Source organism: Ensifer sp. MJa1, from assembly GCF_037026475.1.
Classification (GTDB): domain Bacteria; phylum Pseudomonadota; class Alphaproteobacteria; order Rhizobiales; family Rhizobiaceae; genus Ensifer.
Map to the genome: position 1 here is coordinate 111214 of NZ_JAKUMO010000011.1, position 57470 is coordinate 168683.

Below are 57470 nucleotides of genomic sequence, written 5' to 3' on the forward strand. Positions count from 1 at the left end.
CTTTTCGATGTTCATGTTGAAATCATGCACGACCTGAACCGGGCCGAAGGACTTCTTGATGCTGGTGAGTGACAGAAAACTCATTGGTGCGGTCCTCAGGCCTTAGGAGGCGCGCTTTTCTGGAAGCGCGAGACGAGCTGGATGAGGCCGAGGCAGCCCCAGGTGATGCCGAATGCGATAACGGCGAGAGCCGCCGGCTCATAGGCGCGGTTGGCGCCCAAGAGCTGCATGTAGGGGCCGAAGGCCGGTCGGTTCAGAAGCGCCGCCATGGTGAACTCGCCGATGACGATGGCAAACGTCAGGAAGGCGCCCGAAAGCACCGCGACCAGCACGTTCGGCAAGATGATCTTGGCAAGGATCGTCGTCCAGCCGGCGCCAAGGCTCTGGGCCGCTTCGGTGAGCGTGCCGACGTCGATGGTGCGAAGGCCAGTGTCGACGGCGCGGTACATGTAGGGAAGCGCAAGCGTCGCATAGCCGAACATCAGGAGGATGTTGGTGCCGGTCAGCGAGCCCGTCAGCGGCAGCCAGCTCGAGGTGTTGTAGAGCCGGATATAGCCGAAGACGATGACGATCGCCGGGATGACCAGCGGCAGCAGCGTGATGAACTCGATAACGGGGCGCAGCCGCGGCAGCTTGAGGCGGACCCAGTAGGCGGTCGGAACAACCAGCAGTACGCCGAAGACGATGGTGAACAGCGCCTGCAGCACCGAATAGGTGAAGGTCTCCTGGAAGCGCGGGTCGGCAAAGACCTTCTGATAGGCGTCGAAGGAATATTCGCCGCGGCGCATCTTCAAGGAGAAGTTGGTCATGCCGATGAGCGGCAGGGTGAAATAGAGGAGGCCGAACAGGAGAGCCCCCCAGGCCCAGATCTTCTTCATTTCAGCCACCTTTCGCTGCGGCCCCGCAGCCAGATGTAGATCGCATTGGCGATGCCGGTAACGACGATCATGCCGAAGGCAAGCGCATAGCCGAGATGCGGATTACCAAGCACGTCGCCGCGGATCTGGGCAAAGAGCAGGATCGGCACGATCGACAGCGACGAGCCGGTGAGTGCGATCGCGGTTGCAACCGCGCCGAAGGCATTGGCAAAGAGCAGTGCGAGCGTGCCGAGGAGCGAGGGAAGCAGGATCGGGAAGGCGACCATGCGCCAGTATTGCAGGCCCGTGGCGCCGAGGATTTCCGCCGCCTCGCGCCATTCGCGCTTCAGCCCGTCGAGCGCCGGCGTGATGATCAGGATCATCAGCGGGATCTGGAAGAACAGATAGGTGATCGTCAGCCCCCAGAAGGACAGGAGGTTGAAGCCGAGCATCCTCAAGTCGAAGCCGAAGTTCGAGCGCAGGAAGACGGTGACGATGCCGACGGGGCCAAGCGTCGCGAGGAAGGCGAAGGCGAGCGGCACGCCGGCAAAGTTGGAGGCAACGCCCGAGAAGGTCAAAAGCGGCCCGCGGATGCCCTTCGGCAGTCCGCCGAAGACGATGGCAGAGGCCATGGCAAAGCCGATCAGGCAGCCGAGAAGTGCGGAGGCGATGCTGATCTTGATCGAGATCCAATAGGCGGCAAGGATCGAGGGCGTGAACAGGCCGCGGATATTCTCGAATGTGAAGCTGCCTTCCGGCGTCTGAAAGGCGCCGATGACGATCTTCATCGTCGGCAGGATCAGGAACAGCGTCACGAAGGCGGCAAAGGGTAGGATACCCAGCCAGTGAAGCGGTAGGCGACGCGCAGGCGGGCTGGCGTCGGGTTTCGCAGATGACATTCCGTTCGCCCCCGTGAAGCCGCGTAATCGATGCGGGCGTAATTGATGGTCTAAAGAATTGAATTTCTTGCAAATAACGTATGCGCCCCGACCGGAAAACCGGCCGGGGCGACAGGACTGTGGAAAGACTTACTGGACGTTCGCGCCGACGACGGCATCCCAGCCGCCGGTGACGGCAGCCTTGTTGGCGTCGACTTCTTCGAGCGTCGGGAAGTAGGCCTTTTCATAGGCTGCTGCCGGCGGCAGGGCGTCGATCAACTCCTGCGGAACCTTGCCGGCCTTGACCATGGCGTTGAAGCGAGCCGGGTGGCAGAAGCCCTTGAGCCAGCCGAGCTGACCTTCGTCGGAATAGAGGTGCTCCATCCAGAGCTTCGCTGCGTTCGGGTGCGGCGCATAGGCCGAGATGCCCTGAACATAGACGCCGGCGAGAACGCCGCTGGCCGGAACGACGACTTCGGTCGGCGGGTTGCCGGCAAGCGTCTTGGCCCAGCCGAGAGCGTTGTAGTCCCAGGCGACGATGATCGGGGTCGAGCCCTGGGCAAGCGTGCCGGACTTGCCGATGACCGGAACGAAGTTGCCGGCCTTGTTCAGTTCGGCGAAGTAGCCGAGGCCGGTCTCACCGGCTTCCTTGCCTGCCTTTGCGCCCTTGGCAAGACCAGCGGCGAGAACGCCGAGGATTGCCTGGTTCGAAGCGCGCGGATCGCCGGCAAGAGCGACCTGGCCGGTATATTCCGGCTTCAGCAGGTCAGCCCAGTCCTTCGGAGATTCCTTGACGAGGTCCTTGTTCACAAGGAACGACATGACGCCGTAATAGTCGCCGTACCAGTAGCCTTCAGCATCCTTGACGGTGTCCGGGATCTCGTCCCAGGTGGAAACCTTGTAGGGCTGCAGCAGGCCTTCGGCCTTCATCTGCGGGCCGAAGGCGAGACCGACGTCGACGACGTCAGGAGCCTGCGGGCCCTTGTTGTCCTTGTTGGCCTTCACGGCCTCGACTTCGTCGGCCGAGCCGGCATCCGGGTTCAGTTCGTTGACCTGGATTTCCGGATACTTGGCCTTGAAGGAAGCGATGACGTCGCCATAACCGCACCAGTCGTGGGGAAGGGCGATCGTGGTCAGCATGCCTTCCTTCTTGGCGGCTTCGATGAGCTCGGCGCTCGGCTCGGCGGCAGCAATTGCCGTCGTCGCCAGGAAGATGGCGGTGGAGAGCGAAAGCAGGCGTTGGGTTTTTGAAATCACTGGTGTTCTCCTTATGGGTTTAGTCAAATTCGTGGGGTTTCAGTCGATTTCGGCGAAGCTGTTAAAGAGATGCGATGAAAGTAATGTGACAGCGTTTTTGCTGTTCGCGCCGCGTATGTCGTTGGAAGAACATTTCTTTTTGTCACACGCGATTTACCTGTCGCATACCTGCATAAGATTCCGTGAACGTGTCGGCGACCTCTCCCTAAACCGGTTTGCGAAAGATGCGGGTGGAATCGAAAAGGCCCTCTAGCGTCTTCATCCGGTCGCGGGTTTCGTCCCAGTTCGAACTCTGGACGGCCTCGATGAGCGCTTCGATCAGAAACAGGATGACAACCGAACTGTCCCAGGCTGACGGCACTTCGATCTGTGAGCGGAACACCCGGGAGGCGGACTTGGCGACCGGCGACGTCCAGCGGTCGGTGAACAGCACGATTTCGACGCCGCGCTCGCGGGCCGATTTGGCGAGCGTCACCATTTCCTGCTCGTAGCGGCGGATGTCGAAGAGAATCAGCACGTCGCCCTGGCGCATGTCGAGCACGTAGTGCGGCCAGGCACTGGCATTGGAGGCGATTTCGATGACCCCCGGCCGGATAACCTGAAGGTGGGTGAAGAGATAGTCGGCCAGCGACCGGGTGATGCGGCCGCCGAGCAGATAGACGCTGCGCTTGCGGTCAGCGATGAGGGCGGCGGCCTCGTCGAACTCCTGCGGCTCGATCTGGGTCAGCGTCTCGCGCAGATTGCTGGTGATCGCATCGGCAAAACGGTTGAGCGTATGAGTGCCCGGCGCGTTGGCGGCCCAGCGGTCGTGCTTGGTGATCGGGTTCGAGATCGTCGCTTCCAGTTCCTGGTGCAGGCGCGCCTGGAAATCCGGAAAGCCGCGGAAGCCGAGCTTTTGCACCATGCGCGCGACGGTCGGGGTCGAAACGCCGGCGTTCTCGGCGACCGTGGTGATCGAACCGAGTCCTGAAACGGGATAATTGTCGAGAAGTGTCTCCGCCAATTGCTTCTCCGCGCGGGTCAGCGCGGTGAATTGGGCAGTGATCACGTCCGACACCGTCATGGATGTCGCCTTGCTGCTCAAATTATCTCCCCTGAACCGATCTAAAGCCGGTTTGTGACAGATTAAACATCGCTGTCACAATTGGAGTCAATCGCAATTTTGAAGAGATCGTTTCAGATTTCGATTGACACTCGCCAATCTCTGAAGAATTCTTTTCATTAACGAACGTCTAACGGGGCAAGAGGGGATGCCGGTGTTGACGCGACTTTTGACCGAAGCAGATGGCGATCCGGTTGCGATCGAAAACGCCGCAGGCAAGGGCGATGTCGTGCTCGTCTGCGAGCACGCCTCGCGCAGGGTTCCCGAGCGGCTTGGTACGCTCGGTCTTACCGATCAAGCGCTCGAAAGCCATATCGCCTGGGATCCGGGGGCGCTGGCGGTTGCCGGGCTGCTTGCCGCCAAACTCGATGCCGCGCTGATCTATCAGCGCTTCTCCCGCCTTGCCTACGATTGCAACCGACCGCCCGAAGCCGACGCGGCCATGCCCGTGGTCAGCGAGGTCTATGAAATACCGGGAAACCGGACGATGTCGGCCGACGAGCGCCAGGCGCGCATCGACGAGATCTACAAGCCGTTTCACGATGCGGTCGCCCGTTTCGTCTCGGAGCGCAAGGCCGGAGGACGGCCGCCGATCCTGGTGACGATGCATAGCTTCACGCCGGTCTATTTCGGCAATCCGCGGGCGGTTGAGGTCGGCGTGCTGCATGACGCCGACAGCCGGCTTGCCGACCAGATGCTGCTTGCCGCGACGAAAGGGCAGGTCGCCTACGATATCCGCCGCAACGAGCCCTATGGGCCGGCTGACGGCGTTACCCATAGCCTGATCGAATATGGCGTCCACAACGGGCTGCCGAATGTGATGATCGAGATCCGCAACGATCTCATTCGCAATGACATCGGCCAAAGGGTCATGGCCGATTACCTGGAAGGGCTGCTGCGCAAAGGCGTCGCGGCCGTTTCAGCACAATAAAAGACCCTGGGGAGCGGCCTGGCCGCGGTCCTGTTCCGGGCAGCCGGGGCGGGTGGTTGATGGGACCCGGTCGCAATGGGGCGGTCTGGTCTGAAAAAATCAGGGGAAGAAAAATGCAAGACTACAGTGATATCGACAAAAAGCAGGACATGAGTGTCTTGCACTCGATGGGCTACGCCCAGGAGCTCGAGCGGCGCATGAGCCAGTTCTCGAACTTCGCGGTGTCGTTCTCGATCATCTGCATTCTTTCGGGCGGCATCAATTCGCTCGCCCAGGCGACCGCAGGCGCGGGGGGCGCGGCGATCGGCATCGGCTGGCCGCTCGGCTGCTTCATTTCCTTCGTCTTTGCCGTCGCCATGGCCCAGATCAGCTCTGCCTATCCGACGGCCGGCGGCCTCTATCACTGGGGTTCGATCCTCGGCAACCGCTTCACCGGCTGGCTGACGGCCTGGTTCAATCTGCTCGGTCTCGTCACCGTTCTCGGCGCCATCAACATCGGTACCTACTACTTCTTCATGGGTTCCTTCGGCACGCCCTATTTCGGTCTTGCCGACACGATCGGAACGCGTATCGGCTTCCTGGTGATCATCACCGGCGCCCAGGCGCTCGTGAACCACATGGGCATCGGGCTGACCGCCAAGCTCACGGACTTTTCCGGCTACCTGATCTTCGCAACGGCAATCCTGCTCGCACTCGTATGCCTTACCGCTGCCGACAGCTACGACATCGCACGCCTCTTCACCTTCTCCAACTATTCCGGTGAAGCCGGCGGCAACGTCTGGCCCGAGACTTCGGGCACCTGGGTGTTCCTGCTCGGTCTGCTCCTGCCGATCTACACGATCACCGGCTACGACGCCTCGGCGCACACTTCGGAAGAAACGGTGAAAGCCGCCCATTCCGTGCCGCGCGGCATGGTCTCGTCGGTGCTGTGGTCGGCGCTCTTCGGCTACATCATGCTGTGCTCGTTCGTGCTGATGATCCCGAACATGGACGAAGCCGCCAAGCAGGGCTGGAACGTGTTCTTCTGGGCGATGGACGCGCAGGTGCACCCTGTCATCAAGGATATCCTCTATCTCGCCATCTTCGTCAGCCAGTGGCTGTGCGGCCTGGCGACGGTGACCTCGGTGTCGCGCATGATCTTCGCATTCTCGCGTGACGGCGGCCTGCCGGCGTCCAAGGCGCTGGCCAAGGTGAGCCCGACCTACCGCACGCCGGTTGCCGCGATCTGGACCGGTTCGATCCTCTCCGTGCTGTTCGTCTGGGGCTCGTCGCTGGTCTCGATCGGCGAAACGCCGGTCTACACCATCGTCGTCTCGTGCACCGTCATCTTCCTGTTCTTCTCCTTCGCGATCCCGATCACGCTTGGTCTGTTCGCCTGGGGAACCTCGAAGTGGGACAAGATGGGTCCGTGGAACCTCGGCGAAAGCATGTTCAAGCTCTTCGCAGTGCTTTCGATCGCCGCCATGGTGCTGATCTTCATCCTCGGCGTTCAGCCGCCGAACGACTGGGCGCTCTACATCACCGTCGGCTTCCTGGTGCTGACGGCGCTGATCTGGTTCGGCCTTGAAAGACGCCGTTTCCGTGGCCCGCCGATCGGCGACGAAGTGGCACGCCGCCAGGCCGAAATCGCCGCTGCCGAAAAGGCGGTCGGCCAGATCTAACCAACACCGAAAAAGGCGGGAGCGCGACCGCGACTTCCGCCTTTTCTTTTGCCGGAACCTCTCCGGTTACCTGAACGGAACACGCACGCGGCCCAATAAATCGTGACCCAAGGGAACGGCCGCGTGACCAAACATGGGATGGACGTTGATGAGCTATACGTTTGACGAGTTGAAAGAAGACGTCGCCGCCGGGCGCATCGATACGGTGCTTGCCTGCCAGGTCGACATGCAGGGCCGGTTGATGGGCAAGCGCTTCCACGCGCAGTTCTTCGTCGATGGCGCCTGGAAGGAAACGCATAGCTGCAACTACCTGCTTGCGACCGACATGGAGATGGAAACCGTTCCAGGTTACAAGGCGACGAGCTGGGAAAAGGGCTACGGCGACTATACGATGAAGCCGGATCTCTCGACGCTTCGCCGCATCCCCTGGCTCGAAGGCACGGCACTCGTGCTTTGCGACATGCTCGACCACCACACCCACGAGGAAGTGCCGCATTCGCCGCGCGCGATCCTGAAGAAGCAGGTGGCGCGGCTCGAGAAGATGGGGCTCAAGGCCTATATGGCGAGCGAGCTCGAATTCTTCCTGTTCGACCAGTCCTATGACGACGCCCGCCAGTCCGGCTACCGCGACCTGCAGCTCGTCAGCGGCTACAACGAGGACTACCACATCTTCCAGACGACCAAGGAAGAGGACGTGATGCGGGCAATCCGCAACGGTCTCCAGGGCGCCGATATCCCGGTCGAAAATTCCAAGGGCGAGGCGTCTGCCGGCCAGGAAGAAATCAACGTGCGCTATGCCGATGCGCTGACGATGGCCGACCGGCATGCGATCATCAAGAACGGCTGCAAGGAAATCGCCTGGTCGCGCGGCAAGGCCATCACCTTCCTTGCCAAGTGGAACTATTCGGCCGCCGGTTCCTCCTCGCATATCCACCAGTCGCTCTGGAGCGCCGACGGCAAGTCGTCGAAGTTCTACGATGAAAGCGGCAAATACGGCATGTCGGAGATGATGCGCCACTATGTGGCGGGTCTGCTCACCCATGCGAGCGAGATCACCTATTTCCTTGCGCCCTACATCAACTCCTACAAGCGCTTCATGGCTGGCACCTTCGCGCCGACCAAGGCTGTGTGGAGCAAGGACAACCGCACGGCCGGCTATCGCCTCTGCGGCGAAGAGACCAAGGCGATCCGCATCGAATGCCGCGTCGGCGGCTCCGATCTCAATCCCTATCTCGCCTTTGCCGCTTTGATCGCCGCTGGCATTTCCGGTATCGAGAACAAGATGGAGCTGGAAGCGCCCTTCGTCGGCGACGCCTATGGCGGCAAGGACGTGCGCGAGATCCCGCGCACGCTGCGCGACGCCACGGCGGCGCTGAGTGAATCCAAGATGCTGCGCGAAGCCTTTGGCGACGAGGTCATCGAGCACTATGCAAGGGCCGGACGCTGGGAACAGGAAGAATACGACCGCCGCGTCACTGACTGGGAAGTCGCGCGCGGCTTTGAAAGAGCGTAAGGAGGGCGCGGGATTTGCCCCTCACCCTAACCCTCTGCCCGCCTGCGGGGAGAGGGGACCTACTCTGCGAATCGAGCTTGGTTGGGAGAAACGGCGCGGCATGTTTCCTTCGCCCCGCTTGCGGGGAGAAGGTGGCCGTAGGCCGGATGAGGGGCGGCTGCAGCACCGAACGAGAATTCCCATGGAACAAACAGGAAGACGATCATGAGCATGATCAAGTGCATTTCGCCCGTAAACGGCGAGGTCTACGCAGAACGCCCGGCCATGCCGCTGGAACTTGCCAAACAGGTGGTTTCGCGCGCCCGCCAGGCGCAGAAGGCCTGGGCGCGCCGGCCGCTCGACGAACGCGTCAATCTGGTGCTTGCCGGTGTCGCGCGTCTCAACGAGATGGTCGACGAGGTGGTACCGGAGATCGCCTGGCAGATGGGCCGGCCGGTGCGCTACGGCGGCGAGTTCAAGGGCTTCAACGAGCGCTCGAACTATGTCGCCTCGATCGCTGCCGATGCGCTGAAGCCGCTGGTGATCGAGGAGAGCGACCGCTTCGAGCGCCGCATCGCCCGCGAACCGCATGGCGTCGTCTTCGTCGTCGCCCCGTGGAACTATCCCTACATGACCGCGATCAACACGGTCGCACCGGCGCTGATGGCCGGCAACACCGTCATCATCAAGCATGCGAGCCAGACGATCCTCGTCGGCGAGCGCATGGTGCGGGCCTTCGTCGAGGCGGGCGTTCCCGCCGACGTTTTCCAGAACATCTTCCTTGACCATGAGACGACGGCAGCACTGATCGCCGCCAAGAGCTTCGACTTCGTCAACTTCACCGGTTCGGTCGAAGGCGGACGCTCGATCGAGCGGGCTGCCGCCGGCACCTTCACCGGGCTTGGCCTCGAACTCGGCGGCAAGGATCCGGGCTACGTCATGGAAGACGCCGACCTCGACGCGGCCGTCGACACGCTGATGGACGGCGCCACCTACAATTCCGGCCAGTGCTGCTGCGGCATCGAGCGCATCTACGTACACGAGTCGCTCTATGACGCCTTCGTCGAGAAGTCGGTCGCCTGGGTCTCCAACTACAAGCTCGGCAACCCGCTCGATCCGGAAACGACGCTTGGGCCGATGGCCAACAAGCGCTTTGCCGCGACCGTGCGCGAACAGATCGCCGACGCTGTTGCCAAGGGTGCCAAGGCGTTGGTCGATCCGAAGCTGTTTCCGCAGGATGACGGCGGCGCCTATCTCGCACCGCAGATCCTTGTGAATGTCGACCACTCCATGACCTTCATGCGCGAAGAGACCTTCGGTCCGGCCGTCGGCATCATGAAGGTGAAGAGCGATAGCCAGGCGATCGAACTGATGAACGACAGCCAGTATGGCCTGACCGCGTCGCTGTGGACCAGGGATGCCGAGCGCGCGGCGCGCATCGGCGCCGACATCGAGACCGGTACGGTCTTCATGAACCGCGCCGACTATCTCGATCCGGCACTCTGCTGGACCGGCGTCAAGGAAACCGGCCGCGGCGGCTCGCTGTCGGTCATCGGCTTCCAGAACCTTACCCGTCCGAAATCCTACCATCTGAAGAAAGTCACAGCATGACCATCACCGCCAACTGGAGCTATCCGACCGCCATCAAGTTCGGTGCCGGCCGGATCAAGGAGCTTGCCGACCATTGCAAGGCGGCGGGCATGAAGAAGCCGCTTCTGGTTACCGACCGGGGCCTCGCGCCGATGGCGATCACGCAGAACGCGCTCGACATTCTTTCAGCCGCCGGTCTCGGCCGGGCGATCTTTGCCGACGTCGATCCGAACCCGAACGACGTCAACCTCGAGGCCGGTGTGAAGGCCTTCAAGGACGGCGGCCATGACGGCGTCGTCGCCTTCGGCGGCGGCTCGGGTCTCGACCTCGGCAAGTGCGTCGCCTTCATGGCCGGGCAGAGCCGCCCGGTCTGGGACTTCGAGGACATCGGCGACTGGTGGACGCGTGCGAGCGTCGAGGGCATCGCCCCGATCGTCGCCGTGCCGACGACCGCCGGCACCGGCTCGGAAGTCGGCCGCGCCAGCGTCATCACCAATTCGGCCAGCCACGTGAAGAAGGTGATCTTCCATCCGAAGTTCCTGCCGGCAGTGACGATCTGCGACCCGGAACTGACGGTTGGCATGCCCAAGGTGATCACCGCCGGCACCGGCATGGACGCCTTTGCCCATTGCCTGGAAGCCTATTCCTCGTCCTTCTACCACCCGATGTCGGCTGGCATCGCGCTCGAGGGCATGCGGCTGGTGAAAGAGTATCTGCCGCGCGCCTACAAGGACGGTGCCGACATCGAGGCGCGTGCCAACATGATGAGTGCGGCCGCCATGGGGGCCGTCGCCTTCCAGAAGGGGCTCGGCGCCATCCACTCGCTGTCGCACCCTGTTGGAGCGATCTACAACACCCATCACGGCATGACCAACGCGGTGGTGATGCCGCCGGTGCTGCGCTTCAACCGCCCGGCGATCGAAGAGAAGATTGCGCGCGCGGCCGCCTATCTCGGCATTTCCGGCGGCTTTGACGGCTTCTACGACTACGTGCTGAAGCTGCGCGAGGAACTCGGCGTTCCGGACAAGCTGTCGGCGCTCGGCGTCGGCACCGACCGGATCGACGAGATGTCGGAAATGGCAATCGTCGACCCGACCGCCGGTGGCAACCCGGTCGAGCTGACGCTCGATGCTGCGGAAAAACTCTTCCGCGAGTGCATCTGACACCGCACCGCCGGCGCTTGCGGCTCGCCGCGAGCGCCGGCTCCCCCGATCGGCCACCATGATTTGAGCCGGTGCGCGGTCTCACGCAGGAGCGCGACACGGCCGAAAGCTGCATCGCTTTCCTCGCCCCTCCCTTGGATTAGAGGGTTGAAAACACTACTTGCCATTGCAGGCGACTTGTCACCTAATTGTCACGATTTGGTTCCGCGCGGCGCGATCTTTACGCTTCGTTTACCGCAATCTGAAACGGTTTCATTAGCGTGTTCGTATGTAGCCGGCCGCCGGGTTTTGCGGTCGTGACGAGTAGGGTTCTCCGATGTCGACTATTTCCCTCGCGAATGCGAAGGGGGGAGCGGGCAAAACGACGGCAGCCTTGCTGCTGGCCTGCGAGTTCGCCCGCCGGGGCGAAAGAACTGCCGTTCTCGATTGCGACCAGCTTGCCTGCATGACCGACTGGTTCCGTCACGGCCGCAACGACGGCAATCTCTCCCTGGTATCAGGCGTGGCGACCAGCACGCTCAGCGATCATCTCAGGCGCCTGCGCGGCCAGGTCGATCATGTGGTCATCGACCTGTCGGGGGCCGCCGATGTGCTGGTCGCGCTGGCGATCGGCCTCTCCGACCTGACGCTGATCCCGGTACAGGGCTGCGTCATGGACGCGCGCGGCGCCATCCAGGTCTTGGAACTGATCCGCTACATCGAAAGCAATGCGCGCGCCAACATCAACCATGCCGTGCTGCTCACGCGCGTCAACCCGATCGTGACGACCAGGGCGATGCGCAAGGTCAAGCTGCTCTTGGCCGAGAGCCGCATTCGGCTCGTCGACACACCGCTCGTGGAGCGCACCGCTTTCCGTGAGCTTTTTGAACAGGGCGATACGCTCTATTCCCTCCACGCCAACAGGGTCAGCAACCTTGAAAAGGCACAGGCCAATGCCCGCGAGTTCGCCGAGGACGTGCTGAGGCTGCTCGATCCGCCGGGCGAGGCGGCGCGGCACGGGCCGTTTTCGTCCATGTGCTATCGCGAGCAGCGCAAGGCGGATCCGGTTCTCGTGCGGGCGTAAGCCCCGATTTGCCATTTTTCCCCATGCAGAATGGCTGGCGCGGCGATGTCCGGCGGCCCGACTGTCAGGTTTGACGTTCCGGCGTTTCCAATTCGTTAACCATGTTCTGAAAGGTTTCGTTAAGAAGCGAACCACCGGCCGTGGCCGTCCGGGTTCAGCGCGGAACATGCACAGAATGAGGAATATCATGGCGGTCATCACTTTCGCCAATGCAAAGGGCGGCGCGGGCAAGACGACGGCGGCGCTGATCCTGTCGACCGAACTGGCGCGGCAGGGGCATCGCGTCGTGGTTCTCGATGCCGATCCGCAGCGCTGGATCACGAGTTGGGCGGAAGTCTCCGGCACGATCGCCAACCTCTCGGTCATTTCGCACATCACGCCGGCGTCGCTCGAATGTCATATCCGCGAGATGAAGGACGAGGTGGACTACATCGTCATCGATCTCGCGGGCGCCAAGGACCAGATCGTCGCCCTGGCGCTGGCACTTTCCGACCAGGTGCTGATCCCGGTGCAGGGCTGTGCGATGGACGCGAAGGGCGCCGCGCAGATTCTTGAACTCATTCGTCAGATCCAGGACCGCTCGGGCCTGCGCATCAACCACTCGGTGGTGCTCACCCGGGTCAATTCGCTGGTCACCACCCGCGCACTGCAGACAATCAAGACGATGCTCGCAGAACGCGGCGTCTCGGTGCTCGACACGCCGATCGTCGAGCGCGCGGCCTATCGCGAGATCTTCGAATGCGGCGGCACGCTGCAGTCGATGGATCCGGTCCGCGTCAGCAATCTCGACAAGGCCTCAGAGAACGCCGCTGCCCTCGCCAACGAAGTGCAGGCGCTGATGCCGGCGAAGGCCCGCCGCTCCTGGGCTGCGCGCATGCCGTCCTGGGCGTCGCGCCGCGCGGCTTGAGCCACCGGGGCCAAGAGCTTCAAACACCATTGTTCCGGGCGGAAAGCCGCTTCGCGCCTTTCCTGGAATTGCTTTGGCTTCATCTGAGTTGACGCAATTCCGGGCGGAAAGCCGCTTCGCACCTTTCCTGGAATTGCTTTTGGCCCACCGGAATTGACGTTTGTCAGTTCCGGTTGAATCACGTTTCCGTATTCGCGAAATAGCTGTCGCCTGTAAGGCTTCCTTTACCACGACCCCCTAACAGTGACCCCGGATACAGTTTGCCTGCAGCGAAGGTCGCAGCCGGGCAGCCGGCCGCCATGATTGCGGCCATGATCGCCGCGATTGTCTTTGCAGCCGATCCTGTTTCCATGCTCCACGACAGCGCCGCGCGTCTTTTCAGGCGGCAATCGGTCGCTGTATCACTTTGAACTGCAACATGTTTTGTCCTCAGAGCACACGGGGTCCGACATGCAGCAGAGCATGCAGGGAAGTTCGCGCATGAAAACGGAACACACCGCCGCCGGCACGCAAGACGTTGCCGGTCGTCTGAATTTCATGGCGCTCGATGACGCCGCCAGAACGAGCCTGAAGGCGCTGAAGCCGATCCTCGAGAAGGAGTTGAAGCCGGCACTCGACAAGTTCTACGGCAAGGTGAAGACGACGCCGGAGACCAAGCGCTTCTTCTCTTCCGACGCGCATATCGACCGCGCCAAGGGCGCGCAGGTCGGCCATTGGGCGAACATCGCCGACGCCAACTTCAATGAAGACTACAGCGCCAAGGTGCGCACCATCGGCCAGGTCCACGCCCGTATCGGGCTTGAGCCGCGCTGGTACATCGGCGGCTATGCGCTGATCGCCGAGCACCTGATCACCGAAATCGTCAAAGCCCATTGGCGCAAGGCCGGGTTGTTCTCGCGCCAGGGTACCTCGGCCGATGATCTGGCCGCGATGCTATCGAGCCTGATCAAGGGCGTCTTCCTCGACATGGACCTGTCGATCTCCGTCTACATGGATGCCTCCGACGTCACCAAGCAGCGCGCTGTGCAGGAAGAGGTGCTGGCAGCCGAGCGGGCGCTGATCAGCAAGACCTTCGGCGCTGCCTTGAAGAAGATAGCCGACGGCGACCTGACCGCGCGCATCGGCGCCGATCTGCCCGTCGCCTATCAGGAGCTCGGCGAGAACTTCAACCACGCGATCGGCGAGCTTTCGCGCGCCATCGGCGGCATCGAGGCCGGAGCCAGCCAGATCCACACCAGCGCCAAGGAGATTGCCGCTGCGGCCGATGATCTCGCCCGGCGCACGGAGCGGCAGGCGGCCAACCTCGAAGAGACGGCGGCGGCGGTCGAGCAGGTGACGCGCACGGTCAAGCAAACGGCCGAAGGCGCCAATCAGGCGAACTCGACGGTCATTGCGGCGCGTGCGAACGCTGAGCAGAGCGGCGAGATCGTCAGTCACGCGATCGAGGTGATGCAGGAGATCCAGACGTCGTCGGCAAGCATTGCCCGCATCGTCGACGTGATCGACGAGATCGCCTTCCAGACCAATCTTCTGGCGCTCAACGCCGGCATCGAGGCAGCACGCGCCGGCGAGGCGGGCAGGGGCTTTGCCGTTGTTGCCTCCGAAGTGCGAGCGCTCGCCCAGCGCTGCGCCGAGGCGGCCAAGGACATTCAGGACCTGATCGCCAAGTCGCGCGGCCAGGTGGACGATGGCGTGAACTCGGTCAACCAGGTGGCCCAGTCGCTGCAGCAGATCGTCGCCCAGGTCGTCGAAGTGAGCTCCGTCTTCGGCGCCATCCGCGCCAGCACCGCCGAACAGGCAACCGGCCTGCAGGAGGTCAACACCGCGATCACCCAGATGGACCAGATCACCCAGCAGAATGCCGCGATGGTCGAGCAGGCCAATGCCGCCAGCCAGGCGCTGACGGGCGAAGCCGAGACGATCGCGATGCGGCTCAGGGCGTTCCGGACTTCAGGGCAGGTGCAGGTGAGTGCCGGTTCGGGCTACCGCGTGGCGGCGTAAGATCGCGCCAGAGTTTAAGAGATGACGCCTCGGGTCAGATAAATCCGGGGCGTTTTGCTTTGTTGGTCAAGCGCGCCGCAATGACTCTGCCTTGACATGGACAATGGGGATAACGCGGAAAGGCAGTCTACGTGACATGTATCGATGTGACGTTTGCCACCTGAAGGTAATACTTTGTGGACATCGATATGGAGCGGAACGTGGCAAAGTTGACCAAGGAAGACGTATCCGAGCGCCTTGAGGCTGCGCTCGCAATACTCGGCGACGAGATCTGCGAGGATGGGCAGTCCAATCAAAAGATCAACTGGGCAAGGAGCTTGCTAAGGCGGGCAATCCAAGATCCAGTGGTGCAGGTCAATAAGGTTGCCAACGATATCGTGGTCAGATGAAGCCGTTCTCATCCGGCGTCGCGCTGCGGGGAGCAGTCCCCGAATGGCCGCGACTGCTCCTACCGGGTGACAGAGAAAATCGCAATAAAGTTCGGGGATCGGTGTGACCGATCCAACGCCTTCAGGAAACAGTCAAAACCGCCGGTCGATGAAGTGCTTGGCCTGTGCCCCTGCATGGTAGAATGCGGACTTCACGCTGCGCCAGGTGTCCGGGGTAACCGGCGTTTCGGTAAGCGGAATGGCCGAGGTCTCGCCGGTGACGTGGTTGGCGAGAGCGCGGCCGAAGACGGTGCCCGGCGCGATGCCGCGGCCGTTGTAGCCGCTGACGGAGACGACGTCAGGGGCGAGCGTGTGCATCACCGGCAGGTTGTTGGTGGTCATGCCGATGCGGCCGTCCCACCAGTATTCGAAGCGGAAATCACTGACGAAGGGGAAGAGCTTGCGTACGGAGCGGGCGGCAAAGGCACGGTGCGTACCTTCGGCGATCGCGTCGAGCCGGCCGATCGAGCCGAAGATCAGCCGGTTCTGCTGGTCCATGCGGAACGAGGTCATGACGAGGCCGGTGTCCCAGGTGCCCTGGCGCTCCGGCAGGATGCGGCTTGCAATCGCGTCCGGCAGCGGATTGGTGGCGAACTGGAAGTAGGGCAGGATCGTCAGTTCCTGCGTGTGGGCCTGCCACGGGCTCTCGGCAAACAGGCCGCCATAGGCATTGGTGGCGAGGATCACCTTCCTGGCGCGGACGACGTTGTTGCCGGCCTTCAAGACCCAGGTGTCGCCCTGGCGTTCGGCGCCGGTCAGTGGTGTATCGGTATAGATTTCAGCGCCAGCGGCAAGTGCTGCGCGTGCCAGTCCGCGGGCATAGGCGAGCGGCTGGATGGTACCGGCGCGACGGTCAAGCAGCGCACCGGAAAAACCTTCGGCGCCGGTCAGCGCGTGTGCGCGCTCTGCCGAAAGCGCCTCGACCGGCGCACCGCGCTTCTGCCACTGTGCTTCACGATCCCTAATTTCGGCGACACCTTCGCTGCCGACAGCCATGTGCAGCGTGCCGTTGCGCACGGCTTCGCAGGCTATCCCGTGTTTGTCGACGAGTGCATAGACCTGCGACGGGCCTTCACCGAGTTCGGTGAGCAGGCGATTGCCGGCGACGGCACCGAGGGTCGAAATCAGGTCGTCGGGCTTTACCCACATGCCGGCGTTGACGAGGCCGACATTGCGGCCCGAGCCGCCAAAGCCGATCATCCTGGCTTCGATGACCGTTGCTTTCACGCCTTTTTCGGCGAGGTGAAGGGCCGCCGAGAGGCCGGTGAAACCGCCACCGATGATCGCGACATCAGTCGTCAGGTCGCGATCAAGCGGCCTTGTTTCGGGTGCGGCCGGTGCTGTCGCATGCCAGAGGTTGGGCAGGGTGCGCTCCGTCGCCATCGCGGCAAATCCTTCAAGTGTGGCCGGACGTCGGCCATTGTCATCGAGATATCCGGTGATAGCCGATTGGCCGGAAAATTCTCATGACAATGTTTCATGAAGTCATGATGCAAGCCGCAGGCAGGGGAGCCGAGGAGGTGGGCGCGCGCCCTTGAAAAAGAACCGCAGCTGGGTCGTCGGCAGCTGCGGTCTTGTAAAGTCATAGATCTGAAAAGTCTTTGCCGGCGGTCGTCGGGCCGGCGTAAGATTTATTAAAGATGCCTGTCGTGGATGGTCAATCAGGCACCCTCATCATCTATGCCCTTTGGCCAAAGTCACTCACCCAATTGGGGGAGGCGGCGCAAAAAAAGTGAACTCCGGTCGCCAGTTGGCGGAACCGGCGCCCAAATTTGCTCAATCGACGAATTCGACCGTCACGCCGGGGCTTACCATCTTGGCGAGCTCGGTCGCATCCCAGTTGGTGAGGCGCACGCAGCCGTGGCTCTGGGTCTTGCCGATCTTGGACGGATCCGGCGTCCCGTGAATACCATAGGTGGGCTTGGAAAGCGCAATCCAGACCGTGCCGACCGGACCGTTCGGACCCGGCTGCAGGGTGAGGATCTTGTCGTTGTTGCCCTGCTTGAAGTTGATCTTCGGATTGTAGGTATAGCCCGGATTAAGCGCGATGCGCTCGACATTGACGGTGCCTGAGGGCGACGGCGTGTCGGAGGAGCCGATGGTTGCCGGAAAGGCGGCGATCAGCTTGCCGGCATCGTCATAGGCAAGCACCTGCTTGCGTGCCTTGTCGGCGAGGATGCGTGCCACCTTGCCGGTCTTGTTGGCGCCGGGGTTGATCACCTTGATGATGGTGCCGGGAATGGTGAAGTCGACGCCCGGGTTCAGCTCGCGCAGATAGGCCTCGTCCATATGGAACTTCTCGCCGAGCATTTCGGTCGTCGAGGTAAAGGACATATGCGGCAGCATCGCCTTGTGGGCGTAATCGTCGGGGATCGAGGCGACATAGGGGCCAGCCGCATCGGCGGCCGTGATCGTATAGCTGGTGATCGGCATGCCGCCACTCATGCGCAGCCGCTCGAGAATGTCTTCGGTATTGTTGGGGTCGAGCGTCTCGCCTGTCGATTGTTGCCAGGCTTCGATCGCCTTGGTGACGTTCGAGCCCATCTTGCCGTCGATGACGCCGGGCGAGAAACCTTCGCGGTCGAGGAAGACCTGCAGCGCGGTGATTTCGGCGCGCGACTTGCTTTTCACCGACATGGCCGGCGGCATGGACTGGCGCATGGGGTCGCTGTCGCGCGGATCGATCGCCGCCTCTTCGGTGCCGTCGATCAGGCCCGGCAGGCTGTTGGGCAGCTCGTTGCCTTCCGTCGACGGCGGCACGACGTCGCGGTAATCAGGCACGGAGCCGGTAACGTCGCCGGGCTCGGAATAGCCGTAACCACGCTCGGTTTCCCGGTAGCGCCGGTTGGAATAGATGTCGACATCGCCCTGGCGGCGATAGCCGCCCTGGCCACCCTGGCGGCCGCGATTGGGCACCACGGTTGCGACCACATTGCCCCAGTTGTCGATCAGCAGCGTGCGACCGCGGCTGTCGCGCATGGTCTGCACTTCATCTGAACCTGGCATATAGTCGAGGATCTCGCCGTCAGGCGTCACCAGCATGACATCGTCGCCGTAGCGGTCGTAGCCTCGGTAATCCTGAGCGGATGCCGCCGTCAGATCCACGGCAAGAAAGCCGGCTGCGGCGAGGAGCGAGAGGCCAATGCGGGTCGCTGACGTCACGAGAGAACCTGTTTTCATAATAATGGATGTGGGGCGGTACATTTGGATTTCGACGTTAATGTGAAAAAAATGAATTCATCATGAACAAGCGGTTAAATTCCATCTAAGCGCAGCAGGAACGGGCTTCAACCGATGAATTGCGTCTTTCCTCAGCTATCATCTCTTTGTGATTGCAGTGATTCTCGACCTTTTTGAGGAGCGGCTGGATGTTGAAGACGCTTGAGAAGCCCGAGCACGGCGGAGAGAATCACGTGCTGTTCGACCGCCTTTCGGCGCTCGACATTGCCGCCTACGTCGTCGACGGCGTCGACCTGTCGCCGGGTGCCGCCATTCCCTCCGACGGCGATGTCAGGATCGACCGGGCGCTTGCCGGCTTTCTCTTTACCTGCGGGCCGGAGCATATCCGCCATCCGGAACCAATCGAGGGTGGCCCGGAGGGGGCGCGCTATCCGTTGCATGGGTCTTTTGCCGGAACCGCCGTCAGCCACACCGAGATGGCAAGCGGCGGCAGCGAATGCACGGCGACGATCGAGGTTACGCTTGCCGACGGCGGGCAGGCGCGGGTCGAGCGAAAATGGCGGATCGATGCCGAACGGAAGGAAGTCGTGCTTGAAGATCGGGTCGTCAACGCCGGCGCTTCCGCCTTTCCGCCAATGATGATGTATCACGTCAATATCGCCGGCCGGCTGCTTGGGCCGGACACCCGTATCGTCAGCGCTTCGATCGACGGTGGGGAGAGCGGCTGGCGTTTCGGCGATGGAGAGAGCGCGCACTTCTGCCTTCCGGCGGCGGTTGGCCCTGATGGCTGGTCGGATGTTTCGCTGGCTGCGCTCGCCGGTCTTTACGGGCGCGGCCTCAAGGTGCGCTTCCGTGCCGACACGCTGCCCTTCCTGCAGATGTGGCGCTGCCAGCGCGGCGAGGCGGATGTGATAAGCATCGAGCCCGTGTCGCACCGGATCGCCAAGCGGCCGGTGCTTCAGGCGGCCGGTGAACTGGTGCCGCTTCAGCCGGGCGAGGCGAAGAGCTACGCGATCGCCTTTGGGGTCGCCTGAGGCGCGGCTTTTGAATTGACGGGAGATGAGGCTGCGCCTACATCAGGGGCCACCACATTTCCTTGAGGAAGACGACCATGGACATCCGCCAGATCAACGACGAATACTCGGTCTCCGGCCAGATCAGCGTCGAGGATCTCGACCAGATCAAGGCACTCGGTTTCAAGTCCATCGTCTGCCACCGCCCGGATTTCGAGGCGCCGGACCAGCCGACCTTCGATTCCATTGCCGCGCGCGCCGAGGAACTGGGCATCGAGACCAAGCATATTCCCGTCGGCCCGATGGGTGTCACCGCCGACGCGGTCACGAGCATGGTCGACGCGCTCGACGAGTTCCAGCGGCCGATGCTCGGCTATTGCCGCTCCGGCGCCCGCTCGACGGCGGTTTACCAGCAGACCCAGCATATTCGCGGCTAAGCCAGCCCCGTTCCTGAAAAAAAGCGCTCGGCCACATTCGTTCCACCAACGCGCAGGATCGGCATGGCCGAGGCGCATCTCATCACACGTGAGCAATGGGCGGATGAGCCCGACGGCTGGAAGGGCGAGTTCGAGGGTGGCGCCTTGGGCGCTGGCCTGTCGGTGATCTTCGTTTCCACCGACGAGATCGGCTATGGCCCGAAGCTGCACCGCCATCCCTATCCCGAGACCTTCATCGTGCGCGTCGGCCGCGCCCGCTTCACCGTCGGCGATCGCACCATCGATGCCGAAGCCGGCCAGATGGTCGTGGCGCCGGCCAATGTGCCGCACAAGTTCGAGAACCTCGGGCCGGGGCGGCTGGAGACGACCGACCTGCACGAGGCGGGTGCGTTTTCGACGGAGTGGCTGGAAGAGTAGGGCGACCGCGGCACTTCACAGCGGTCGTTGACGATTAGCGGCGGCAGAGGCTTTTCCCGCGCCGCCGTGATTGAACTCTTGCGAAAAAACCCGGCTCAGCCCGCCCTGATCTCGCTCAAGGTGCGCGTCGGCGTGATCGCCTCCGGGTCGAGCTTGATCTCGATGATCGCCGGCTTGCCGCTGGCGCGGGCCCTGAGGAACGCCTCGGCGAACTCTTCCGTCCGCTCCACCGTCTCGCCGTGGCCGCCATAGGCGCGGGCAAGGGCGGCGAAATCCGGATTGGTCAGATCGGTGGCGCTGACGCGTCCGGGATATTCGCGCTCCTGGTGCATGCGGATCGTGCCGTAGATGCCGTTGTTGACGACAACGGTGATGATCGGAAGGCGGTAGCGCACGGCGGTTGCAAATTCCTGGCCGTGCATCAGGAAACAGCCATCGCCGGCAAAGCAGATGACTTCGCGATCCGGGTGCAACTGCTTGGCGGCAACGGCCGCCGGCAGGCCATAGCCCATGGAGCCGGAGGCGGGGGCGGCTTGCGTCGCAAAGCGGCGGAAGCGGTGGAAGCGATGCACCCAGGTGGCGTAGTTTCCGGCGCCGTTGGTGAAGATCGTATCCTCCGGCACGTTCGCCTCGATCCAGTTCATGATCGGGCCCATCTTTACGGCTCCCGGCCCGGTCTCGGGCGGCGTCGACCATTTGAGATAGGCGGCGTGCATGGATTCGGTTCGCGCCGCCCAGGCCGGTTCTCCCTGGGGTGGCAGGCTCTCAAGCGCGGCGACGAAATCGCGCGGGCTCGCGGCAATCGCGAGGTCCGGCCGGTAGACGCGCCCGAGCTCGGATGTGTCGGGGTGCACATGCACCAGCGTCTGGCGGGGATAGGGGCTGTCCATCAGCGTGTAGCCGGAGGAGGGCATTTCGGAGAAGCGGCCACCGAGAAGCAGCACGAGATCGGCCTCCTTGATCTCCTTTGCCAGAGCGGGATTGATGCCGATGCCGACATCGCCGGCGTAATTCGGGTGCAGATGGTCAAACAGCATCTGGCGGCGGAAGGAGCAGCCGACCGGCAGCTTCCAGCGCTCGGCGAAGCGCTGGAACTCCGCGACACTGTCAGCCGTCCAGCGGGTGCCGCCGAGAATGGCGATTGGTCTCTTGGCGTTTTCGAGCATCTCGCCGAACTGCCTGACCTGCGCCGGGCCCGGATGCCCCTCGACCGGCTGGTAGGGCCTGGCGGCGGGCGCCTCCGTTTTGCGGGTCAGCATGTCCTCGGGCAGCGTCAGCACCACCGGGCCGGGACGACCGGATGTGGCGACGGCAAAGGCGCGGGTGACGAACTCCGGGATGCGGGCCGGATCGTCGATCTCTCCCACCCATTTGGCGACTTCGGTAAAGGCGCGACGGTACTCGATCTCCTGGAAGGCCTCGCGCTCGCGCGCCTCGCTCTGTACCTGGCCGATGAAGAGGATCATCGGGATCGAATCCTGCCGGGCGACATGGAGGCCAGCGGAAGCGTTGGTCGCACCGGGGCCGCGCGTCACCATGCAGATGCCGGGCTCGCCGGTGAGCCGCCCCCAGGCGTCCGCCATCATCGCCGCACCCCCCTCCTGGCGGCAGACGAGCACGTCGATGTCGGTATCGTAGAGCGCATCGAGCACCGCGAGATAGCTTTCGCCCGGAACGCAGGCAATGCGCTTCACGCCATTGGCGACGAGCGCATCGACGATGAGCTGACCTCCAGTTTTCATGTTCTTCCTCCCGTTGGTCTTTCTTTTGTTCTTGGGTCGCCCGTCAGATCGCGGGCGACACCGGAGCGACGCTCGTGTCCTTGTCGAGGCGGCGTTCGCGCCAGATGATGTAGAGGCCGGAGCCGATGATGATGGCGATGCCGAGCCATTTCAGCGCGTCAGGCAGATCGCCGAAGACCAGCCAGCCGAAGATCGTCGCCGAGACGATTTCGAGATACTGCAGCGGCGCCAGCACCGAAGCCGGTGCTGCGCGATAGGCATAAACCCCGAGCACGCCGGAGATTGTGGCGGTGACGCCGACGCCGAGCAGGTAATACCAGGCGACGCCTTGCGGCCAGACCGGATCAAAGACGCTGGAGCCGGTGCCTTCGCCGAAATAGAGAAGTACAAGGCAGAAGAGGCCGCCCCAGATGCCGGCATGGAATTGCATCGACCAGGGATCCTCGTTCTGGGCGACCATGCGGGTGACGAGCAGGAAGACGGCCAGCGTAAAGGCGGAAACGACAGGCAAGAGTGCAATCCAGCCGACCTCTTGCATGCTTGGCTGGATGACGAGCAGCGCGCCGAAGAAGCCGACACCGCAGGCGGTATAACGCCGCCAGCCGATGGTCTCCTTGAGAAAGATGCTGCCGAGGATCGTCAGGATGATCGGCTCGACGAAGAAGATCGCGATCGCGTCGGCAACCTCCATCACCTTCAGCGTGGTGATGAAGGAGAGCATGGTGGCAACAAGCAGGCCGCCGCGCAGCGCATGCAGTGCGGTCTTTCGCCAGGTGAGATCGAAAAGGCTGCCACGCAGCAGAACAACCGGCAGGATGAAGACGACCTGGAGCAGGAAGCGGACAGCGGTAATTTCCGCCGAGGGCACGGTGACGATCGCGAGCTTTGCGAAGATGTCGATCAGCGGCGATATCAGCACCGCCATCACCATCAGCATCAGGCCGTAGGAGACGCGGTTGTGATCAGCGGCGATCTTGGGTAACGGCATGTCGGCCATAAGGAATTCCGGTCAGCGCTTCTTTGCAATGGCGGCCAGGCACCAGGCGGCGAAATCCGCGGTTGCCTGTTCTCGGCCAATCTCGTTGAGGGTCTCGTGGCGCATGCCTTCGTAAACGGTGACGGTGACGTCGCTCATGCCTGCAGCCTTCATCTTCGCGCCGAGCCAGCGGGCGGCGTTGCCCATCTCCGTCGACGGATCGGCGCTGCCGCCGACGAGATGGACCGGCAGGTCCTTCCTCAGCCGCGCCAGCCGGTCCGGCCGGGGGCCGGCGAAGGACAGACGGAAGAGATCGAGCCAGAGCGAGACGGTCGCGTCGAAGCCGCAAAGCGGATCGGCAGCATATTTCGCCACTTCGGCATCGTCGCGCGACAGCCAGTCGAGATCGGTCTTGCGGTCCTTGATCGCGCCGCCCCACATGCCGAAGGTGAGCTTGGTGAGCAGTGGGCTTGGCACATCCGAGCCCTTCAGTGCCTTTTCGATCTTCAGGATCACCTGTCCGCCGCGGCCGGCAAGCCCCGGACGGAAATTGGAGTTCCAGACAGCAAGCGCGTCATAGAGGGAAGGGTCGGCCTCGGCGGCGTTGAGCGCGATCAGCCCGCCCATGGAATGGCCGAAAAGAATGACCGGCAGACCCGGGTGATTGGCGGTGGCGATCGTCCGTATTGCCCTGATGTCGGCAAAGACCTTGTCGAGGCCGTCCCTGCTCGAAAACATGCCGAGCGGCGCATCGGGTGCGCGCGTTTCGCCATGGCCGCGATGGTCGTGGGCGTAGACGTGAAAACCGTGCGCGGCCATCGCCTCGGCAAAACGCCCATAACGACCCGAATGCTCGGCAAGGCCGTGGCTGATGAGGAGGATGCCGCGGGCGTCCGCAGTCGCCGGAAAGTGTCGCCAGCTCAAGGCGGCGCCGGTCGGGCTCTGATGCGTCTTCACCTGCCCGAACATGTTTTCTCCCGGCAACAATCGACAGCTCACTTGGCGATTTCAAATCGATTTGTGTGGCAAAGGCAATCGCCGCTTGTTGATCGTTGCGCATGAGGTCACAAGCGATTTGGCGTCGCCGTAATTAGCAGTTGCAATTTTCCCGTTTTGAGCGATATTTGTTCCTGTTTTGTTTTCGCGGGAGGCCATCATGGCTCGTTTTGGTAATGCGGTATCAGGTTCGATGGCAGGAATTCTGACGGCACTGGCGCTGTTGCTGGCGCCACCCGCCTTTGCTGCCAGCGAGGAAGCATCCAACCAAGCAACGTCGCAAGGAGCGACCAGCCGCACGGAATATGTGCTGGCGGTCAGCTGGCTGCCCGGCTTCTGCGAGACGCGACCTGAGCGCAAGGAATGTGCGAACCAGACGGCGGAGCGTTTTGACGCCACCAATCTGTCGCTGCACGGGCTCTGGCCGCTGCGCAAGAGCTATTGCGGCGTAAACGCCGAGGTGCGCGCCCAGGATCGCAAGGGCAGCTGGCTGGAACTGCCGAAGCTTGCGATGGCCGACGACACGGCGGCGCGCCTGCTCATCGCCATGCCCGGTGTGCAATCCGGACTCGACCGACACCAGTGGCTGATGAGCGGCACCTGCCAGAGCGGCTCGGTCGATGACTATTTCGCTGCGCAGCTGCGCTTGCTGGAAGAGCTCAATCGCTCGGCGGTCGGCGCACTCTTTCGCCAGCGCATCGGTTCCGAGCTGGATGAGAAGGCGATCAAGCAGGCCTTCGACCAGAGCTTTGGCGCCGGTGCGGGCGACCGGGTGCGCATGCGCTGCCAGACCGTGCAGGGGCGCAGCGTCATCACCGGGCTGACGATTGGCTTGACGGGTGACGTCCTGAAGGCATCGAGCCTCGGACCGCTGATCCAGGCGGCGGGGCCGACGGAGTTCAAATGCGCCAAGGGCATCGCCGATAGCGCCGGCCGCGGCTAGGGCATTCGTCAGCTCGGATATGTGAGGGGCGTCAGGGCGAAGGCGTCTCGATGCGTTCGTCAGATGGAGGGCGGGCGTGCCGACAGGGATGTTCGTTTTGGGATAGGCCGGGGGGCGGCGCCTTTGATCATTGCCCCCTCCCTATAATTCGCCTACATAGCGGGCAAATTTCCTTATCCCTGCGGAGCATTCCCTCATGGCACGTCAGTTCATCTATCATATGGCCGGGCTTAATAAGTCCTACGGCGCGAAAAAGGTCCTCGAGAACGTTCATCTGTCGTTCTACCCGGACGCCAAGATCGGTATCCTCGGCCCGAACGGCGCCGGTAAGTCGACGGTCCTGCGCATCATGGCCGGCCTCGACAAGGAATTCACCGGCGAGGCCTGGGTGGCTGAAGGCGCGACCGTCGGTTACCTGCCGCAGGAGCCGCAGCTCGACCCGACGAAGACGGTGCTTGAAAACGCCATGGAAGGCGTTGCCAAGAAGAAGGCGATCGTCGACCGCTACAACGAGCTGATGATGAACTATTCCGACGAGACGGCGGAAGAGGGCGCCAAGCTCCAGGACATCATCGACAGCCAGAACCTCTGGGATCTCGAAAGCCAGGTGGAAATGGCCATGGAAGCGCTGCGCTGCCCGCCGGGCGACGCGGAAGTGACCAACCTTTCGGGCGGTGAAAAGCGCCGTGTCGCGCTCTGCAAGCTGCTTTTGTCGCAGCCCGACCTGCTGCTTCTCGACGAACCGACCAACCACCTCGACGCCGAAACGATCGCCTGGCTCGAAAAGCACCTGCGCGAATACCCAGGCGCCGTGCTGATGATCACCCACGACCGTTACTTCCTCGACAATGTCACCGGCTGGATCCTCGAGCTCGACCGCGGCCGCAGCATTCCTTACGAAGGCAACTATTCGGCCTACCTCGTCGCCAAGGCCAAGCGCATGCAGCAGGAAGGCCGCGAAGAGGCCTCCCGCCAGAAGGCGATCGCCCGCGAACAGGAATGGATTGCATCGAGCCCCAAGGCTCGACAGGCCAAGTCCAAGGCGCGTATCCGCTCCTATGACGAACTGGTCAACGCGGCGGAAGCCCAGCGTCCGGGCGACGCGCAGATCATCATCCCGGTCGGCGAGCGTCTCGGCCAGGTGGTCATCGAGATGGAAGGCGTGACCAAGGGTTATGGCGATCGTCTGCTCATCGATGGTCTGTCGCTGAAGCTGCCGCCCGGCGGCATCGTCGGCATCATCGGCCCGAACGGCGCCGGTAAGACGACGCTCTTCCGCATGATCACCGGCCAGGAACAGCCCGACAGCGGTTCGATCCGCATCGGCGACACCGTGCACCTCGGTTATGTCGACCAGAGCCGCGATGCGCTCGACGGCAACAAGACCGTCTGGGAAGAAATCTCCGGCGGCGCCGAAGTCATCAAGCTCGGCAAGCACGAGATGAACTCGCGCGCCTATTGCTCGACCTTCAACTTCAAGGGTGGCGACCAGCAGCAGAAGGTCGGCAACCTTTCGGGCGGTCAGCGCAACCGCGTTCACCTCGCCAAGATGCTGAAGTCCGGCGGCAACGTCCTGCTTCTCGACGAACCGACCAACGACCTCGACACCGAGACGCTGGGAGCGCTTGAAGTCGCGCTCGAAAACTTCGCCGGTTGCGCCGTTATCATCAGCCACGACCGCATGTTCCTCGACCGCCTGGCAACGCACATCCTCGCCTTCGAAGGCGACAGCCAGGTCGAATGGTTCGAAGGCAACTTCGAAGACTACGAGAAGGACAAGATCCGTCGCCTCGGCCCGGATTCGGTCAACCCGAAGCGCGTCACCTACAAGCGCCTGACGCGCTGATGGCGTCTGCGTCGCCGCAAGCCGGCGATGCCTGACCGTGTTGCGCGTGCTTGCGGGAGCAGGCAAGCGCGATCAATGTTTTCGAACGGGCGAGGCGCCGGCTTCGCCCGTTTTGCTTTGCTCGGGTGTGTTCTGGCCGCCTCCATGTGCAGCCGGCTGTGTCGCAAAGGCGTTCCTTGCTGCCAGACATTTTGGCAGCTCCCGGGACTGGCTTAGGGCCACGCGTCATGCCAGGCTCATCGGCTGCGCGGGGGGCAAGGGAGCCGGGCACGTCGCTTTCGTCGCGATCTCTGGTCGAGGCTGCGACTCTTGGGACGAGCGCTGGGACGCCTGGCTTCCGGACGCTGGTTGGACGCGGCGTCCGCGCGCGGGACGCACCGAACGCCGATCCTGTTTCCGAAGCGGCATTGTTTGGCCATTTCGCGCAAATCCGCTTGCACCAAGCCCGCAAATCACATAAACATATCTTTATGTGTTGATGGGGATTGCGATGGCAGGTCAGCGGGAACTGGGTCTGGATGCGCTGGTGGACGTGCTGAAGGCGGCGGGAGAGCCGACCCGCATGCGTCTCATCGCGCTGCTTGCCGCCGGTGACCTCACCGTCACCGATCTTACCGAAATTCTCGGACAGTCGCAGCCGCGTATTTCGCGGCACTTGAAGCTGCTGGCAGAAGTCGAGCTGATCGACCGTTACCAGGAGGGCGCCTGGGCCTATTTTCGCCTGCGCCAGGATGGCGCCCGCGTCGGGCTCGTCCGCTCGATGCTTCAGACGGCGTCCGCTGACGACGCGGTGCTTTCGCGCGACGCGGCGAGGCTGACGACGCTGAAGAAGACGCGGGCCGAAAAGGCGCAGGCCTATTTCAGCCGCAACGCCGCCGGCTGGGACGAGCTTCGCCGTCTGCATGTCAGCGAGCGCGACGTCGAGGCGAAGCTGCGCGAAATGGTCGGCGACGAGCCGGTCGAAAGCCTGCTGGACCTCGGAACGGGGACGGGACGCATCCTGCAGCTGTTCGAGGGGCTCTATCGCCGCGGTATCGGCATCGACGCCAGCCGCGACATGCTGGCGGTCGCACGCTCCAATCTCGATCGCGCCGGCATCACCAAGGCGTCGATCCGCCACGGCGACATCTTCAACCTGCCACTCGATGGCCAGGCCTTCGATCTCGTTACCATCCATCAGGTGCTGCATTTCCTCGAGGAGCCGGAAGCGGCGATCGCCGAGGCCGCCCGCATGCTGACGCCCGGCGGGCGCCTGGTCATCATCGATTTTGCGCCGCACGGGCTGGAGCACCTGCGCGACGAGCATGCGCATGCGCGTCTCGGCTTCTCGCATCAGGCCATGGGCGACTGGCTGGCGAAGGCCGGGCTTGCGCTCGAGAAAACCACCGATCTGTCGCCGGAAGGGGCGGACGATGGAAAACTGACGGTGACAATCTGGCTGGCGCGCGATCGGCGGGCCGTGAATGAGAATGAAACGCCACGGCCGCGTATCCAGGCAGGGGGACTTTGAGAATGACGGCACAGACGCTTTATCCGGCCGAGCGCGGCAACCTGAGGCTCTCCTTCGAATACTTCCCTCCGAAAAACGACGACATGGAAGTGCAGCTCTTCCAGACGGCGGAAGATCTCTCCGTCTTCGCTCCGGCCTTCGTGACCGTCACCTATGGCGCTGGCGGTTCGACCAAGACGCGTTCGCTGACGACGGTTCGCCGGATGATCGAGGAGAAGGGCTTTGCCAACACGGCAGCACACCTGACCTGCGTCGGCGCGCCGAAGGCGGAAGTCGACGCTGTCATCGACGAGTACTTGAACTGCGGCGTCCGGCATTTCGTGGCCCTGCGCGGCGACCCGCAAGGGGGCATCGGCAGCGTCTACCAGCCGCATCCGGGCGGCTATGAGAGCAGTGCCGACCTGGTGCGGGCCATTCGCGCGCGAGGCGACGATATCGAGATCTCTGTTTCCTCCTATCCGGAGAAGCATCCGGAAAGCCCCGATGTGGCTGCCGACATCGATATGCTCAAGCGCAAGGTCGATGCCGGCGCAAACCGGGCGCTGACCCAGTTCTTCTTCGACAACAACGATTTCGAGCGTTACCTGGAGCAAGTACGCCGCGCCGGCATCAACATTCCGATCGTGCCGGGCATCCTGCCGATCAACAATCTGGCGCAGGTACAGAAGTTCGCCGGGCTCTGTGGCGCCAGCGTGCCGGAGGCGATCGTCACCCGGCTCGTGCACCTCGAAGACCAGCCGGTCGAGCGCATCAAGGAGGCGACCCATATTGCAGCCGAGCAGATCGTCGATCTCGCCCGGCGTGGCGTGCGCGATTTCCATGTCTACACGATGAACCGCTCGCCGCTGGTGACGGCGGTGTGCGACCTCGTCGGCTTCGAACGGGTGGCGGTCGATGCAGACGTTACCGTGATCGAAACGCCCCTGAAGGTGGCGGCCGGCGCCGCCGCCTGAGTGGCGGCAACGGCGCGGGGCTGGCACGGCCCGAGCGCACAAAGACCCCTAAAAATGCGAAAGCGCATGAAGGCCGACCTTCATGCGCTTTCTCGTTTGTCGCAGCGTTTAGACCCTGTGCTCTCTTGGCGGTCTAGTTTGGCTGGTGCTGCAAAATGGATTCCCGGAAATTTAAGTCCCTATTCGGTTTGGACTCTCAGCGGCTCACTTCAGATGAAAAGCATCATGGCCACGAATACGAACGCTGCACTGATCATGAGGACATTCAGCGAATGTGTAAGGCCCATGGAAGACCCTCCCTGCGTTAACGCGTTAAAACATAGGGCGAAATCACGATGTGTTAAAGGGAAACTTGTGCTGCACTGCGATAATTGGATGCCCGCGATGGCTTATTCACAGGGATAACCATCTGAAAAATATCATGTTTGCAATCTGCCACATTTTTTTCACAATCGCTTCAGCAGGGTTAATATAAACGTCTGTAACCAAGTGTGAGCGCGCCAGAAGGGGACGGACTGGGCTTCCGATTCCCGCGTCAGGCGACGCGTCGCCGGCGGAGAATGCGACCGTCGAGCACCGCAAGTCCAAGCGCAATCAGCACCATGCCGGCGAAATCGGCGGCTTGTAGCGTTTCCCCGAGGAAGAGATAGCCGAGCAGGATTGCGCTTGGCGGCACCAGCAGGGTGACGAGCGAGGCGTTGGTGGCGCCGGCCTCGCGCATGATGCGGAAAAAGAGGATATAGGCATAGGCGGTTGAGACGAGCGCCAGGCCAAGGATCGACAGGATCACTTGCAACGGCGGCATCGGCAGCAGCCAGGGCGTATCGCTGAGTGCCGCTACCGGCAGCGCGATCAGCGTCGATGCCGTCAATTGTCCTGCGGCCGTCACCGGTGGCGCGAGATTGCGGAACCGCTTGCCGTAGGTTGCGGCAAAGCCGTAACTGACGGCGGCGAGCACAGGCAGAAGGAGCGCCCAGAGGGGCACGCTGCTCGACGTGCCAAAGAGACCGCCGATCGCACTCGGCCCGATCAGGACGACAGTGCCGGCAAGCCCAAGCAGACAACCGGCAAGCTTGGCTGAGCTCAGCTTCTCGTCTTCCGTCGCCATGTTGGCGATGATCACGGTCCAGACCGGCGTCGTGGCGTTGAGAATCGCCGCGAGCCCGGCACCGATATGGGTTTGCCCAAGGAAGATGAAAGCGTGCGGGATGGCGTTGTTGATCAGTCCCATCAGAGCGAATTCCCGCCAGCGGCCGGAAAGGGCCTCATACATGCCGAAGCGGCCGCGGATGTAGATATGCAGCGCCAGCGCCGCAAGCCCCAAGCGCAGGAACACCAGCGTGAAGGGCGGCACATGGGCGACGGCGACCCGGGCAAAGAAGAACGATCCGCCCCAGATCAGGCCGAGCAGGGCGAGCAATGTCCAGGTTCTGACGCTCATCTGATGGCTGTCGGTCGCGCTAATCGCATTCATAGTGTTGCCTGCCTCTGCTTTCGTCTTCCGGTTCGCAAGCTGCGCGCGGCCAGCTGGCCGGCGCAACCGCCGCACCCGCCAGCAGCCAAGCCGGACTGTGGGGGACGACAAGCCATAGCTGGGCGCGCCGTGAATGCCCACCCGGTTCTTGCGGCGCCGGGCGGTTTCAGATCTTCGGTCGGGCAACGCTGCTCCGGCGCTGGCCGTTCTGCCGCTTGCCGATCCGTATGCATTTTGGGCGCGACCCGCAGGGCACAAAAAAGCCCCCGGAAATCGGCTGCGATTTCCGGGGGGCGTGAGCGTTGAAGGCAGGTGCCTTCCAAGCCGTCAACGGTGCGTGGCTCAGAGCGCGTTCAGGAGTTCCAGCGTTGCCCAGCCGTCGGCCGGGCGGCCAAGACGCATTTGCTCCTTCTGCAGCGCAGCGCGGGTGCCCGAACCGAGGATACCATCGATCTTGCCGACGTCATGGCCGAGCGTCTGCAGCTTGGTCTGCAGCGCCTTCATGCCGACATCGTCGAGACCCGGCTCCGGATTGCCGCCCTCATAGGTCGGAGCGCCGCCGAGGCGGGTCGCGAAGTAGGCGGCAGACGTCGTGTAGATGAACGACTGGTTCCATTCGAGATAGACGTTGAAGTTCGGATAGGTGAGGAAGGCCGCGCCCTTGCGGCCCTGCGGCAGGACCAGCGAGGCTTCGAGATTGCCGCTGGCCGTGTTGCCGTCGCGCGGCTTGACGCCGAGCGCGAACCAGTCGGATGCCTTCATGCCCAGCTGCAGGCCGGTCTTTTCCCAGGGGAGATTGTCGGGAACGCTCACTTCCTGGATCCACGGCTGGCCCGCCTTGAAGCCGAGGCTCTGGATGAACTTCGCCGCGGTCAGGATCGCGTCGGGTGCACTCTTCTTCAGGTTGACGTGGCCGTCACCGTCACCATCGACGCCCTGTGCGATGATGTCTTCCGGCAGCATCTGCACCTGGCCGATTTCGCCAGCCCAGGCGCCGGTCGTCGTTGCCGGGTCGAGATCGCCGTGCTGCACCATCTCGATCGCTGCGATCAACTGCGGGCGGAACATTTCCGGGCGGCGGCAGTCGTGCGACAGGGTGACCAGCGCATTGCGGGTGTTGAAATCGCCCTGGACGGCGCCGAAGTCGGTTTCCATCGCCCAGAAGGCGGTGATGACCGGAGCCGGCACACCGAATTCCTTTTCGGCCCGGGCGAAGACATCGGCATATTCCTTCATCTTCTGCTGGCCGATATCGAGGCGCGACTTGCTGACGGTGCGCTTGGAAAACTCGGTGAAGGTCTGCTTGAAGACGCCCTGGGCGCGGTCGCGGCTCAAGACCTTCTGGTCGATCGCAGCACCGGCAAGCGCACGGTCGACGACATCGGCCGGAACGCCCTTGGCGACCGCTTCGGCCTTTACGCCTTCAAGGAAGGCGCCAAGGTCGCCGCCGCATGCAACCGCCGGTGCAGCAGCACCAGTGCCGGTCCCGGTCGCCGTCTGGGCGAAGGCGGTGGAGGCGGTCAGTGCAAGGAGGGCGACCGAGGCAAGCGCGTGCCGGGCGTTGAGGATCATCATAATTCCTTTCTGTGGCCGTGCGGTGCGATGAACCCCACGGGCAGCCAAATTGCTGGATGCGAAAATCTTTCTTTGCTCTTTCAGAGCATTATGACCGAAAGAAGAAAAAGGGTTCCTTTGCCGCCATCGGCGACAACGAGGCCGGCCTCACTTCGGCTGTGAGACCGCCGCGACCCAGTTCTTCCAGTTTTTCGCCGAGCCGGCGAAGGCATTGATATCGGTGGCGCCGTCGATGCCCGGGATCACGCCGGTGCTGGTGTATTGCCAGAAGGCCCAGCGGCGCTCGATATAGACGTCTTTCGGGTGCTTGGCGGTCGAGCGCACCCAGAAATGATAGTCCTTGAATTGGTCGACGAGGTTGTCGCGGTGGAAATCGACCGAGGTATAGATGATCGGCCGCTTGCCGTAGTGGGCTTCCAGCCGGCTCATGAAGCGCTTCATCTCGGCGCGAACCACGTCCGGCGTCGGGCGGTGGCGGCAGGTCTTCGATTCGCCGTTCCACTCGACGTCGAGCACCGGCGGCAGATAGACGGCGGTCTTCGGCACGTTGGCGATGAACCAGTCGGCCTGGGCGTCGGCGGTCGAGCAGAAATAGTAGAAGTGATAGGGCGCATAGGGGATGCCGGCGGCACGCGCCTTCTGCCAGTATTCTGGAAAGCGCGTATCGACCCGGTCCTTGCCTTCGGTCGCCTTGATGAAGGCGAAGGAGACGCCGGAATTCTTCACCTTCATCCAGTCGATATCGCCATTCCATTTGGAGACGTCGATGCCGTGGATGTTGTGGTGGTGCGGCGTGCGATCGCCGAAGTCCTGCGGGTCGGTGTCCTTAAAGCGCGGTGGGATCGAGGCCGTTGCGATCAGGTCGTAATCGGTCGACGAGCAGGCGGGCAGAAGGGTGGCAATGGGCAGCAGAGCCAGGAGAAGCCGGCGCATGAGGTACCTGTTTCGAGACGATCGACGAACCTGCCTCACACGGTGGCTTCCATATCGGTGATTTCCCCCAGCGAGGCGTGAACCCCATCTTCACCATATCATCGTAAAAATTGGGTTAGCTCAAGCGGCAATTGCAGGCGGGACAGAGCCGGCCTGCAACAACCGAGCGCCCGATATCGCGGGCAATCCCTTCGCTATACAGAATACGTGAGGCAGGGCGGCGCACGGCGTGCGCCGCGGTTGGCCGCTTTTGTCATGTCAGCAGCGGGCGATGATAGACCGCCAGCCAGGCATAACCACGGCCGATTGCCCGGCGTTCAAGCTCGGCTCCGTTTGCTCTCGCCTTCTCGCGCAGCACGTCGAACAGACGGTCGCGCGGAGTGACATGGAAGCGGTTGAGCCAGCCGTGCAGGGCACGGCGGAAGCTTGCCGGCAGGCGTTCCTGCTGGCCAAAATCGGCGATGTGCAGCGAGCCGCCGGGGTTGAGCGCTGCGATTGCAGCGTCGATCGCCTTTTGCCAGTCGGGGATCATCGACAGCGAATAGGAAATGACGATGCGGTCGAAGCCGCGTTCGCCGAAGATCGAAGGGTCGAAATCGGTGGCGTCGGCGACCTTGAGGGCGACCCGGCGCTTGCCGCCACGGTTGAGCTTGGCGTCGGCGGACGTCAGCATCTCCTGGGAGATGTCGAGGCCGAAGAGGCGGGCCGCCGGAAAGCAGCGGCCGATCAGCGCCAGGTTGCGCCCGGTGCCGCAGCCGACCTCCAGCACCGAGGCGCCCGGTACCGGGTCCATCTCGCGGATCAGCGTGTCACGGCCGAAGAGATAGTATTTCCGCGTCAGATCGTAGAAATGCCGCTGGTAGCGGTACATGTGATCCATGCGCCGCGCGTGGGAGATCCCGGCCTCGCGCATGGGCTCAAGCCTTCTTCCGGTAGATATGGAAGCCGCCATAGATGGCGGAGCGGTCTTCGGCGCCGAGCTTGGCGGACATGTCGGCGTCGTAGTGCCATTGATCGAGCAGCACTGGTAAGACGCGACCCGGCAGGATGCTGTCCTCGGCGGCGGTCCGGAAGATCACGACGGCGCCGGCATCTGCGGTGCGGGTGATTTCCGTCCAGAGATCGTTGAGCTGCTGGTCAGTCATCCAGTCCTGCGCGTCGAGCAGGACGTAGCGGTCGACGGAGCCTGCCGGCTTACCGGCAAGAAGCTCGGTGAAGCTTGCGTGGTGGACCTCGACCCGTTCGGCATTGTTGCGGATCGCCTCATAGGCGCGGGCGCTGAGGTAGGGCGGCAAATCGCCTTCATGCGCCAGCGGATAACGGCGGCCGAAAGCCTGCCAGGCAAAGTAGTTCTCGCGAAGCGGGAAGTGACAGGTGAGCTTTTCCAGGCGATGGCGCAGCACGGCGGCAAGCGACTTCTCCGCGCTCAGGCTTGCAAGTTCGTCGAACTGCTGCGGCGGGATGCCAAGGCCGAAGAGCGAGCTCTTGCGCCCGGTGATCCAGCGGATGACGGGACGATCGAAAAGCGGCGACAGGCGCTCGTCGAAGAACTGGCGCTGCTCGCGCATCGAGCGCGCCTGAACGAACTCTTCCGGGTTGACGCCATGCAGGCGGGCAAGAAGGTGGCTTGCGGCGATGAAGCGGCCGAGCAGGCCGGTGCGGTAGATGTTGCGACCGAAGACGCCGATGCGCCGGCGCGCCGTCATGTCACGGCCGCTCCAGTAGCTGCGGGTGGCGGCGTCGAGCTTCGGCGCGATGAACAGGTCGAAGGCCTGGACGTTGGACTTGGTGCCCTGTGTCGCCAGGAAGCGGGTCACGTCCTTGTGGCTCGGCAGATGGCGGAAGGCCGCAAGCTTCAGGCGGTTGAGCGCAATGTGATGCGGATTGAGGTCGACGACATCTATTCTGCGCGGGCCAGCCGACAGATAGGTCAGCATGTTGCAGCCGCCTGAGCCGATGGTGACGATGCGACTGTCTGCGCCAAGCTGCATCGCTTCCATGTCGACGATCGGATCTTCCCAGATCTGCGGATAGACGAGGCCGGAGAAGAGCAGGCCGAAGAGGCGTTCCGAAAGGCCTGCGAAGGAGAGCGTCTTGTGCTGCAGCAGGGCGTTCTTGAGCTTCGGATTTTTTCTGCCAAAGCCAACGTCGGGAGCGAGTTCATTCATCTCAGACGGTCATCCAGTTGAAACTTAGCCGCTTCTAAATTGACTCGGCTACACTTTGATGACGGGCTTTCCACAGCCTCCGAGGATCGGTTTGAACATCGGCACTACAATTTTTCACCCATAAGAATTCATTAAACCCTGGCGTGCTAGCACCTTCTCATATTCGGGGGCGTCGACATGATGTTAGGAACGTTTCTGCCGAAGCCCGAGCAGCGATTTGCAGCTGTCGGCGCGGCATTGGGGGCTATGGTTTCAGCGGTCTGGCTGGCGACGGAAACCGTCATGATGGAGCAGCCGCATTGGGACGTTCCCGCGGTGCTGGTGGCCGGCGCCATGCCGTTTCTTCTCGGCGGATCCTTCTATCGCTGGCGCTATTCCCGCCGCCTCGAGCACGAGTTGCACGCCGCTCGCCGGGCCGAACGACGCCTGCGAACCGAAGTGCATCGCGACAAGCTCACCGGACTTGCCAATCGCGCAGCGCTGGAAGCGGATATCCGCCAGGGGCTTTCGGCAAAAGGAGAGGCGTTTGAGCGCAGGGCGTTGCTGCTTCTCGACCTCGACCGCTTCAAATCGATCAACGATACGATGGGACATGATGCCGGCGATCGGCTGCTGGAGCTTTTCGGCGCCCGGCTGCGCCGCGCCTTTGCCGGGGAGGCAAGCGTCTATCGCCTCGGCGGCGACGAATTCGTGCTGGCAACCGCCAACCCCTGTTCCGAGGCCGAGGCGTCGCTGCTCGCATCGCGGGTGAAGATGCTGTTTGCGACGCCGTTCGAGCTCGGCGGGACGAGTGTGGCGTCCGGCTGCAGCATCGGCATTGCCTTTGTCGAACGAACGGATGGCCGGACGGGCGACGTGCTGAAACGCGCGGACCTCGCGCTCTACGAGGCAAAGGCGGTGAGCGGCAACAGCCATGCCTTCCATTCCGAAACGCTGACCCTTGCAGCACAGCAACGGGCAGAAGCCGACCGCGATCTGGCGCGCGGGGTAGCGGAAGGGGAGTTTTTCCTGGAATTCCTGCCGATCGGCGCCGCCGCAAGCGGCACCGTCCGCGGCTTTGAAGCGTTGTTGCGCTGGCGGCATCCGCTGCGCGGCGTCATCCGTGCCGAAAGCTTCATGGCTCCGCCGGAGCAGAGTGCAGTTGCACTGCAGCTCGGTCATTGGGCGCTGCATGCAGCCTGCGCGGAGGCTGCCCGTTGGCCTTCGCCGACCGGCCTTACCATCGCGCCCCTGGCCTTGCACCTCAAGGACAGGGATTTCGTCGCGCATGTGGAACGCTGCCTTAGCCAGGCTGCGCTGCCGCCCGGTCGTCTGACGATCGAGGTCACGGAGGATCTGTCTGCCGACGATCTTGAACTGGTTGGCGAAACGCTCCGTGGTCTGCGCGGGCTCGGGGTGCGTGTTGCCCTTGGGGGAGGGGCCGGTTCCTCGTTGCCCTTGAACCTGATTGCCGAGCTGCAGCCTGATCAGGTGACCATCGACCTCGCCGCCATCCGGGCGACCCATGGCCACGAGCGCGGTGTTGCGCTGCTTGCCTGCCTCATCAAGACCGGACAAGTGCTGCGCCTGGCGATCGCTGTCAGCGGCGTCGAAAAGGAAAGCGAAATGGATTGTGCCCGTACCTGCGGCGCCTCTGAGGTGCGCGGCCCCTGGGTCTCGCCGGCGCTTGCGGATGTCACGACCCTGTTTGCCGATGGCGATGCGAGGGACCTGCGCCGCTCGGCCTAACACTCACCACCCATGCACGGCCCGTTCCATCAAAGATCCTAAATGACAGGTTGCAGTCGTCGGGGCTTTCCCTGCCGATGAAATGCTGGTTTTCTCTGCGCCTGACGCCGGAGGAATGCATGGGACGCTTGGCACGTTTGGTGAGGATATCGGTCGCCGTTCTGGCGCTGATTGTCGTGGCGCTCTTTGGCTGGCTCGCACTGGCGCCGCCGGAATTGCTCAAGGTCGGTGACGGCTATGCGGCCAAGATCGTCTGCTCCAATGTCTTTGTCGCCGGGCGCGACGCCCAATCGGTGCTCGCCGATGACGTTCAGGCTCCAGGCCACCCCCTGCTCAAACTGGTCCGGGTGGTGGTTGACCCGGACAAACAGATGGTGACCGCCCGGATCCTCGGCTTCGCTGCACCGGGCTATGCCGCCTATCAACCGGGCGTGGGCTGCAGCAACCTGCCGGACGGTAATCGTGTGGAGCTGCCGCCAGTGCCGGCCGTGGCGGCTGCTTCGGCCGCCTTGCCCGACGCGCCTTGGCCGGAAGGCGAGCGCGCCGTGATCGACCAGGCGCTCCAGGCGGTGATCGAAGACGCTGGTCTCGCCGGGCCGGGCATGCGCGCAATCGCGGTCATCCACGATGGAAAGCTAGTTGCCGAGACCTATGCGAGCGGGTTCGACCGGTCGACGCCGTTGCTTGGCTGGTCGATGACAAAATCGGTGACGGCAGCGCTGATCGGGCTGCGTGTCGCAGCCGGGCGCATGGATGTGGCAAGCACCGGGCTCTTGCCGGAGTGGAGCGGCGACGGGCGCGCGCGCATCCGGCTCGTCGACCTGATGGCCATGCAGAGCGGCCTCGAATTCAACGAGAACTATGGCGATGTCACCGACGTGACGCGCATGCTCTATCTCGAAAAGGACATGGCGGGCTTTGCCGCCGACAAGCCGGTCACCTCGGAGCCCGGCTCGACCTTTCGCTATTCCAGCGGCACGAGCACGCTTTTGTCTGAGCTCTGGATGCGCAGCTTCGACGATCCGGCAGCAGCCCTTGCCTTTCCGCGTGACGCACTGTTTGCGCCTTTGGGCATGAGGAGTGCTGTGCTCGAGACCGATGCTAGCGGCACCTTCGTCGGCTCATCCTACATGTATGCGACGGCGCAGGACTGGGCGCGCTTTGCCGCGTTTCTGCTTGAGGACGGCACCTGGAATGGCAAGGCAATGCTGCCGAAGGATTATGTGACCTTCATGCGCACGCCGACCAAGGCGTCGGGCGGCAAGTATGGCGAGGGGCAGGTGTGGCTGGAGGAAAACGGCGTGCGGGCAGGGACCGGCAATTTTCCCGCAGATGCCTTCTGGATGCTCGGCCATGACGGCCAGGCCATCATGCTGGTGCCATCGCTGAAGCTGGCGGTGGTGCGGCTGGGCCTGACGCCCTCGCGGCTCGACTACGACGTGCAAAAGCTCAACGCCAAAATAATTGAGGCGCTCGATTGAGCGCCTCGAAAAGGTTCAGCCAATAGGGGAAGCCCCTTACTTCATGCCGAGTTCTTCAAGCAGGCCCTTGCGCTTGGCGTGGTAGTAGTAGCCGCTGGCATAGAGCTTGACCGCACCGTCGTGCTGGTTTTCGGCCACCATCCAGGCGCCGTGCAGATATTTGGTCGCGTATTTGAGGTTGGTCTCGGCGTCGAACAGACCTTCGGCCGGGCCGTCATAACCCAGGCCCTTGGCGGTGTTGTAGCGGATCTGCATCAGGCCGTAATTGCCCTTGCTGTAGGCGCGCGGGTTGTAGTTGCTCTCGCGCTTGACGACGCGGTGCACCAGTTCGACCGGGATGCCGTTGAGATCGGCATAGTACTTGATCATCTTGTCGAGTTCGGGACGCGAGCTCGTCGGCGTCTTGGTGAACTTCATCGTATCCGGAATGACATTGGCAACAGCTGCCACGGTCGAGCCGATGACGCCTGTCTTCGGCCGTTCGGTCGGTACGATCATGCGGTTGGCGACCAGCGTTTCAAGGCCGACGGGCTCGCCGGTGTCGAAGTCCGATTCCATCGCTGCTGCGACGGCGAGCGTCGAGATCGGCAGGTCCTGGACGCGGCCAGTCTTGGTCGCGACCGGGGAGGGGGCAACGGCCGCCAGCTGCGAGGCGTCGGCGGAAACCTGGGTCACGGCGGCGGTCGCGTTCTCCGCGTTGGCGACGGCGGGCGTCGTCGGCGCAACCATGGCCAACGCCATCGTGTCGCCGGGCTTGGATGCGGGAACCGCAACCATGGCCGGGGCGGCTTCAGCACCTTGGGCAAGGTCGGTCGCGACCGGGAAGGTCGTTGCCATGCCGGTAGACTGGGCGGCTGTCTGGGCCGAGAGTGCAGCGCTTGTCGCGGTGGCCACGCCGTCGGGCGTCGGCAGCGCATAGGCCGTCATTTCGGTGCCGGGCTTTGCCAGGGGCGTGACCGTCTGCACAGCCGTAAGTTCTTCCAGGGACGTGTGCTCTACCGTCGAGCATCCCGAGACGACGGCTGCCGACAGTATAGCTGCCGCGCCAAACGTCTGTTTGGAAAGGGAAATACGGTATTTCGCCATGCTGTCACTTTCGTGCTTCTGGGCCCCGCAGCCCCTGCAAATCAGCGGTTGTCAGCCGCCAAGCGTGAATCTCCATTAACCTATGCGGCAGGCGGCGGCAAGCGCGGCCCCGAATTTCACGCCGTCGCCCGCCGCATCGTCGTCGTTAGCAGGCCAGCGCCGATAAGCATGGAGCCGCCGGCGCGGTTGACGATCCGGCGGATATCCGGCCTGGAAATCGTGCTTCGCGCCGCGGTTGCCAGCATTGCATAGAGGCTGGCATTGAGGATCGCGAGCGTCAGGAAAGTCAGCTCGAAAATCGCCATCTGGGTAAAGAGCGGCTGGCTGAGATCGAGGAACTGCGGCAGGAAGGCGACGAAGAAAACGATGCTCTTCGGGTTGAGCGCGGTCACCGCATAGGTGTGGAAGAAGATGCGCAACGGGCGCTCTGACGGGCCGGTGTCGCTCTCGGTCTCGCCAGCCGCTGCAACCGGCGCGCGCCAGAGCTTGATGCCGAGCCAGATGAGATAGGCAGCGCCCACCCACTTCAGAACGGTAAAGATCGCAGCCGAGGTGGCAAGCAGCGCACCAAGGCCGAGCATCGAGGCGGTCATCGCGGTGAAATCGCCAAGCGCAACGCCGGCAACGGTGGCACTCGCGGTCTTGCGCCCATGACCGAGCGCATAGGAAATGACGAGAAGAATGGTGGGGCCGGGGATGGCGAGCAGCACGGCTGAGGCTGCGGCAAAGGCAATCCAATGTTCAAAAGACATGAAAAAGGCTCCGCGTTTGGCTGGTTCTCGGCAATGAATTGGCCGAGCCAGCCATGGAAACGCGGAGCCGTCAATCTCCAAGTCGGGTCTTGTCGGCGGGCGGCATATGCACCCGCCGGGGTGCTCAAAGTCAGTGCTTCTGGGCCTGCCACTTCTGGCCGATGACGTCCATCACTTCGCCGAACCATTTGGTCGAGGTGTCGAAGTGCTTGCCGCCCTTGATGCGCGGGAACTCGATCGTGCGCAGCTTGCCGCCCTGGTCCTCGTCGTGGCCGGTGACGCCCGAGACCTTGTTGAGCGCGCTTTCGACCGCGAGATCGACCATGCTCTGGATCAGGCGCAGGTCGTCGCCATTGGCCGGTGCGGAGCGGGCATAGTAGCCGGACTTCTGCACCATCGAACGCTCGGCACCCAAAAGCGCTGCGAACTGCTTGGAGAACCAGTTGCCGACATTGATCGTGTCGATCTTGACGTGGCCGAAGGCGTCGCGCTTGATCGTTTCGCCGGCGGCTTCCCGTTCGGCAACGATCGCGTCAAGGCAGGCGCCTTCACTGACGAACAGCGTCACGAAGCCGGAGCGGTCCATGACCTGACGCAGGCGCTCGGTCTCGGCCTGCAGGTCGAACTTCATCTCTGGCAGGTAAAGGCCGTCGATGTTCTTCATCTGCCGGTTCATCATGAAGCCGTCGACGAATTCCTTGTCGTCGGTCATCTGGATGTAGGAGCGGGCGGTGGCGGCGGTCAGCCAGCCGCAATGGCGGCCCATGACTTCATGGACGACGAGCGTGCGCGGGGCAGCACTCTGTTCGTTGCTGACATTGTCGAAGAAGCGGGCGCCGTATTCGGCAGCCGTCCAGGCGCCGAGCGTCTGGCGGATCGGCACGACGTCATTGTCGACGGTCTTCGGCAGGCCGACGACGGTCAGGTCGTAGCCATTGGCGCCGAGATAGGCGGCAAGATCGGCCGCCGTCGTGTTGGTGTCGTCACCGCCGATCGTGTGCAGGATCGAGATGCCGTCATTGGCAAGCCGTTCGGCCGCAACCCTGAGCGGGTTCTCGCCGTCCTTGACGAGGCCGCGCTTGACGCAGTCGGCCGCATTGGTGAGCTTGACGCGGCTGTTGCCGATCGGCGAGCCGCCGTGGCGGTGCAGGATATGGGCCTTCTCGCGCATGTCGCGGGTAATCTCGATCCGGTCGCCCAGCAGCACGCCCTGGTAGCCGGAGCGATAGGCGACCAGCTCATATTCGGGTGCGACGTCCGAATAGCGCTCGATCAGACCCCCAACCGCCGATGACAGGCAGGGCGCGAGCCCGCCGGCCGTCAGCATTGCGACTTTCTTCTTGGCCATGTTTCCTCCTCGGGATTTTGGCATGCGATGGCTGGCGCCTCCATAACGCAAATCAGATGGAAATTAAATGACGGCTCTGTGGATGTCGTGTCGAACCTTACCGTAAAGTCTTGCCCGGCGCGCGAAATTGACGCGGTGAAGAACTCCTCCCTTTCTTTCAGGGAACGGTTCCCCGCCGCATTCGCCCTTGTCCTGATGCCGGCCCAGATTTCCTCTTCAGAACCACTGTTCCCGCGGGAACAGCTTTCCGGTGACCGGTTGTCGCAAGTACTAAAGGATGGATTGACAATAGTGAGGGGCCATCACAAATTCGTCATCCTCGCGGTTCGGGCCGTCCAACCGCTTGCATTTTGCCACCACAACGGTCCATGCTATAGGCTAGAGAGACAGGGAATCTCGCATGTCATTCTGGGACAGCCTCCTCAAGATCGTCACTGCCACGGGCAACGCGCTTGCCGGACTGGTCGAGGCGGTGCGTACCCTGTTCGAGGGCGACCCGGAAACACGACGAAAGGTCGCCTTTTCCGTGGCGATGATCGCGCTCTCGGCCAAGATGGCCAAGGCCGACGGTATCGTCAGCGAGGCTGAGGTTGCCGCCTTCCGCGACATCTTCAAGTTTCCGCCCGACCAGGCGCCGAATGTCGCCCGTCTTTATAATCTCGCGCGCCAGGATGTGGCGGGCTTCGAGGCCTATGCCGAGAAGATGGCGTCACTGTGCACGTCGTGCGAAGAAGATTGCCCGATCCTCGAAGACATCATCGACGGCCTGTTCCATATCGCCAAGTCGGATGGCGCGGTGCATGAGCGCGAAATGGCGTTCCTGATGCGGGTCGCGGAGATCTTCGACATGGACGAGGCGCATTTTTCGCGCATCATGGCGCGCCATGTGCATGGCGACGGTCGTGACCCCTATCAAGTGCTTGGGGTTTCGCGTAAGGACGATTTCGCCGACATCCGCAAGCGCTATCGTGTGCTCGTTTCGGAGAACCACCCGGACATGCTGGTGGCTCGCGGTGTGCCGGAAGAATTCCACGCGATCGCCAATGATCGTATGGCGGCGCTCAACGCCGCCTACGAGGCGATTGAGAGAGAACGCCGGGCTGCATGAGTTCGAAATACTGCGACTATCCGGGTGCCCGCTTCATGCCGTCGCCCAATTTCGGCAACCGCGCCAACGAGCGCGCCCCGGATATGATCGTGCTGCATTATACGGGGATGCCGACCGGAGCCGCCGCGCTCGAATGGCTCTGCCGCGAGGAAAGCCAGGTTTCCAGCCACTATTTCGTGCATGAGGACGGACGGGTCGATCAGCTCGTGCCGGAGGCGCTTCGTGCCTGGCACGCGGGCAAGAGCTTCTGGAAGGGCGAGACCGACATCAACTCCTGCTCGATCGGCATCGAGATTGCCAACCCCGGTCACCCCGGCGGACTTCCCGACTTTCCTGAAAAACAGATCGAAGCGGTCGCCGAATTGTGTCGGGACTGTGGCCAGCGGTGGTCGATCGCCCCTGAAAGGGTGCTCGCACACAGCGATATCGCCCCCATTCGCAAGGTCGATCCGGGAGAAAATTTTCCCTGGCACATTCTTCACCGCGAAGGCGTGGGGCACTGGGTAGAACCGGCGCCGATCGCCGGTGGCCGCTTTTTCCAGCGCGGCGACCGCGGCCAGCCGGTCGAGGCCATCCAGTCGATGCTGTCGCTCTATGGTTATGGCATTGATGTAACTGGCGATTTCTGCGAAAAAACCGAAGGCGCCATCGCTGCGTTCCAGCGCCATTTCCGACAACAAAGGGTCGACGGCATCGCCGACATCTCAACCCTCGATACGCTGCACCGGCTGCTGTCCGGACTGCCGCAATTTACCGCCTGACGCGGAAGATTTTTTCGTCCAGACGGCGCTTCCCTGCAATTTCTTGGCATGTTTTTTTAGCTTTGCCACATGTTTACCATGATGCGGCATTCATTTCCCGCCCCATTGGAACTGCAGGAGACATCGGGGCGAACGCTCATTTCCTGTGAATGAAACGATCGGGAAGTGAGGCCGAGGCGGGGTGCGCCATCGGTCCATTCCCCAGACCGGAGACTTCAATCTACATGAGAATTTCGTCTGTTGCTGCGGTGGCGGCATGCCTTGGCATGTTCTTCGCCGGGATGGGTACGTCGTATGCGGGGAATGTCGATAAGACCATCAAGACTTCGTCGATCCAGTCCTTCACCCGTACCACCGGCTATCCGAAGCCTGACATGGTTCAGAACGTCCAGTACACCGGGCTCATCAAGTCCTATGCCAAGCAATACGGCGTTCCCGTCGATCTGGCCCACGCGATCGTCAAGGTCGAAAGCAACTTCAATGCCAAGGCACGCGGCAGCGCCGGTGAAATTGGCCTGATGCAGATCAAGCCTGCGACGGCCCGCATGATGGGCTACTCCGGCTCCGCCAAGGGTCTCTACGACCCGGAGACCAACATCAAGTTCGGCATGAAGTATCTCGCCATGGCGCATGAACTGTCGGGCGGGACCACCTGTGGCACGATCCTGAAATACAACGCCGGCCACGGCGCCAAGCGCATGAACCCGGTTTCCAAGCGTTACTGCGGCAAGGTCCAGAACATCATCGACTGATCGACCGATCGATCAGCTGAAGGCATCTACAGCGCCGCGCGTCGTATCGGGCGCGCAAAGGTCGCCGATCAAAGAGCTTCATCCGCCAACCGTTTCAGGTCATGGCGGATGCTCCAGCCGGACAGGTCTCGCGTTCCGGCGCGCATGGAAGCGCTGCTGCCGAAAGGTAGATCTCCTGGCGCTGGCGCAATTCGAGCCGCGAGCCGGCTTCGCTGGAATGACTGAAAGACCCCCTGCAACCAGAGTGCCATATCGGCGCCGACATGCTATCTCCCCCTGACGCGCATGAGGGGGATCGGTCGTGTCTCAGAGCTTTGATTTCATCGTTGTCGGCAAGGGCATGATGGGGGCGGCCGCCGGCCGCCACCTTGCGCTGTCAGGTGCGAGCGTCGCGCTCATCGGTCCGGACGAGCCCAAGGATTGGGCCAATCACTCCGGCGTCTTCTCCAGCCATTACGACAATGCCCGTATTACCCGCACGATCGATGACGACCCGGTCTGGGCGCGCCTCGCCAGGCGCTCGATCGCGCGCTATGGCGCAATCGAGCGCGACAGCGGCATTCGGTTCTACCACGAGGTCGGTTGCCTGATCGCCGGGCCGGCGCCGGGTGCCGACTACGATTACATGGAGAAGGTTGAGCGGGCGCGCGATGCTCTGGGCGTCGAGGCGCCGCTCTTCGATGGCGACGCACTTTCGCAGCGCTTTCCCTGGTTCCGCTTCCCGGCTGGCCATGCCGGCATCTACGAGCGCAAGGGCGCCGGCTATATCAATCCACGCGCGCTGGTTCTAGCGCAAACCATGTGTGCCGAAAAGGCCGGCGCACGGATCGTTCGAAGCGAAGTTCGCTCCGTGTCCGAAGTGACCGATCGCGTCGTTGTCACAACACAGGACGGCTCCCGTTTCGATGCGGGCAGGGTGATTGTCGCTGCCGGTGGGTTCTCACTCTCGAACACGCTGCTGCCACGGCCGATCGATCTTGTGGTGAAGGCGCGGACGGTGTTCTTCGCCGAAGTGGCAAGCGGTGATCTCAAGACCTTTGAGGGCATGCCGTCGTTGATCGGTGCCGCACCGGAGCAAGAGCAAAGCTACTATCTGTTGCCGCCGGTCGCCTATGAGGACGGCAAGCACTACATCAAGATCGGCGGCGACCCGACCGACCGCGTGCTCGACGACGAACCGGCGGTAAGGCAATGGTTCCGCGGCTCGGCCAGTGCGCCGGCTGCCGAGCATTTGCGTGGGCTGCTCGCCAAGGTGATGCCCGGCCTTGCGCCGGCCTCCACGCATTTCTCGCCCTGCGTCACCTCGTTTACCCGGCATGGCCTGCCCTATATCGGCTTTGCCGACGGCGAGCGCATCGCGATCGTGACCGGCGGCAACGGCCAGGCGGCAAAGAGCTCCGACGAGATCGGCCGGCTCGGTGCCGTTCTTGTGCTCAACGGCCGGATCGACGAGCCCGATTACGACGCGGATTTCTCCGTCGTCTTCCGCTGACGCTGCCAAGGGCGGCCGGCGACGGCTATCGCGCAGTTATCCTCAGTGCGCCGCATGCGAAGCGGCAGCCCTGCCGTTTTTTCTGGCGCGGCGCGGCGCACTCGGTTAAGGAGCGCGTGCCAGTTGGCCGGGCAGCCGCTCTCCGCAAGTGCCGAAAGGCCGCGGGGGGAGGAAAGTCCGGGCTCCACGGAAGCACGGTGCCGGATAACGTCCGGCGAGGGTGACCTCAGGGAAAGTGCCACAGAAAGCAAACCGCTCCGCTTGCGGAGTAAGGGTGAAAGGGTGGGGTAAGAGCCCACCGCGGACATGGCGACATGGACGGCACGGCAAACCCCACCGGGAGCAAGACCGAATAGGGATGACGCGGACGCGCAAGCGCCCAGCCTGTTTCCGGGCCAGTCATCCGGGTGGGTTGCAAGAGGCTGCGTGCAAGCGCAGTCCCAGATGAATGGCTGCCACGTTCCGTTGCCTCCGGGCAGCGGGGCCATACAGAACCCGGCTTACAGGCCAACTGGCGATTTCTCTTTTTTTGCTGCGGCACGGTCCGTCCGCCTGCCTCCATTTTTGGCACGGGTTCAAACGGCGAAACTTGTCGTGAGCAATTCGGCCGGCGCAAATCAGCCTCGTCGGCCGCTTCCGATTGGCCCGGTTTTGCTCGTGTCCGATGCGCCGTCGCGCTTGAAAACAAGCCGGTCCGTTCCTGCGCGCTGTTGTCTCACCCGTTGTCGAACGGCGTTTCTTCGCCCTTTCGCACATTCTGATTTTCCAACGATTTGAAGCCGTTCCGCCGCCCCATTCCCGCACGGTGGGGGTCAATTCGTAACCCTTCGTTAAACTTAACAACCTATCAATATTTGATCAGCCCGACGGCTGTTTCCGAGCCAATCCCATTGACGCCCATATGGTCCCATGATATCCCATAATGGCACTGCGCAAGGGCTGCTTCGCAGCCCATCATTGCAAGATCCCAGTGCCTTCCGGCTTCGGGAGGTGGGCGAACATTCCGGTGTTCGGCGGGGGCGTCTTGCAGGTGCGATCGAGTGTTCTCGCGGGTCAATGATCGTGGCCCGTCAGTCTTGGGCGGCCGTTTCGCGTTATGAACCGCTTCTTGTCACATGCCAGCAATCGGATCGATGCGAAGGGGCGGGTTTCCGTTCCCTCGGCGTTTCGCTCCGTGCTGTCGGATGGGGGCGTTCGGGAGCTATACTGCTTTCAGGATTTCGTCTTTCCGGCGATCAGCGTCGGCGGGCCGGAGCTCCTGGATCGGTTCGAGAGGCAGATGGCGGCCGAGGATCCTTTTTCCCCGGAGGCCAACGAGATGTCGCTGCTGGTTCATGGGGGCGGGGTCTTCGTGAAGCTCGATCCGGAAGGCCGGTTGATGATGACGGATTTCATCCGCGACTTCACCGGCATCTCGACCGACGTGATGTTCGTCGGGCGGGGCGATTATTTTCAGCTCTGGGAGCCGCAGGCCTTCGTCAAGGCCCAGGCGGCGGCCCGGGAAGGGCGCAAATCACGGGGGTTGCGTCCGGATTAGAATGGAGAGAGGGAATGGTGACGGATCAAGGCGGAGGTATTCCTGAAGCCGAAGGCGGACCGGTTCGTCACATCCCCGTTCTCTTGCCGGAAGTTCTCGCCGCTCTCGAGCCGGCGCCTGGCAAGGTGATCCTCGATGGCACGTTCGGTGCCGGTGGCTACAGTTCCGCAATCCTGAGCGCTGGTGCCGATGTCATCGGCCTTGACCGCGACCCGACGGCGATCGCCGCCGGCCAGTCGCTGGTCACTGAGTGGGGTGGCCGGCTGAAGCTCATCCAGTCGCAGTTTTCCGAGCTTGCCGCCCATGCGCCCGAGGGCGGGCTCGATGGTGTCGTGCTCGACATCGGCGTTTCCTCCATGCAGATCGACGAGGCCGAGCGCGGTTTTTCCTTCCAGAAGAAGGGGCCGCTCGATATGCGCATGTCGTCGTCCGGCGTTTCGGCGGCCGATGTCGTCAATCGTGCCAAGGTGTCAGACCTCATCCGCATCTTCGGCTTCCTCGGCGAAGAAAAGCAGGCCGGCCGCATTGCCCGCGCCATTGAAAAACGCCGGGCCGAGCAGCCGTTCGAAACAACCCGTGATCTTGCCGGCCTGATCGAGGTGGTGACGCCGCGCAAGGCCAAGGACAAGATCCATCCGGCCACCCGCGTCTTCCAGGCGCTGCGCATCTTCGTCAATGATGAACTCGGTGAACTCGCTCAGGCGCTGTTTGCCGCCGAAAAGGCGCTGAAGCCCGGCGGTCGACTCGTCGTCGTCACCTTCCATTCGCTCGAAGACCGGATCGTCAAAGCCTTCTTCCAGGATCGCTCCGGCAAGGCCAGTGGTTCGCGCCACCTGCCGATGGTTTCCGCCCGCGCCGCAACCTTCACGCCAGTTGGCAAGCCTATGGTGGCAGCCAGCGAGGAAGAAGCGTCCCTCAATCCGCGCGCCCGCTCTGCAAAGCTGCGCGCCGGCATCCGCACGCAGGCCGCGTCGCCGGGAAACGATCTATCCATTTTCAATCTGCCGGAACTGGCAAGCCTTGCACGGTTGGGGGGCTGACAAGACATGCTTCGAACGCTCGATATCGTTCTGATCGTCGTCATGACGGCCGCCGCGACCGTCACCTATACGATCAAGCATCGTGCTGAAAACAAGCTCGAGGAAGTCCGCAAGCTCGATGTCGCCATCAAGCTGGAAGAGGACACGATCGATCTGCTTCGGGCCGACTGGGCGCTTCTGACCCAGCCGAACCGGCTGGAGCGGCTCGTCGGCGCCTTCGGGGCCGACCTGCAACTGGCCCCGACGCCCTCGACCCAGCTCGCCCAGCCGCAGGAACTGCCGATGCTGAAGGCGGACGTGCCGATCCCCGAGGATGAAAAGGCGAAGGACGGTGTCGCCGCCCTCATCAACAAGACCGATAACATCGCAACTGGATCGGTGGCGCACTGATGTCGTTTCTCTCCCGCATCATGGTCCTGAAGAGCAAGGCACATTTCTCCGCCGGCGGAAACAACCGCCCGGCAGAAGCAGGCCTCAATGTCACCTTCCAGGGCACGCGCAAGAAAACCACCAACCAGGCGAAGAACCGCGTCGCCATCGTGATCGCGAGCTTCGGCATCGTCTATGCCGTCATCGGCGGCCGCCTGGTGCAATACGGCCTGGCGGCACCCGAGACGGTTTCGAGCATCGGCCGCGCCGACAACCTCATGGCGTCGCGCCCCGATATTCTCGACCGCAACGGCGAGATCCTCGCGACCGACATCCGCACCGTTTCGCTTTATGCCGAGCCGCACAAGATCGTCGACGCCGATGAGGCGGTCGAGCGGCTGGCGACGGTTCTGCCCGACATCAACGCCCGCGAGATCTACAACAAGCTGAAATCGAAATCGCGCTTCCAGTGGCTGCGCCGCCAGCTCACCCCGAAGCAGCAGAGTGACATCCTGGCGCTCGGCATTCCCGGCGTCGGCTTCCGTCCGGAAAAGCGCCGCTTCTATCCCGGCGGCGCGACCGCGGCCCATATTCTCGGTCACGTCAACATCGACAACCGCGGCGTTGCCGGCATGGAGCGCTACATCGACAGCCAGGGTCTCGCCGATCTTGCCGCAATCGGCATGACCAGCGACGCCAAGCTCGAGCCGGTGAAGCTGTCGATCGACGTGCGGGTGCAGAACATCGTGCGCGATGTCATCTACAACGGCATGAAGAATTACCAGGCGCTCGCCGCCGGGGCGGTCGTGCTCGACGTCAATACCGGCGAAGTGCTGGCCATGGCGTCGGTTCCCGACTACGACCCGAACAAGCCGGCCGAAGGGGCCGAAGAAGGCTGGATGAACCGCATGTCGAACGGTACGTTCGAAATGGGCTCCACCTTCAAGACCTTCACCATCGCCATGGGGCTCGATTCCGGCAAGGTGACGCTCAACGACAGCTTCGACGCCTCGGCGCCGATCCGCATCGGCGGATTCACCATCAAGGACTTCCACGGCAAGCGCCGCGTCCTGACGGTTCCGGAAATCTTCCAGTATTCGTCGAACATCGGCACGGCGAAGGTCGCCGATCTCGTCGGCATTCCCGGCCACAAAGAATTCCTGACCCGCCTCGGCCTGCTTTCGAAGCTTCCGACCGAACTTCCGGAGGTGAAATCGCCGACGCAGCCGCGCGAATGGAAGAAGATCAACTCGATCACCATCTCCTTCGGTCACGGCGTCTCGACCACGCCGCTGCAGACCGCGGTTGCCGGGGCAGCGCTCGTCAACGGCGGCAAGCTGATCCCGCCGACCTTCCTGCCGCGCAGCGAAAGCCAGGCCGACGAACTCGCAACCAACGTGGTCAAGAAGAGCACCAGCGACGACATGCGCTTCCTGCTGCGCTGGAACGGCATCGCCGGTTCGGGCAAGCGCGCCCTGGTGCCGGGCTTCAATGTCGGCGGCAAGACCGGCACGGCTGACAAGGTGGTCAACGGCCGCTACGCCAATGATCAGAACTTCAACGCCTTCCTTGCGGCCTTCCCGATCGACAATCCGAAATACATTGTGCTGACCTTCATCGACGCGCCGAAGACCGGCGAGGGTGGCGGGCGCACGGCCGGCTCGAACGCTGCTCCCATGGTCCGTGACATCATCAGCCGCTCCGCGCCGCTGCTCGGTGTCGAACCAAAGTTTGGAGAAGACGGTTCTGCCTTGCTTGTGTCTTATTAGACATGAAATGAGAAAGCGGACGATTCGCGATTCTTGCGGATCGAAATCGATGCGAGACGTGCGTTCATGAAGATCAAAGACCTGGCGGGATCGAATTTCCCGGAACTTTCGGGACAACTGAGCGGCACCGCCGCCGAAATCGACGTTGCGGGCCTCTCGGCCGATAGTCGGCAGGTTCAGCCAGGGGATCTTTTCGTCGCGGTTGCCGGCAGCAAGGCCAATGGCAGTGCCTATATCGCTGACGCGCTGAAGCGCGGCGCGGTCGCCGTCGTTACCGACGCAGGCAACGAGGTCGATGCCGCGTCCGCGCCGGTGCTGAAACTCTCCCAGCCGCGTGCGTTTCTGGCACGTGCCGCTGCCGCCTTCTACGGCCGCCAGCCAGAGACGATGGTTGCCGTCACCGGCACGGCCGGCAAGACTTCGGTTGCCTCCTTTACCCGTCAGATCTGGGCGCATTCCGGATACGCCGCCGCGATGATCGGGACCACCGGCGTGGTTGCGCCCGGCCGCAACGATTACGGCTCGCTGACGACGCCCGATCCGGTGTCGCTGCACAAGCTCTTGGCCGAACTGGCCGATGCCGGCGTCACTCACGCGGCTATGGAAGCCTCCAGCCACGGCCTCGACCAGTACCGGCTCGACGGCGTGCGTCTTGCCGCTGCGGCCTTCACCAATCTTGGTCGCGACCACATGGACTATCATCCGACGGTCGAGCACTACATGGCCTCGAAGATGCGGCTGTTCGATGCGCTCCTGCCGAAGGGCGCGCCGGCCGTGGTCTTTGCCGACGACCAATGGTCGGACCAGGCGATCGCCGCTGCCCGCAAGGCGAAACTCGACGTGCGCACCGTCGGCCGCAAGGGCGACTACATCTCGCTGAAGCGCGTCGAGCATTTCCGCCACAAGCAATCGGCCGAAGTGCATGTTGGCGACGACATCTTCGAAATCCACATCCCGCTCGCAGGCGATTTCCAGGTCGCGAACGCGCTGGTTGCCGCGGGTCTTGCCATGTCGACCGGCATCAGCGCCAAGGCTGCCTTCTCCGCGCTTGAAAAGCTGCAGGGTGCCTCGGGCCGGCTTGAACTCGTCGGCCAGACCAAGGACGGTGCGCTCGCTTATGTCGACTATGCCCACAAGCCGGATGCGCTCGAAAACGTGCTCGCCTCGGTGCGCCCGTTCACGACCGGCCGCGTCATCGTGGTCTTCGGCTGCGGCGGTGACCGCGACAAGGGCAAGCGTCCGATCATGGGCGAGATCGCCACCAGGCTTGCCGATGTGGTGATCGTTACCGACGACAATCCGCGCTCCGAAGTGCCTGAGGTCATCCGCGCCGAGATCATGGCGGCTGCCAAGGGCGCGACCGAGATCGGCGACCGTGCCGAGGCGATCCGCGCGGCCGTCGGCATGTTGAAGACCGGCGACACGCTGATCGTTGCCGGCAAGGGACATGAGGAAGGACAGACGGTTGGTTCCGTCACCTTGCCGTTCTCCGACCATGCGGAACTCCGTAAGGCCCTGGGAGGCTTGTGATGAACTGGCTCTGGACAAGCAGCGATCTTCTGGCCGCAATGAACGGTCGGCCGATGGGCAATTTGCCTGAGGGCATTTCGGGGATTTCGATCGACAGCCGCTCGATCGGCAAGGGTGAGGCCTTCTTCGCGATCAGGGGCGACCGGGTCGATGGTCACGACTATGCCGGGATCGCGCTTGCGAACGGCGCTGCGGTGCTGGTCGTCAGCGAGGGTAAGCTGCCGGCGCTCGGTCGGCTCAATGCGCCGATGATCGTCGTCGACGACGTGCTCGAAGCAATGATCAGGCTGGGATGCGCGGCGCGCGACCGCAGCGCCGCCAAGGTGATTGCGGTGACGGGCTCGGTCGGCAAGACGACGACCAAGGAGATGTTGCGCCATGTGCTCACGCCCCAGGGTCGCGTGCACGCCTCCGTCGCCTCCTTCAACAATCACTGGGGCGTGCCGCTGACGCTGGCACGCATGCCCGAGGCGACCGATTTCGGCGTCTTCGAGATCGGCATGAACCATCCGGGCGAGATCCGGCCGCTGACGGCGATGGTGCGCCCGCATGTGGCCATCGTCACCAGCATCGCTGCCGCCCATCTCGGCAATTTCGAGAGCCTCGACCAGATCGCCGAGGCGAAGGCCGAGATCTTCGAGGGTGTGGTCAATGGCGGCCACGCGCTGATCATTCACGACAGCCCGCAATACAAGCTTCTGGAAAACGCCGCGGCTGCCGCTGGCGTCAGCCACATCCATTCGTTCGGCGCCAATCCGAAGGCGGAGTTCCGCCTGGTCGAGTTCAGCGGCGGCTCCGAGGGCTCGACCCTTTGGGCGGGTATCGGCGGCAGGACGATCGAAGTCCCGATCGGCGCGCCGGGACGCCACATTGCCGAAAACGCGGTAGCCGTGCTTGCGGCGGTGAAGCTAGCCGGCGGCGACCTCGATCAGGCCGCAGCAGCACTTTCGACCATGCAGGCCGAAACGGGCAGGGGGCGACGCCATACCCTTTCGATCAGTGGCGGCACGCTGAAGCTGATCGACGAAAGCTACAACGCCAATCCGAGCTCGATGCGGGCAGCAATCGCACTACTACGCGATGCCGAGCCGCCGGTCGGCGGCCGCCGCGTCGCCGTGCTCGGCGACATGCTGGAGATGGGTGAACATGCCGTCGAGGTGCATGCGGCCCTTGCCCGCCCGCTCGTTGAGGCCGGGATCACCGATGTCTGGCTTGCCGGACCCTTGATGGCGAACCTGCGCGACGCGCTGCCGCCGGAAATTTCGGTGATGTACCGCGAGAGCGTCGAGGACCTGAAGACCTATGCGCTGGCTGCCGTTGCGGCCGGCGACGTGGTCATGGTCAAGTCGTCGAAGGGGACCGGCTGCGCCAAGATCGTGCAAGCGCTGATCGAGGCCTATCCGGAGGCGAAAGCCGATGGCTCTGAGGGCCAGGAGTAGCCGGCTGGGGACAGATCCGGCGACAGCGCCCATGAGGGACGCGGTGGATACAGCCTGGAGTTAGGTGGGCGCGCCCTAACATCTTCGCATACATGCGCGTATCGTTTTTCAGATGATTCTGTTGGACGGATTTCAGACTATACAGCGCCGCGCGTCTTATGAGACGCGCAAAGGTCGCTGTAACATTTTAAACGGCTGCATAATTTTGGCCTTAAATCGATTCCGATTTAAGGAATTGTGCAGAAAACCTTTGGGGAAAGGTCCCTTATGCTCATTTGGCTCGTGGAACTGGCGGACCACTTTCAGTTTTTCAATCTATTTCGCTACATCACGTTCCGCACCGGCGCGGCGCTGTTCACGTCGGCCATCATCGTTTTCCTGTTCGGCCCGGCGATGATTGCCTCGCTGCGCATTCGCCAGGGCAAGGGCCAGCCGATCCGCGCCGACGGGCCGCAGACGCATTTCAAGAAGGCCGGCACGCCGACCATGGGCGGCCTGATGATTCTCGCCGGCATCGTCGTCTCGTCGCTGCTGTGGGCCGATCTTTCGAGCGTCTACGTGGTCTCGACCCTGCTCGTCACCCTCGGTTTCGGTGCCATTGGCTTCTACGATGATTACCTCAAGGTTACGAAGCAGTCGGACAAGGGCTTTTCCGGCAAGGCGCGCCTCGGCATCGAATTCGTGATCGCCGCCGTCGCCGTGTTCTTCATGATGCAGGCCTCGGTTTCGAGCGGTGTTGCCGGTTCGACCTTCGGCTCCTCGGTGACGTTCCCCTTCTTCAAGGACCTGGTCCTCAACCTCGGCTACTTCTTCGTGCTGTTCGGCGGTTTCGTCATCGTCGGCGCCGGCAATGCGGTGAACCTCACCGACGGCCTCGATGGCCTTGCGATCGTGCCGGTCATGATTGCGGCTGCCGCCTTCGGCCTGATCGCCTATCTCGCCGGTAACGCCGTTTTCGCCAACTACCTGCAGATCCATTTCGTGCCTGGCACCGGCGAGCTTGCCGTCATCCTCGGCGCCGTCATCGGCGCCGGCCTCGGCTTCCTCTGGTTCAATGCGCCGCCGGCGGCCATCTTCATGGGTGACACGGGATCGCTCGCGCTCGGCGGCCTGATCGGCACGGTTGCCGTTGCCGTCAAGCACGAGATCGTCATGGTCATCATCGGCGGCCTCTTCGTGATGGAAACGCTGTCGGTGATCATCCAGGTCTTCTGGTTCAAGCGCACCGGCCGCCGCGTCTTCCTGATGGCGCCGATCCACCACCATTTCGAAAAGAAGGGCTGGACCGAAAGCCAGGTCGTGATCCGCTTCTGGATCATCGCCGTCATCCTGGCGATGGTCGGCCTCTCCACCCTCAAGCTGCGGTGATCAGACGATGATCGCGGTCACCACCTTCAAGGGCAGGAAAGTCGCTCTCTTTGGTCTCGGCGGTTCGGGTCTGGCAACGGCCGAGGCGCTGGTCGCCGGTGGTGCCGACGTCACCGCCTGGGACGATAATCCTGATAGCGTTGCCAAGGCGTCTTCTGCCGGCGTGCCGACGGCGGACCTGCGTTCGGTCGATTGGTCCGGCTTTGCCGCCTTCGTGCTTTCGCCGGGCGTGCCGCTCACCCATCCGAAGCCGCACTGGACGGTCGATCTTGCCCATGCTTCCGGCGTCGAGATCATCGGTGATGTCGAGCTCTTCGTGCGCGAACGCCGGGCGCATGCGCCCGATTGCCCGTTCATTGCCATTACCGGCACCAACGGCAAGTCGACCACCACGGCGCTGATCGCCCACATCCTCAGAGAAAGCGGTCGGGACACCCAACTCGGCGGCAATATCGGCACGGCGGTGCTCACTCTCGACCCACCGAAGGCCGGCCGCTTCTATGTGGTCGAGTGCTCGTCCTACCAGATCGACCTGGCGCCGACGCTGAACCCGACGGCGGGTATCGTGCTGAACCTCACGCCCGACCATCTCGATCGCCACGGCACGATGCAGCACTATGCCGACATCAAGGAACGGCTGGTCGCCGGCAGCGGCACGGCGATCGTCGGCGTCGACGACAGTTTCTCGGCGCTGATTGCCGATCGCGTCGAGCGTGCCGGCACCAAGGTCGTGCGCATTTCGCGCCGCCATGTGCTCGCCAATGGTTTTTACGCCGAAGGCTCGCGCATCTTGAAGGCCGAAGGCGGCACGTCCAGCCTGTTCGTCGATCTCGACGGCATCCAGACGTTGCGCGGCGGCCACAACGCCCAGAACGCGGCCGCAGCCATTGCCGCCTGCCTTTCGGTCGGCGTCAGCGCGGCCGAGATCATAAGCGGGCTCAAAAGCTTCCCCGGCCTCAAACACCGCATGCAGCCGGTCGGCCGCAAGGGTGCGGTGGTCTTCGTCAACGACAGCAAGGCAACGAATGCGGATGCTGCAGCGCCCGCGCTTTCGAGCTACGAGCGGATCTACTGGATTGCCGGCGGTCTGCCGAAGGAGGGAGGCATCACGACCCTTGCGCCCTTCTTCCCGAAGATCGTCAAGGCCTATCTGATCGGCGAGGCCGCACCCGCCTTTGCGGCAACGCTCGGCGAGGCGGTTCCCTATGAGATTTCGGGCACGCTGGAGCAGGCGGTCGCGCATGCGGCAGCCGATGCGGGCAGGGATGAAGCGGGTGCTTCCGCCGTGATGCTCTCCCCGGCTTGCGCAAGCTTCGACCAGTATAAGAATTTCGAGGTACGCGGTGATGCCTTCGTCGGCCACGTGCGGGCGATCGAAGGCGTAACGATGCTGATCTGACGCTGGCCGATCAGGCGCCGCAGGCGCAAGGCGGATAGCGATGATGCCGGGGTTTCGGACGTGGGGCGCGATGGGCGCCGGAGAAGGGGACTGACAAGATGGTAAGCCGAGCCGAACGTGGCCCCGTGGCCGACTGGTTCTGGACGATCGACAGGTTCTTTCTGGCGACCTTCATCCTGTTGATGGGCGTCGGCTTCATGTTGTCCTTCGCCGCAAGCCCGGCGGTCGCCGAGCGCATCGGCCTCGACAGCTTCCACTTCGTCAAGCGCCACGCGCTCTTCCTGTTGCCGTCGCTGGTGGTGATGGTCGGCATCTCCTTCCTCTCGCCGCGCCAGGTCAGGCGCGCTGCGATCCTGCTTCTCGGCGGCTCGCTCGCGATGATGGTGCTGGTGCTCTTCGTCGGTGAAGAGGTGAAAGGGTCGATGCGCTGGCTTTCGATCGCCGGCATCTCGATCCAGCCGTCCGAATTCATGAAGCCGGCCTTCGTCGTCGTCTGTGCCTGGCTCTTCTCCGAGCATGCGCGGCAGCCGGAAATCCCCGGCAATCTCTTTGCCATCCTGCTCTTCGGCATCGTCGCGGCGCTGCTTGTCGCCCAGCCCGACCTTGGCCAAACGATCCTGACGACGGCCGTTTGGGGCGGCATGTTCTTCATGGCCGGCATGCCGTGGCTGTGGATCATCCTGCTTGGCGGTGCAGCACTTGGTGGCTTCTTCGTCGCCTATACGATGCTGCCGCACGTGGCTGCCCGTATCGACAAGTTCCTGACCGGCGAAGGCGACACCTTCCAGATGGACACCGCGCGCGAGGCGATCATCCGCGGCGACTGGTTCGGCCGGGGCCCAGGCGAAGGCATCGTCAAGCGCATCATCCCGGACAGCCATACCGACTTCGTCTTTTCCGTTGCGGCCGAGGAATTCGGCATCGTCTTTTGCATGTTGATCGTGCTGATCTTCGCCTTCCTGGTGATGCGCGGCCTCAACCATGCTTTCCGCGAGCGCAACGACTTCAACCGGTTCGC

General features: G+C 62.9%; 49 protein-coding genes and 1 other RNA gene (2 of these 50 only partly in view). 32 read left to right on the forward strand and 18 right to left on the reverse strand.

The window, feature by feature from the left end; genetic code table 11:
- The 5 genes from MKZ91_RS16650 to MKZ91_RS16670 all read right to left on the reverse strand — a co-directional run.
- Positions 1-84 carry the start of an ABC transporter ATP-binding protein gene (locus MKZ91_RS16650; RefSeq protein WP_336172160.1) on the reverse strand. The gene continues 978 nt to the left of window position 1, outside the view, so the window shows 84 of its 1062 coding nt (coding positions 1-84); it begins with the start codon at positions 82-84; the stop codon falls past the left edge of the window.
- 11 nt (positions 85-95) lie between these two features.
- Entirely contained in the window at positions 96-878 is a 783-nt protein-coding gene (locus tag MKZ91_RS16655) for an ABC transporter permease (protein WP_336172161.1), read from the reverse strand.
- Positions 875-1756: an ABC transporter permease gene (locus MKZ91_RS16660; RefSeq protein ID WP_336172162.1), complete on the reverse strand. Its 882-nt coding sequence runs from the start codon at positions 1754-1756 to the stop codon at positions 875-877. The genes MKZ91_RS16655 and MKZ91_RS16660 overlap by 4 nt, the downstream gene beginning before the upstream one ends.
- A 129-nt stretch (positions 1757-1885) precedes the next feature.
- Positions 1886-2992, reverse strand: coding sequence for an ABC transporter substrate-binding protein (locus MKZ91_RS16665; RefSeq protein ID WP_336172164.1), 1107 nt, complete (start codon positions 2990-2992; stop codon positions 1886-1888).
- Positions 2993-3197: 205 nt separating this feature from the next.
- Positions 3198-4055 carry a MurR/RpiR family transcriptional regulator gene (locus MKZ91_RS16670; RefSeq protein ID WP_336172165.1) on the reverse strand — a complete coding sequence of 286 codons (858 nt, stop codon included), beginning with the start codon at positions 4053-4055 and terminating at the stop codon, positions 3198-3200.
- A 196-nt stretch (positions 4056-4251) separates the two neighbouring features.
- Between MKZ91_RS16670 and MKZ91_RS16675 the strand changes: the two genes are divergently transcribed.
- The 9 genes from MKZ91_RS16675 (at position 4252) to MKZ91_RS16715 (ending at position 15291) form a co-directional block, all read left to right on the forward strand.
- Entirely contained in the window at positions 4252-5025 is a 774-nt protein-coding gene (locus tag MKZ91_RS16675; RefSeq protein WP_336172246.1) for an N-formylglutamate amidohydrolase, read from the forward strand.
- A 113-nt stretch (positions 5026-5138) separates the two neighbouring features.
- Positions 5139-6686, forward strand: coding sequence for an amino acid permease (locus MKZ91_RS16680; RefSeq protein WP_336172167.1), 1548 nt, complete (start codon positions 5139-5141; stop codon positions 6684-6686).
- 148 nt (positions 6687-6834) lie between these two features.
- Positions 6835-8199: a glutamine synthetase family protein gene (locus MKZ91_RS16685; RefSeq protein WP_336172168.1), complete on the forward strand. Its 1365-nt coding sequence runs from the start codon at positions 6835-6837 to the stop codon at positions 8197-8199.
- 204 nt (positions 8200-8403) lie between these two features.
- Positions 8404-9789: an aldehyde dehydrogenase family protein gene (locus tag MKZ91_RS16690; RefSeq protein ID WP_336172170.1), complete on the forward strand. Its 1386-nt coding sequence runs from the start codon at positions 8404-8406 to the stop codon at positions 9787-9789.
- Positions 9786-10931, forward strand: a complete 1146-nt coding sequence (locus MKZ91_RS16695) for an iron-containing alcohol dehydrogenase (RefSeq protein ID WP_336172172.1) — start codon at positions 9786-9788, stop codon at positions 10929-10931. The genes MKZ91_RS16690 and MKZ91_RS16695 overlap by 4 nt, the downstream gene beginning before the upstream one ends.
- 316 nt (positions 10932-11247) lie before the next feature.
- Positions 11248-11994, forward strand: coding sequence for a ParA family protein (locus tag MKZ91_RS16700; protein WP_336172173.1), 747 nt, complete (start codon positions 11248-11250; stop codon positions 11992-11994).
- Between the two features lie 187 nt (positions 11995-12181).
- Entirely contained in the window at positions 12182-12901 is a 720-nt protein-coding gene (locus tag MKZ91_RS16705; RefSeq protein ID WP_336172175.1) for a ParA family protein, read from the forward strand.
- A gap of 480 nt (positions 12902-13381) precedes the next feature.
- Complete coding sequence (locus MKZ91_RS16710) at positions 13382-14902, forward strand: methyl-accepting chemotaxis protein (protein WP_336172177.1); 1521 nt, start codon at positions 13382-13384, stop codon at positions 14900-14902.
- A 200-nt stretch (positions 14903-15102) separates the two neighbouring features.
- Positions 15103-15291 carry a hypothetical protein gene (locus tag MKZ91_RS16715; protein ID WP_336172178.1) on the forward strand — a complete coding sequence of 63 codons (189 nt, stop codon included), beginning with the start codon at positions 15103-15105 and terminating at the stop codon, positions 15289-15291.
- 132 nt (positions 15292-15423) lie between these two features.
- On the opposite strand, the gene MKZ91_RS16720 is transcribed toward MKZ91_RS16715, so the two are convergent.
- Both MKZ91_RS16720 and MKZ91_RS16725 read right to left on the reverse strand, forming a co-directional pair.
- The gene (locus tag MKZ91_RS16720; RefSeq protein ID WP_336172179.1) at positions 15424-16713 is read right to left on the reverse strand and encodes an NAD(P)/FAD-dependent oxidoreductase; all 1290 of its coding nucleotides are present in this window, start codon (positions 16711-16713) and stop codon (positions 15424-15426) included.
- A gap of 393 nt (positions 16714-17106) precedes the next feature.
- The gene (locus tag MKZ91_RS16725) at positions 17107-18534 is read right to left on the reverse strand and encodes a L,D-transpeptidase family protein (RefSeq protein WP_336172181.1); all 1428 of its coding nucleotides are present in this window, start codon (positions 18532-18534) and stop codon (positions 17107-17109) included.
- A 164-nt stretch (positions 18535-18698) separates the two neighbouring features.
- On the opposite strand from MKZ91_RS16725, the gene MKZ91_RS16730 reads away from it, so the two are divergent.
- From MKZ91_RS16730 to MKZ91_RS16740, 3 genes are all read left to right on the forward strand, one after another.
- A complete protein-coding gene (locus MKZ91_RS16730) occupies positions 18699-19544 on the forward strand; it encodes a DUF4432 family protein (RefSeq protein WP_336172182.1) in 846 nt (281 codons plus the stop codon).
- Between the two features lie 77 nt (positions 19545-19621).
- Positions 19622-19960 (forward strand): TIGR01244 family sulfur transferase, encoded by a 339-nt coding sequence (locus MKZ91_RS16735; protein ID WP_336172184.1) that lies wholly within the window; start codon positions 19622-19624, stop codon positions 19958-19960.
- Between the two features lie 63 nt (positions 19961-20023).
- Positions 20024-20377 carry a cupin domain-containing protein gene (locus MKZ91_RS16740; protein ID WP_336172185.1) on the forward strand — a complete coding sequence of 118 codons (354 nt, stop codon included), beginning with the start codon at positions 20024-20026 and terminating at the stop codon, positions 20375-20377.
- A 95-nt stretch (positions 20378-20472) separates the two neighbouring features.
- Here the strand turns inward: MKZ91_RS16740 and MKZ91_RS16745 are convergent, their stop codons facing one another.
- Genes MKZ91_RS16745 through MKZ91_RS16755 form a run of 3 tightly spaced genes read right to left on the reverse strand, consistent with a single transcriptional unit; the run spans position 20473 to position 24064 of the window.
- Positions 20473-22119 carry a thiamine pyrophosphate-binding protein gene (locus MKZ91_RS16745; RefSeq protein WP_336172186.1) on the reverse strand — a complete coding sequence of 549 codons (1647 nt, stop codon included), beginning with the start codon at positions 22117-22119 and terminating at the stop codon, positions 20473-20475.
- Positions 22120-22162: 43 nt separating this feature from the next.
- Positions 22163-23116, reverse strand: a complete 954-nt coding sequence (locus tag MKZ91_RS16750; RefSeq protein ID WP_336172187.1) for a DMT family transporter — start codon at positions 23114-23116, stop codon at positions 22163-22165.
- Between the two features lie 12 nt (positions 23117-23128).
- Positions 23129-24064, reverse strand: a complete 936-nt coding sequence (locus MKZ91_RS16755) for an alpha/beta hydrolase (RefSeq protein WP_336172189.1) — start codon at positions 24062-24064, stop codon at positions 23129-23131.
- 187 nt (positions 24065-24251) lie between these two features.
- Here MKZ91_RS16755 and MKZ91_RS16760 point away from each other — a divergent pair, with 187 nt between their 5' ends.
- The 4 genes from MKZ91_RS16760 (at position 24252) to metF (ending at position 29343) form a co-directional block, all read left to right on the forward strand.
- Entirely contained in the window at positions 24252-25034 is a 783-nt protein-coding gene (locus MKZ91_RS16760) for a ribonuclease T2 family protein (protein WP_336172191.1), read from the forward strand.
- 196 nt (positions 25035-25230) lie between these two features.
- Entirely contained in the window at positions 25231-26880 is a 1650-nt protein-coding gene (ettA, locus tag MKZ91_RS16765; RefSeq protein ID WP_336172192.1) for an energy-dependent translational throttle protein EttA, read from the forward strand.
- A gap of 490 nt (positions 26881-27370) precedes the next feature.
- The gene (locus tag MKZ91_RS16770; protein ID WP_336172193.1) at positions 27371-28390 is read left to right on the forward strand and encodes an ArsR/SmtB family transcription factor; all 1020 of its coding nucleotides are present in this window, start codon (positions 27371-27373) and stop codon (positions 28388-28390) included.
- Positions 28391-28392: 2 nt separating this feature from the next.
- Positions 28393-29343, forward strand: coding sequence for a methylenetetrahydrofolate reductase [NAD(P)H] (gene metF / locus MKZ91_RS16775; protein ID WP_336172195.1), 951 nt, complete (start codon positions 28393-28395; stop codon positions 29341-29343).
- A 535-nt stretch (positions 29344-29878) separates the two neighbouring features.
- Here metF and MKZ91_RS16780 read toward each other — a convergent pair.
- The 5 genes from MKZ91_RS16780 to MKZ91_RS16800 form a co-directional block, all read right to left on the reverse strand.
- Entirely contained in the window at positions 29879-30817 is a 939-nt protein-coding gene (locus MKZ91_RS16780) for a DMT family transporter (protein WP_336172197.1), read from the reverse strand.
- A gap of 342 nt (positions 30818-31159) precedes the next feature.
- Entirely contained in the window at positions 31160-32389 is a 1230-nt protein-coding gene (locus tag MKZ91_RS16785) for a lytic murein transglycosylase (RefSeq protein ID WP_336172247.1), read from the reverse strand.
- Positions 32390-32539: 150 nt separating this feature from the next.
- On the reverse strand, positions 32540-33325 hold the full coding sequence (locus MKZ91_RS16790) for a glycoside hydrolase family 25 protein (RefSeq protein WP_336172199.1): 786 nt from the start codon (positions 33323-33325) through the stop codon (positions 32540-32542).
- Positions 33326-33578: 253 nt separating this feature from the next.
- Positions 33579-34238, reverse strand: coding sequence for a class I SAM-dependent methyltransferase (locus MKZ91_RS16795; RefSeq protein ID WP_336172201.1), 660 nt, complete (start codon positions 34236-34238; stop codon positions 33579-33581).
- A gap of 4 nt (positions 34239-34242) precedes the next feature.
- Complete coding sequence (locus tag MKZ91_RS16800; protein ID WP_336172203.1) at positions 34243-35493, reverse strand: DUF3419 family protein; 1251 nt, start codon at positions 35491-35493, stop codon at positions 34243-34245.
- Between the two features lie 177 nt (positions 35494-35670).
- Here MKZ91_RS16800 and MKZ91_RS16805 point away from each other — a divergent pair, with 177 nt between their 5' ends.
- Together MKZ91_RS16805 and MKZ91_RS16810 are read left to right on the forward strand one after the other, a co-directional pair.
- Positions 35671-37221 (forward strand): EAL domain-containing protein, encoded by a 1551-nt coding sequence (locus MKZ91_RS16805; RefSeq protein ID WP_336172204.1) that lies wholly within the window; start codon positions 35671-35673, stop codon positions 37219-37221.
- Positions 37222-37340: 119 nt separating this feature from the next.
- Positions 37341-38702 (forward strand): serine hydrolase domain-containing protein, encoded by a 1362-nt coding sequence (locus MKZ91_RS16810; protein WP_336172205.1) that lies wholly within the window; start codon positions 37341-37343, stop codon positions 38700-38702.
- 36 nt (positions 38703-38738) lie between these two features.
- On the opposite strand, the gene MKZ91_RS16815 is transcribed toward MKZ91_RS16810, so the two are convergent.
- From MKZ91_RS16815 to MKZ91_RS16825, 3 genes are all read right to left on the reverse strand, one after another.
- Entirely contained in the window at positions 38739-39788 is a 1050-nt protein-coding gene (locus MKZ91_RS16815) for a lytic transglycosylase domain-containing protein (RefSeq protein WP_336172206.1), read from the reverse strand.
- 116 nt (positions 39789-39904) lie between these two features.
- Positions 39905-40540 (reverse strand): LysE family translocator, encoded by a 636-nt coding sequence (locus MKZ91_RS16820; protein ID WP_336172207.1) that lies wholly within the window; start codon positions 40538-40540, stop codon positions 39905-39907.
- Positions 40541-40670: 130 nt separating this feature from the next.
- Positions 40671-41888: a pyrophosphate--fructose-6-phosphate 1-phosphotransferase gene (locus MKZ91_RS16825; protein WP_336172208.1), complete on the reverse strand. Its 1218-nt coding sequence runs from the start codon at positions 41886-41888 to the stop codon at positions 40671-40673.
- 400 nt (positions 41889-42288) lie between these two features.
- Here MKZ91_RS16825 and MKZ91_RS16830 point away from each other — a divergent pair, with 400 nt between their 5' ends.
- From MKZ91_RS16830 to ftsW, 14 genes are all read left to right on the forward strand, one after another.
- The gene (locus tag MKZ91_RS16830; protein WP_336172209.1) at positions 42289-42996 is read left to right on the forward strand and encodes a DnaJ family molecular chaperone; all 708 of its coding nucleotides are present in this window, start codon (positions 42289-42291) and stop codon (positions 42994-42996) included.
- Complete coding sequence (locus MKZ91_RS16835; RefSeq protein WP_336172210.1) at positions 42993-43757, forward strand: N-acetylmuramoyl-L-alanine amidase; 765 nt, start codon at positions 42993-42995, stop codon at positions 43755-43757. The genes MKZ91_RS16830 and MKZ91_RS16835 overlap by 4 nt, the downstream gene beginning before the upstream one ends.
- A 224-nt stretch (positions 43758-43981) precedes the next feature.
- A complete protein-coding gene (locus tag MKZ91_RS16840) occupies positions 43982-44509 on the forward strand; it encodes a lytic transglycosylase domain-containing protein (protein WP_336172211.1) in 528 nt (175 codons plus the stop codon).
- Between the two features lie 301 nt (positions 44510-44810).
- Complete coding sequence (locus tag MKZ91_RS16845; protein WP_336172212.1) at positions 44811-46001, forward strand: NAD(P)/FAD-dependent oxidoreductase; 1191 nt, start codon at positions 44811-44813, stop codon at positions 45999-46001.
- 119 nt (positions 46002-46120) lie between these two features.
- Positions 46121-46520: RNase P RNA component class A (gene rnpB, locus MKZ91_RS16850), an RNA gene on the forward strand.
- Between the two features lie 577 nt (positions 46521-47097).
- Entirely contained in the window at positions 47098-47538 is a 441-nt protein-coding gene (mraZ, locus tag MKZ91_RS16855; protein ID WP_336172213.1) for a division/cell wall cluster transcriptional repressor MraZ, read from the forward strand.
- A gap of 14 nt (positions 47539-47552) precedes the next feature.
- Positions 47553-48578, forward strand: coding sequence for a 16S rRNA (cytosine(1402)-N(4))-methyltransferase RsmH (rsmH, locus tag MKZ91_RS16860; protein ID WP_336172214.1), 1026 nt, complete (start codon positions 47553-47555; stop codon positions 48576-48578).
- Between the two features lie 6 nt (positions 48579-48584).
- Positions 48585-48968: a cell division protein FtsL gene (ftsL, locus tag MKZ91_RS16865; protein WP_336172215.1), complete on the forward strand. Its 384-nt coding sequence runs from the start codon at positions 48585-48587 to the stop codon at positions 48966-48968.
- Positions 48968-50716: a peptidoglycan D,D-transpeptidase FtsI family protein gene (locus tag MKZ91_RS16870; protein WP_336172216.1), complete on the forward strand. Its 1749-nt coding sequence runs from the start codon at positions 48968-48970 to the stop codon at positions 50714-50716. Before ftsL ends, MKZ91_RS16870 begins: the two co-directional genes overlap by 1 nt.
- A gap of 66 nt (positions 50717-50782) precedes the next feature.
- Positions 50783-52246 carry a UDP-N-acetylmuramoyl-L-alanyl-D-glutamate--2,6-diaminopimelate ligase gene (locus tag MKZ91_RS16875; RefSeq protein WP_336172217.1) on the forward strand — a complete coding sequence of 488 codons (1464 nt, stop codon included), beginning with the start codon at positions 50783-50785 and terminating at the stop codon, positions 52244-52246.
- Complete coding sequence (locus MKZ91_RS16880; RefSeq protein ID WP_336172218.1) at positions 52246-53685, forward strand: UDP-N-acetylmuramoylalanyl-D-glutamyl-2,6-diaminopimelate--D-alanyl-D-alanine ligase; 1440 nt, start codon at positions 52246-52248, stop codon at positions 53683-53685. The genes MKZ91_RS16875 and MKZ91_RS16880 overlap by 1 nt, the downstream gene beginning before the upstream one ends.
- A 267-nt stretch (positions 53686-53952) precedes the next feature.
- Positions 53953-55053 (forward strand): phospho-N-acetylmuramoyl-pentapeptide-transferase, encoded by a 1101-nt coding sequence (mraY, locus tag MKZ91_RS16885; RefSeq protein ID WP_336172219.1) that lies wholly within the window; start codon positions 53953-53955, stop codon positions 55051-55053.
- A gap of 7 nt (positions 55054-55060) precedes the next feature.
- On the forward strand, positions 55061-56452 hold the full coding sequence (gene murD, locus MKZ91_RS16890) for a UDP-N-acetylmuramoyl-L-alanine--D-glutamate ligase (protein ID WP_336172220.1): 1392 nt from the start codon (positions 55061-55063) through the stop codon (positions 56450-56452).
- A gap of 98 nt (positions 56453-56550) precedes the next feature.
- A protein-coding gene (gene ftsW, locus MKZ91_RS16895) for a putative lipid II flippase FtsW (RefSeq protein ID WP_336172221.1) crosses the window boundary here: on the forward strand, positions 56551-57470 show its 5' portion. The gene runs 235 nt beyond the window's last position; 920 of the gene's 1155 nt are visible here — the first part of the coding sequence; it begins with the start codon at positions 56551-56553; its stop codon lies off the right edge, out of view.

Bases quoted from the DNA above. Each gene is read 5' to 3' on its own strand.
- MKZ91_RS16655 (WP_336172161.1), bottom strand. From the start codon at position 878: ATGAAGAAGATCTGGGCCTGGGGGGCTCTCCTGTTCGGCCTCCTCTAT.
- MKZ91_RS16660 (WP_336172162.1), bottom strand. From the start codon at position 1,756: ATGTCATCTGCGAAACCCGACGCCAGCCCGCCTGCGCGTCGCCTACCG.
- MKZ91_RS16670 (WP_336172165.1), bottom strand. From the start codon at position 4,055: ATGACGGTGTCGGACGTGATCACTGCCCAATTCACCGCGCTGACCCGC.
- MKZ91_RS16680 (WP_336172167.1), top strand. From the start codon at position 5,139: ATGCAAGACTACAGTGATATCGACAAAAAGCAGGACATGAGTGTCTTG.
- MKZ91_RS16685 (WP_336172168.1), top strand. From the start codon at position 6,835: ATGAGCTATACGTTTGACGAGTTGAAAGAAGACGTCGCCGCCGGGCGC.
- MKZ91_RS16690 (WP_336172170.1), top strand. From the start codon at position 8,404: ATGAGCATGATCAAGTGCATTTCGCCCGTAAACGGCGAGGTCTACGCA.
- MKZ91_RS16695 (WP_336172172.1), top strand. From the start codon at position 9,786: ATGACCATCACCGCCAACTGGAGCTATCCGACCGCCATCAAGTTCGGT.
- MKZ91_RS16700 (WP_336172173.1), top strand. From the start codon at position 11,248: ATGTCGACTATTTCCCTCGCGAATGCGAAGGGGGGAGCGGGCAAAACG.
- MKZ91_RS16705 (WP_336172175.1), top strand. From the start codon at position 12,182: ATGGCGGTCATCACTTTCGCCAATGCAAAGGGCGGCGCGGGCAAGACG.
- MKZ91_RS16710 (WP_336172177.1), top strand. From the start codon at position 13,382: ATGAAAACGGAACACACCGCCGCCGGCACGCAAGACGTTGCCGGTCGT.
- MKZ91_RS16720 (WP_336172179.1), bottom strand. From the start codon at position 16,713: ATGGCGACGGAGCGCACCCTGCCCAACCTCTGGCATGCGACAGCACCG.
- MKZ91_RS16725 (WP_336172181.1), bottom strand. From the start codon at position 18,534: ATGTACCGCCCCACATCCATTATTATGAAAACAGGTTCTCTCGTGACG.
- MKZ91_RS16730 (WP_336172182.1), top strand. From the start codon at position 18,699: ATGTTGAAGACGCTTGAGAAGCCCGAGCACGGCGGAGAGAATCACGTG.
- MKZ91_RS16735 (WP_336172184.1), top strand. From the start codon at position 19,622: ATGGACATCCGCCAGATCAACGACGAATACTCGGTCTCCGGCCAGATC.
- MKZ91_RS16740 (WP_336172185.1), top strand. From the start codon at position 20,024: ATGGCCGAGGCGCATCTCATCACACGTGAGCAATGGGCGGATGAGCCC.
- MKZ91_RS16745 (WP_336172186.1), bottom strand. From the start codon at position 22,119: ATGAAAACTGGAGGTCAGCTCATCGTCGATGCGCTCGTCGCCAATGGC.
- MKZ91_RS16750 (WP_336172187.1), bottom strand. From the start codon at position 23,116: ATGGCCGACATGCCGTTACCCAAGATCGCCGCTGATCACAACCGCGTC.
- MKZ91_RS16755 (WP_336172189.1), bottom strand. From the start codon at position 24,064: ATGTTCGGGCAGGTGAAGACGCATCAGAGCCCGACCGGCGCCGCCTTG.
- MKZ91_RS16760 (WP_336172191.1), top strand. From the start codon at position 24,252: ATGGCTCGTTTTGGTAATGCGGTATCAGGTTCGATGGCAGGAATTCTG.
- ettA (WP_336172192.1), top strand. From the start codon at position 25,231: ATGGCACGTCAGTTCATCTATCATATGGCCGGGCTTAATAAGTCCTAC.
- MKZ91_RS16770 (WP_336172193.1), top strand. From the start codon at position 27,371: ATGGCAGGTCAGCGGGAACTGGGTCTGGATGCGCTGGTGGACGTGCTG.
- metF (WP_336172195.1), top strand. From the start codon at position 28,393: ATGACGGCACAGACGCTTTATCCGGCCGAGCGCGGCAACCTGAGGCTC.
- MKZ91_RS16780 (WP_336172197.1), bottom strand. From the start codon at position 30,817: ATGAATGCGATTAGCGCGACCGACAGCCATCAGATGAGCGTCAGAACC.
- MKZ91_RS16785 (WP_336172247.1), bottom strand. From the start codon at position 32,389: ATGATCCTCAACGCCCGGCACGCGCTTGCCTCGGTCGCCCTCCTTGCA.
- MKZ91_RS16790 (WP_336172199.1), bottom strand. From the start codon at position 33,325: ATGCGCCGGCTTCTCCTGGCTCTGCTGCCCATTGCCACCCTTCTGCCC.
- MKZ91_RS16795 (WP_336172201.1), bottom strand. From the start codon at position 34,238: ATGCGCGAGGCCGGGATCTCCCACGCGCGGCGCATGGATCACATGTAC.
- MKZ91_RS16800 (WP_336172203.1), bottom strand. From the start codon at position 35,493: ATGAATGAACTCGCTCCCGACGTTGGCTTTGGCAGAAAAAATCCGAAG.
- MKZ91_RS16805 (WP_336172204.1), top strand. From the start codon at position 35,671: ATGATGTTAGGAACGTTTCTGCCGAAGCCCGAGCAGCGATTTGCAGCT.
- MKZ91_RS16810 (WP_336172205.1), top strand. From the start codon at position 37,341: ATGGGACGCTTGGCACGTTTGGTGAGGATATCGGTCGCCGTTCTGGCG.
- MKZ91_RS16815 (WP_336172206.1), bottom strand. From the start codon at position 39,788: ATGGCGAAATACCGTATTTCCCTTTCCAAACAGACGTTTGGCGCGGCA.
- MKZ91_RS16820 (WP_336172207.1), bottom strand. From the start codon at position 40,540: ATGTCTTTTGAACATTGGATTGCCTTTGCCGCAGCCTCAGCCGTGCTG.
- MKZ91_RS16825 (WP_336172208.1), bottom strand. From the start codon at position 41,888: ATGGCCAAGAAGAAAGTCGCAATGCTGACGGCCGGCGGGCTCGCGCCC.
- MKZ91_RS16830 (WP_336172209.1), top strand. From the start codon at position 42,289: ATGTCATTCTGGGACAGCCTCCTCAAGATCGTCACTGCCACGGGCAAC.
- MKZ91_RS16835 (WP_336172210.1), top strand. From the start codon at position 42,993: ATGAGTTCGAAATACTGCGACTATCCGGGTGCCCGCTTCATGCCGTCG.
- MKZ91_RS16840 (WP_336172211.1), top strand. From the start codon at position 43,982: ATGAGAATTTCGTCTGTTGCTGCGGTGGCGGCATGCCTTGGCATGTTC.
- mraZ (WP_336172213.1), top strand. From the start codon at position 47,098: ATGAACCGCTTCTTGTCACATGCCAGCAATCGGATCGATGCGAAGGGG.
- rsmH (WP_336172214.1), top strand. From the start codon at position 47,553: ATGGTGACGGATCAAGGCGGAGGTATTCCTGAAGCCGAAGGCGGACCG.
- ftsL (WP_336172215.1), top strand. From the start codon at position 48,585: ATGCTTCGAACGCTCGATATCGTTCTGATCGTCGTCATGACGGCCGCC.
- MKZ91_RS16870 (WP_336172216.1), top strand. From the start codon at position 48,968: ATGTCGTTTCTCTCCCGCATCATGGTCCTGAAGAGCAAGGCACATTTC.
- MKZ91_RS16875 (WP_336172217.1), top strand. From the start codon at position 50,783: ATGAAGATCAAAGACCTGGCGGGATCGAATTTCCCGGAACTTTCGGGA.
- MKZ91_RS16880 (WP_336172218.1), top strand. From the start codon at position 52,246: ATGAACTGGCTCTGGACAAGCAGCGATCTTCTGGCCGCAATGAACGGT.
- mraY (WP_336172219.1), top strand. From the start codon at position 53,953: ATGCTCATTTGGCTCGTGGAACTGGCGGACCACTTTCAGTTTTTCAAT.
- murD (WP_336172220.1), top strand. From the start codon at position 55,061: ATGATCGCGGTCACCACCTTCAAGGGCAGGAAAGTCGCTCTCTTTGGT.